The organism is Sphingomonas sp. GC_Shp_6 (assembly GCF_026540835.1).
Taxonomy (GTDB): domain Bacteria; phylum Pseudomonadota; class Alphaproteobacteria; order Sphingomonadales; family Sphingomonadaceae; genus Sphingomonas.
The window spans coordinates 57,672-112,586 of sequence record NZ_JALNUO010000005.1; the positions used below are offsets into that span (position 1 = coordinate 57,672).

Annotated in this window: 58 protein-coding genes, 1 tRNA gene and 1 pseudogene (2 of these 60 running past the window's edge); 34 read left to right on the top strand and 26 right to left on the bottom strand. The window is 68.6% G+C overall.

The features are described from left to right. A protein-coding gene (locus OXQ95_RS08355; RefSeq protein WP_267381157.1) for a transferrin receptor-like dimerization domain-containing protein crosses the window boundary here: on the top strand, window positions 1–30 show its final stretch. The gene continues 2,229 nt to the left of window position 1, outside the view; only the last 30 of its 2,259 coding nucleotides appear in the window; the start codon falls outside the window, past its left edge; its stop codon occupies window positions 28–30. 150 nt (window positions 31–180) lie between these two features. Here the strand turns inward: OXQ95_RS08355 and OXQ95_RS08360 are convergent, their stop codons facing one another. Beyond that, a complete protein-coding gene (locus OXQ95_RS08360; RefSeq protein WP_242097227.1) occupies window positions 181–885 on the bottom strand; it encodes an LssY C-terminal domain-containing protein in 705 nt (234 codons plus the stop codon). A gap of 153 nt (window positions 886–1,038) precedes the next feature. Here OXQ95_RS08360 and OXQ95_RS08365 point away from each other — a divergent pair, with 153 nt between their 5' ends. Beyond that, on the top strand, window positions 1,039–1,170 hold the full coding sequence (locus tag OXQ95_RS08365) for a hypothetical protein (protein WP_267381158.1): 132 nt from the start codon (window positions 1,039–1,041) through the stop codon (window positions 1,168–1,170). A gap of 142 nt (window positions 1,171–1,312) precedes the next feature. Here the strand turns inward: OXQ95_RS08365 and OXQ95_RS08370 are convergent. The 6 genes from OXQ95_RS08370 to lepB form a co-directional block, all read right to left on the bottom strand. Continuing rightward, a tRNA-Arg gene (locus OXQ95_RS08370) sits at window positions 1,313–1,389 on the bottom strand. Window positions 1,390–1,447: 58 nt separating this feature from the next. Next, entirely contained in the window at window positions 1,448–2,098 is a 651-nt protein-coding gene (nth, locus tag OXQ95_RS08375) for an endonuclease III (RefSeq protein WP_267381159.1), read from the bottom strand. Beyond that, window positions 2,095–2,823 carry a 4-hydroxy-tetrahydrodipicolinate reductase gene (dapB, locus tag OXQ95_RS08380; protein ID WP_242097225.1) on the bottom strand — a complete coding sequence of 243 codons (729 nt, stop codon included), beginning with the start codon at window positions 2,821–2,823 and terminating at the stop codon, window positions 2,095–2,097. The genes nth and dapB overlap by 4 nt, the downstream gene beginning before the upstream one ends. Before the next feature lie 142 nt (window positions 2,824–2,965). Then, entirely contained in the window at window positions 2,966–3,865 is a 900-nt protein-coding gene (gene era / locus OXQ95_RS08385; RefSeq protein WP_242097224.1) for a GTPase Era, read from the bottom strand. Between the two features lie 56 nt (window positions 3,866–3,921). Beyond that, complete coding sequence (gene rnc / locus OXQ95_RS08390; RefSeq protein WP_267381160.1) at window positions 3,922–4,632, bottom strand: ribonuclease III; 711 nt, start codon at window positions 4,630–4,632, stop codon at window positions 3,922–3,924. After that, complete coding sequence (gene lepB / locus OXQ95_RS08395) at window positions 4,581–5,408, bottom strand: signal peptidase I (protein WP_267381161.1); 828 nt, start codon at window positions 5,406–5,408, stop codon at window positions 4,581–4,583. The genes rnc and lepB overlap by 52 nt, the downstream gene beginning before the upstream one ends. 126 nt (window positions 5,409–5,534) lie before the next feature. Between lepB and pgi the strand changes: the two genes are divergently transcribed. The 4 genes from pgi to gorA are packed head-to-tail and all read left to right on the top strand — an operon-like array spanning window position 5,535 to window position 9,046. Further along, window positions 5,535–7,028, top strand: coding sequence for a glucose-6-phosphate isomerase (pgi, locus tag OXQ95_RS08400; protein WP_267381162.1), 1,494 nt, complete (start codon window positions 5,535–5,537; stop codon window positions 7,026–7,028). A 44-nt stretch (window positions 7,029–7,072) separates the two neighbouring features. Further along, on the top strand, window positions 7,073–7,285 hold the full coding sequence (locus OXQ95_RS08405) for a type II toxin-antitoxin system VapB family antitoxin (protein WP_242097220.1): 213 nt from the start codon (window positions 7,073–7,075) through the stop codon (window positions 7,283–7,285). Further along, window positions 7,276–7,692, top strand: coding sequence for a PIN domain nuclease (locus tag OXQ95_RS08410; RefSeq protein ID WP_267381163.1), 417 nt, complete (start codon window positions 7,276–7,278; stop codon window positions 7,690–7,692). The genes OXQ95_RS08405 and OXQ95_RS08410 overlap by 10 nt, the downstream gene beginning before the upstream one ends. 4 nt (window positions 7,693–7,696) lie before the next feature. Then, window positions 7,697–9,046: a glutathione-disulfide reductase gene (gorA, locus tag OXQ95_RS08415; RefSeq protein WP_267381164.1), complete on the top strand. Its 1,350-nt coding sequence runs from the start codon at window positions 7,697–7,699 to the stop codon at window positions 9,044–9,046. A 272-nt stretch (window positions 9,047–9,318) separates the two neighbouring features. Here gorA and OXQ95_RS08420 read toward each other — a convergent pair whose 3' ends face one another. Beyond that, on the bottom strand, window positions 9,319–9,939 hold the full coding sequence (locus OXQ95_RS08420) for a LysE family translocator (RefSeq protein WP_267381165.1): 621 nt from the start codon (window positions 9,937–9,939) through the stop codon (window positions 9,319–9,321). A gap of 122 nt (window positions 9,940–10,061) precedes the next feature. Then, window positions 10,062–10,826: a LytTR family DNA-binding domain-containing protein gene (locus tag OXQ95_RS08425; protein ID WP_267381166.1), complete on the bottom strand. Its 765-nt coding sequence runs from the start codon at window positions 10,824–10,826 to the stop codon at window positions 10,062–10,064. Between the two features lie 193 nt (window positions 10,827–11,019). Here OXQ95_RS08425 and OXQ95_RS08430 point away from each other — a divergent pair, with 193 nt between their 5' ends. Continuing rightward, on the top strand, window positions 11,020–12,015 hold the full coding sequence (locus OXQ95_RS08430) for a dienelactone hydrolase (RefSeq protein ID WP_267381167.1): 996 nt from the start codon (window positions 11,020–11,022) through the stop codon (window positions 12,013–12,015). A 40-nt stretch (window positions 12,016–12,055) separates the two neighbouring features. Here the strand turns inward: OXQ95_RS08430 and OXQ95_RS08435 are convergent, their stop codons facing one another. Genes OXQ95_RS08435 through OXQ95_RS08445 form a run of 3 tightly spaced genes read right to left on the bottom strand, consistent with a single transcriptional unit; the run spans window position 12,056 to window position 13,745 of the window. Then, entirely contained in the window at window positions 12,056–12,622 is a 567-nt protein-coding gene (locus tag OXQ95_RS08435; protein ID WP_267381168.1) for a recombinase family protein, read from the bottom strand. A 59-nt stretch (window positions 12,623–12,681) separates the two neighbouring features. Next, on the bottom strand, window positions 12,682–13,011 hold the full coding sequence (locus OXQ95_RS08440; RefSeq protein ID WP_267381248.1) for a hypothetical protein: 330 nt from the start codon (window positions 13,009–13,011) through the stop codon (window positions 12,682–12,684). Between the two features lie 5 nt (window positions 13,012–13,016). Beyond that, window positions 13,017–13,745, bottom strand: coding sequence for an acyloxyacyl hydrolase (locus tag OXQ95_RS08445; protein ID WP_267381169.1), 729 nt, complete (start codon window positions 13,743–13,745; stop codon window positions 13,017–13,019). A 58-nt stretch (window positions 13,746–13,803) separates the two neighbouring features. On the opposite strand from OXQ95_RS08445, the gene OXQ95_RS08450 reads away from it, so the two are divergent. The 3 genes from OXQ95_RS08450 (at window position 13,804) to OXQ95_RS08460 (ending at window position 15,821) form a co-directional block, all read left to right on the top strand. Continuing rightward, window positions 13,804–14,370, top strand: a complete 567-nt coding sequence (locus OXQ95_RS08450; RefSeq protein WP_267381170.1) for a hypothetical protein — start codon at window positions 13,804–13,806, stop codon at window positions 14,368–14,370. Next, window positions 14,370–14,600: a helix-turn-helix transcriptional regulator gene (locus OXQ95_RS08455; RefSeq protein ID WP_267381171.1), complete on the top strand. Its 231-nt coding sequence runs from the start codon at window positions 14,370–14,372 to the stop codon at window positions 14,598–14,600. Before OXQ95_RS08450 ends, OXQ95_RS08455 begins: the two co-directional genes overlap by 1 nt. A 747-nt stretch (window positions 14,601–15,347) precedes the next feature. Beyond that, window positions 15,348–15,821 (top strand): hypothetical protein, encoded by a 474-nt coding sequence (locus OXQ95_RS08460; RefSeq protein ID WP_267381172.1) that lies wholly within the window; start codon window positions 15,348–15,350, stop codon window positions 15,819–15,821. A gap of 121 nt (window positions 15,822–15,942) precedes the next feature. Here OXQ95_RS08460 and OXQ95_RS08465 read toward each other — a convergent pair whose 3' ends face one another. Continuing rightward, the gene (locus OXQ95_RS08465; protein ID WP_267381173.1) at window positions 15,943–16,728 is read right to left on the bottom strand and encodes an enoyl-CoA hydratase/isomerase family protein; all 786 of its coding nucleotides are present in this window, start codon (window positions 16,726–16,728) and stop codon (window positions 15,943–15,945) included. Window positions 16,729–16,883: 155 nt separating this feature from the next. Here OXQ95_RS08465 and OXQ95_RS08470 point away from each other — a divergent pair, with 155 nt between their 5' ends. The 4 genes from OXQ95_RS08470 (at window position 16,884) to OXQ95_RS08485 (ending at window position 21,613) form a co-directional block, all read left to right on the top strand. Further along, window positions 16,884–17,702, top strand: coding sequence for a UDP-2,3-diacylglucosamine diphosphatase (locus OXQ95_RS08470; RefSeq protein WP_242097215.1), 819 nt, complete (start codon window positions 16,884–16,886; stop codon window positions 17,700–17,702). 13 nt (window positions 17,703–17,715) lie between these two features. After that, entirely contained in the window at window positions 17,716–18,738 is a 1,023-nt protein-coding gene (locus OXQ95_RS08475; protein WP_242097214.1) for a glycosyltransferase family 1 protein, read from the top strand. Beyond that, the gene (locus OXQ95_RS18800) at window positions 18,735–20,072 is read left to right on the top strand and encodes a glycosyltransferase (RefSeq protein ID WP_267381174.1); all 1,338 of its coding nucleotides are present in this window, start codon (window positions 18,735–18,737) and stop codon (window positions 20,070–20,072) included. The genes OXQ95_RS08475 and OXQ95_RS18800 overlap by 4 nt, the downstream gene beginning before the upstream one ends. A gap of 218 nt (window positions 20,073–20,290) precedes the next feature. After that, a complete protein-coding gene (locus OXQ95_RS08485; RefSeq protein WP_242097212.1) occupies window positions 20,291–21,613 on the top strand; it encodes a sorbosone dehydrogenase family protein in 1,323 nt (440 codons plus the stop codon). A gap of 9 nt (window positions 21,614–21,622) precedes the next feature. On the opposite strand, the gene OXQ95_RS08490 is transcribed toward OXQ95_RS08485, so the two are convergent. After that, window positions 21,623–21,925 carry a polyhydroxyalkanoic acid system family protein gene (locus tag OXQ95_RS08490; RefSeq protein ID WP_267381175.1) on the bottom strand — a complete coding sequence of 101 codons (303 nt, stop codon included), beginning with the start codon at window positions 21,923–21,925 and terminating at the stop codon, window positions 21,623–21,625. Then, window positions 21,922–22,365: pseudogene (locus OXQ95_RS08495) on the bottom strand (VOC family protein). The gene OXQ95_RS08490 and the pseudogene OXQ95_RS08495 overlap by 4 nt, the downstream one beginning before the upstream one ends. 140 nt (window positions 22,366–22,505) lie before the next feature. Here OXQ95_RS08495 and lnt point away from each other — a divergent pair. The 8 genes from lnt (at window position 22,506) to OXQ95_RS08535 (ending at window position 32,250) form a co-directional block, all read left to right on the top strand. Continuing rightward, the gene (gene lnt / locus OXQ95_RS08500; RefSeq protein ID WP_267381176.1) at window positions 22,506–24,053 is read left to right on the top strand and encodes an apolipoprotein N-acyltransferase; all 1,548 of its coding nucleotides are present in this window, start codon (window positions 22,506–22,508) and stop codon (window positions 24,051–24,053) included. 59 nt (window positions 24,054–24,112) lie between these two features. Further along, window positions 24,113–25,333 (top strand): methionine adenosyltransferase, encoded by a 1,221-nt coding sequence (metK, locus tag OXQ95_RS08505; RefSeq protein WP_267381177.1) that lies wholly within the window; start codon window positions 24,113–24,115, stop codon window positions 25,331–25,333. Window positions 25,334–25,385: 52 nt separating this feature from the next. Beyond that, window positions 25,386–26,414, top strand: coding sequence for a hypothetical protein (locus OXQ95_RS08510; RefSeq protein ID WP_267381178.1), 1,029 nt, complete (start codon window positions 25,386–25,388; stop codon window positions 26,412–26,414). Window positions 26,415–26,641: 227 nt separating this feature from the next. Continuing rightward, on the top strand, window positions 26,642–27,529 hold the full coding sequence (locus tag OXQ95_RS08515; RefSeq protein ID WP_267381179.1) for a glycosyltransferase family A protein: 888 nt from the start codon (window positions 26,642–26,644) through the stop codon (window positions 27,527–27,529). Between the two features lie 22 nt (window positions 27,530–27,551). Next, the gene (locus tag OXQ95_RS08520) at window positions 27,552–28,355 is read left to right on the top strand and encodes a ChbG/HpnK family deacetylase (RefSeq protein WP_267381180.1); all 804 of its coding nucleotides are present in this window, start codon (window positions 27,552–27,554) and stop codon (window positions 28,353–28,355) included. A 25-nt stretch (window positions 28,356–28,380) separates the two neighbouring features. After that, window positions 28,381–28,926: an RNA polymerase sigma factor gene (locus OXQ95_RS08525; RefSeq protein WP_267381249.1), complete on the top strand. Its 546-nt coding sequence runs from the start codon at window positions 28,381–28,383 to the stop codon at window positions 28,924–28,926. A 2-nt stretch (window positions 28,927–28,928) separates the two neighbouring features. Beyond that, the gene (locus tag OXQ95_RS08530) at window positions 28,929–29,891 is read left to right on the top strand and encodes a FecR domain-containing protein (RefSeq protein WP_267381181.1); all 963 of its coding nucleotides are present in this window, start codon (window positions 28,929–28,931) and stop codon (window positions 29,889–29,891) included. Then, complete coding sequence (locus tag OXQ95_RS08535) at window positions 29,866–32,250, top strand: TonB-dependent receptor (RefSeq protein ID WP_267381182.1); 2,385 nt, start codon at window positions 29,866–29,868, stop codon at window positions 32,248–32,250. The genes OXQ95_RS08530 and OXQ95_RS08535 overlap by 26 nt, the downstream gene beginning before the upstream one ends. A 4-nt stretch (window positions 32,251–32,254) precedes the next feature. Here OXQ95_RS08535 and OXQ95_RS08540 read toward each other — a convergent pair whose 3' ends face one another. From OXQ95_RS08540 to OXQ95_RS08570, 7 genes are all read right to left on the bottom strand, one after another. Further along, complete coding sequence (locus OXQ95_RS08540; RefSeq protein ID WP_267381183.1) at window positions 32,255–32,812, bottom strand: DUF4337 family protein; 558 nt, start codon at window positions 32,810–32,812, stop codon at window positions 32,255–32,257. Between the two features lie 70 nt (window positions 32,813–32,882). Further along, window positions 32,883–35,213: a xanthine dehydrogenase family protein molybdopterin-binding subunit gene (locus OXQ95_RS08545; RefSeq protein ID WP_267381184.1), complete on the bottom strand. Its 2,331-nt coding sequence runs from the start codon at window positions 35,211–35,213 to the stop codon at window positions 32,883–32,885. Further along, window positions 35,210–36,196, bottom strand: a complete 987-nt coding sequence (locus OXQ95_RS08550) for a xanthine dehydrogenase family protein subunit M (protein ID WP_267381185.1) — start codon at window positions 36,194–36,196, stop codon at window positions 35,210–35,212. Before OXQ95_RS08550 ends, OXQ95_RS08545 begins: the two co-directional genes overlap by 4 nt. Then, complete coding sequence (locus OXQ95_RS08555) at window positions 36,193–36,699, bottom strand: 2Fe-2S iron-sulfur cluster-binding protein (RefSeq protein WP_267381186.1); 507 nt, start codon at window positions 36,697–36,699, stop codon at window positions 36,193–36,195. The genes OXQ95_RS08550 and OXQ95_RS08555 overlap by 4 nt, the downstream gene beginning before the upstream one ends. A gap of 86 nt (window positions 36,700–36,785) precedes the next feature. After that, a complete protein-coding gene (locus tag OXQ95_RS08560) occupies window positions 36,786–37,973 on the bottom strand; it encodes a cation:proton antiporter (RefSeq protein ID WP_267381250.1) in 1,188 nt (395 codons plus the stop codon). Window positions 37,974–38,039: 66 nt separating this feature from the next. Further along, the gene (locus OXQ95_RS08565) at window positions 38,040–39,383 is read right to left on the bottom strand and encodes an ATP-binding protein (protein ID WP_267381187.1); all 1,344 of its coding nucleotides are present in this window, start codon (window positions 39,381–39,383) and stop codon (window positions 38,040–38,042) included. Further along, window positions 39,380–40,057, bottom strand: a complete 678-nt coding sequence (locus OXQ95_RS08570; RefSeq protein ID WP_242097197.1) for a response regulator transcription factor — start codon at window positions 40,055–40,057, stop codon at window positions 39,380–39,382. Before OXQ95_RS08570 ends, OXQ95_RS08565 begins: the two co-directional genes overlap by 4 nt. Before the next feature lie 94 nt (window positions 40,058–40,151). On the opposite strand from OXQ95_RS08570, the gene OXQ95_RS08575 reads away from it, so the two are divergent. From OXQ95_RS08575 to OXQ95_RS08595, 5 genes are all read left to right on the top strand, one after another. Next, on the top strand, window positions 40,152–41,390 hold the full coding sequence (locus OXQ95_RS08575) for an efflux RND transporter periplasmic adaptor subunit (protein ID WP_267381188.1): 1,239 nt from the start codon (window positions 40,152–40,154) through the stop codon (window positions 41,388–41,390). Next, window positions 41,387–44,578, top strand: coding sequence for a CusA/CzcA family heavy metal efflux RND transporter (locus OXQ95_RS08580; RefSeq protein ID WP_267381189.1), 3,192 nt, complete (start codon window positions 41,387–41,389; stop codon window positions 44,576–44,578). Before OXQ95_RS08575 ends, OXQ95_RS08580 begins: the two co-directional genes overlap by 4 nt. Then, the gene (locus OXQ95_RS08585; protein ID WP_267381190.1) at window positions 44,575–46,023 is read left to right on the top strand and encodes an efflux transporter outer membrane subunit; all 1,449 of its coding nucleotides are present in this window, start codon (window positions 44,575–44,577) and stop codon (window positions 46,021–46,023) included. Before OXQ95_RS08580 ends, OXQ95_RS08585 begins: the two co-directional genes overlap by 4 nt. A 79-nt stretch (window positions 46,024–46,102) precedes the next feature. After that, window positions 46,103–46,330 (top strand): hypothetical protein, encoded by a 228-nt coding sequence (locus OXQ95_RS08590; protein WP_267381191.1) that lies wholly within the window; start codon window positions 46,103–46,105, stop codon window positions 46,328–46,330. Window positions 46,331–46,334: 4 nt separating this feature from the next. Continuing rightward, complete coding sequence (locus OXQ95_RS08595) at window positions 46,335–46,538, top strand: helix-hairpin-helix domain-containing protein (protein ID WP_267381192.1); 204 nt, start codon at window positions 46,335–46,337, stop codon at window positions 46,536–46,538. A 3-nt stretch (window positions 46,539–46,541) separates the two neighbouring features. Here OXQ95_RS08595 and OXQ95_RS08600 read toward each other — a convergent pair whose 3' ends face one another. From OXQ95_RS08600 to OXQ95_RS08610, 3 genes are all read right to left on the bottom strand, one after another. Continuing rightward, window positions 46,542–46,682, bottom strand: coding sequence for a hypothetical protein (locus OXQ95_RS08600; RefSeq protein ID WP_267381193.1), 141 nt, complete (start codon window positions 46,680–46,682; stop codon window positions 46,542–46,544). Window positions 46,683–46,719: 37 nt separating this feature from the next. Then, a complete protein-coding gene (locus OXQ95_RS08605; RefSeq protein ID WP_242097191.1) occupies window positions 46,720–47,106 on the bottom strand; it encodes a hypothetical protein in 387 nt (128 codons plus the stop codon). Between the two features lie 149 nt (window positions 47,107–47,255). Next, window positions 47,256–47,870, bottom strand: a complete 615-nt coding sequence (locus OXQ95_RS08610) for a TetR/AcrR family transcriptional regulator (protein ID WP_267381251.1) — start codon at window positions 47,868–47,870, stop codon at window positions 47,256–47,258. Window positions 47,871–47,961: 91 nt separating this feature from the next. Between OXQ95_RS08610 and OXQ95_RS08615 the strand changes: the two genes are divergently transcribed. Genes OXQ95_RS08615 through OXQ95_RS08635 form a run of 5 tightly spaced genes read left to right on the top strand, consistent with a single transcriptional unit; the run spans window position 47,962 to window position 51,967 of the window. Further along, window positions 47,962–48,192 carry a twin transmembrane helix small protein gene (locus OXQ95_RS08615; protein WP_242097190.1) on the top strand — a complete coding sequence of 77 codons (231 nt, stop codon included), beginning with the start codon at window positions 47,962–47,964 and terminating at the stop codon, window positions 48,190–48,192. 2 nt (window positions 48,193–48,194) lie between these two features. Next, a complete protein-coding gene (locus OXQ95_RS08620; RefSeq protein WP_267381194.1) occupies window positions 48,195–48,773 on the top strand; it encodes a cob(I)yrinic acid a,c-diamide adenosyltransferase in 579 nt (192 codons plus the stop codon). A 37-nt stretch (window positions 48,774–48,810) separates the two neighbouring features. Beyond that, window positions 48,811–50,064 (top strand): ergothioneine biosynthesis protein EgtB, encoded by a 1,254-nt coding sequence (egtB, locus tag OXQ95_RS08625; RefSeq protein WP_267381195.1) that lies wholly within the window; start codon window positions 48,811–48,813, stop codon window positions 50,062–50,064. Further along, a complete protein-coding gene (gene egtD, locus OXQ95_RS08630; RefSeq protein ID WP_267381196.1) occupies window positions 50,064–51,041 on the top strand; it encodes an L-histidine N(alpha)-methyltransferase in 978 nt (325 codons plus the stop codon). The genes egtB and egtD overlap by 1 nt, the downstream gene beginning before the upstream one ends. 56 nt (window positions 51,042–51,097) lie before the next feature. Continuing rightward, window positions 51,098–51,967: a 3-hydroxyacyl-CoA dehydrogenase NAD-binding domain-containing protein gene (locus OXQ95_RS08635; RefSeq protein WP_267381197.1), complete on the top strand. Its 870-nt coding sequence runs from the start codon at window positions 51,098–51,100 to the stop codon at window positions 51,965–51,967. Here OXQ95_RS08635 and OXQ95_RS08640 read toward each other — a convergent pair. Continuing rightward, window positions 51,934–52,536: a DedA family protein gene (locus OXQ95_RS08640; protein ID WP_242097185.1), complete on the bottom strand. Its 603-nt coding sequence runs from the start codon at window positions 52,534–52,536 to the stop codon at window positions 51,934–51,936. The two genes, OXQ95_RS08635 and OXQ95_RS08640, sit on opposite strands and share 34 nt — an antisense overlap. Before the next feature lie 115 nt (window positions 52,537–52,651). Here OXQ95_RS08640 and OXQ95_RS08645 point away from each other — a divergent pair, with 115 nt between their 5' ends. Together OXQ95_RS08645 and OXQ95_RS08650 are read left to right on the top strand one after the other, a co-directional pair. Further along, window positions 52,652–54,745 (top strand): M3 family metallopeptidase, encoded by a 2,094-nt coding sequence (locus OXQ95_RS08645; protein ID WP_267381198.1) that lies wholly within the window; start codon window positions 52,652–52,654, stop codon window positions 54,743–54,745. Window positions 54,746–54,825: 80 nt separating this feature from the next. Then, on the top strand, window positions 54,826–54,915 hold the start of the coding sequence (locus OXQ95_RS08650; protein WP_267381199.1) for a hypothetical protein. 1,608 nt of this gene lie beyond the right edge of the window; the window shows 90 of its 1,698 coding nt (coding positions 1–90); it begins with the start codon at window positions 54,826–54,828; its stop codon lies beyond the right edge, outside the window.

Below are 54,915 nucleotides of genomic sequence, written 5' to 3' on the forward strand. Positions count from 1 at the left end.
GCGGCGGCGGCGCTGGCGAAGACGCGGTAGCGCGTTACTGCGACCCGTTCGTGCTGAGCCCGTCGAACCACATGCTCCGCAGCCGAGCCTTCGCATGCGGCACAGGCCCTTCGACAGGCTCAGGGCGAACGGCGGCAAGTAAAGTCATCGCACTGTGACGCGCCCCCTCCCCCCGTCCCGCTACGGACAGGACGACGGCAGGGCATAGGCCGCGATCATGCCGTCGGTGCGATAGCGGTTGCCGCCGCCGTTGCGGTGCCACCGGCCGGGTGCGACGCGCGAGGGCTGGCCACCGATCGGCCGCGCGCCCCCAGCCGCGAGCAGATGGCCGACCATCGCGCGATCGGCATCCACGTCGGGGCCGATATAATGGGTGATCTGCAGCGTGAAGAGGCTGAGCCCGACGCCGCGGTCGAAGGTGGCCGCCGCGAGCCAGTCGTTCGGGCCCACCTGCCACAGCCGCACATGATGGCGCCGGTCCGCGCTCGCGCCCTGGTCGATCTGGAAGGCCATGTCCTGCACGCGGTCGTGCACGTAGAGCGGGCTGACGGGCGCCTGCGGATAGGGCCGCCCCAACACCACGCTCGCCGCGATCCGGATCGCCGAGCGGGCGGACACCGCATCCGCCTGCGCCCAGCCCGCCCGCGCGAACACGCACCGGATCGTCGCCGCATCGCCGATCAGCCGCAGGTTGACCGGATCGGCGGGAATATCCTGCGCGGTGTAGGAGATGATCGCGTCGCGCCGCCCGATCCGCTTATGCTCGTGATGGCTCCACAGGCGCGGCAGGCCACCATAAGCGAGACCGAACCACAACAGCAGCAGCGCCAGCACCGCCCCCAGCGCGAGGACGAAATAATGCCATGGACGAAGCGTGATCTTCATGGCGCCTCCGTTCACCTCAGGAGGGCGGATGGTCAAGCATGGCATGGCAAGCGTGGCGTCCGATCGGGGATGACGGTCCGTCGCGCAGCCGTCGCCAGAACGGCGCGGAACCGCTAATCCCGGCGGATCGTCCCGCTCGACCCTGGAGGCATCGTGCTCAAGCGCTTCTACCGGCATGGCCTGCTCGCGACCGCGATCCTGAGCCGTTCGCATGCCCATCGTTCCGCAGCTTCTTTAGCCGGCAACGTCTTGTACTCGGGCGCAAAGCCCTTGCGGCGCACCTGAACGGACCACCCGCTCGTCCGCTTCGTTATCGTTGCCATACCGGCTCCTGTGCCAGGATTGTGACTAGGAGCGGTTTCAAAGACGATTCGGATCTTTCCGGCAGGAAATGCCGCCGGAAGTCCTCATAAAACAATAGGTTGTCTGGTGCACCCGACTGGATTCGAACCAGTGGCCTCTGCCTTCGGAGGGCAGCGCTCTATCCAGCTGAGCTACGGGTGCCTGTCGCCCGCCTAGCAAAGCGGATCGGGCCGCGCCAGCCGTTTTCGGTGGGGCGGCGTCAGCGCGCCGGCGGCGGGGGCGGGGTCTTGGGTCTGTAGGGGCACAGATCCGCCACGACGCAGCGCCAGCATTCGGGGCGGCGCGCCTTGCAGACATAGCGGCCGTGCAGGATCAGCCAGTGATGCGCATGCAGGCGGAACGGCTGGGGCGTCGCCTTGTCGAGCGCCAGTTCGACCGCGAGCGGCGTCTTGCCGCGGGCGAGACCCGTGCGATTGCAGACGCGGAAGATGTGGGTGTCGACCGCGAAGGTCTCCGCACCGAACGCCACGTTCATCACCACATTGGCGGTCTTGCGGCCCACGCCCGGCAGGCGTTCGAGCGCCTCGCGCGTGTCGGGCACCGCGCCGCCGAAATCGTCGATCAGCATCTGCGAGAGCGCGATGACGTTCTTGGCCTTGGTGTTGAACAGCCCGATCGTGCGGATATGGTCCTTCAGCCCGTAGAGCCCTAGCGCCAGCATCGCTTGCGGCGTGTCGGCGATCCGGAACAGCGCGCGCGTCGCCTTGTTCACGCCGCTGTCGGTGGCCTGCGCCGACAGCGCGACCGCGACGACGAGCGTGTAGGGATTGGTATAGGCCAGCTCGGTTTCGGGATGCGGGTCATTCGCCGCGAGCCGTTCGTAGAAGGTGATGACGTCGGCGCGCTTCACAGCCCGAGCACGTCCCCCATCCGGTAACGCCCGGGTGCGCGGCCCGCGAGCCACAGCGCCGCGCGCACCGCGCCGCGCGCGAAGATGGAGCGATCGTCGCCGCGGTGGTTGAGTTCGATCCGCTCGCCTTCGCCCGCGAACACCACGCTGTGATCGCCGACGACCGAGCCGCCGCGCAGCGACGCGAAGCCGATCGTGCCTTCGCAGCGGGCACCCGTCAGCCCCGCGCGGCTGTCGACGCGCAACTCGCCGAGCGCCATCCCCCGCCCCGCCGCCGCCGCCTCGCCGAGCAGCAACGCGGTGCCCGACGGCGCATCGACCTTGTGGCGGTGGTGCATCTCCAGGATCTCGATATCCCAGTCCGCGCCGAGCCGCTCGGCCGCCTCGCGCACCAGCATGCCGAGCAGGGTCACGCCGAGCGACGTGTTGCCCGTCTGGAGCACCGCGATCTCGGTGGCGGCGGCATCGATCGCGGCATGATCGCTGGGCGCGATGCCCGTCGTGCCGATCACGATCGGCGTTCCCGCCGCGCGCGCCGCCGCCAGATGCGACGCCACCGCCAGCGGCGAGGAGAAGTCGACGAGCACATCGGCCTGGCGCGCGAGCGCCGCGGCATCACCGCCCGCATCCACGCCGCCGGCCAGCGTCGCGCCGAGATCGTCGATCGATTGCGTGATGGCGCGGCCCATCCGGCCTGCGCTGCCATAGATGCCGATGGAGGTCATGCGGGGCTTCCGGAAAGCGGGAGACTAGGGCAACGAACGCAGGGACGGGGTGACGACATGATAGCGCGCCTTTGCACGTTTCGGGCGCGCGCGAACAGGGTGGACATGGCATTTTACCCTGCGCCGCCGCCTGCGCGTGCGCTCAATCCACCCAGTCGAGCCCGATGTCGCGATACGTCTCGCGGTCTTCGTCCCAGCCCGGCTTCACCTTCACGTGGAGATAGAGATGGACGGGGCGGCCGGTGATCGTCGTCAGTTCGGCGCGGGCGCGCGCGCCGATCTCCTTGATCCGCTGGCCGCCCTTGCCGAGCACGATCGCGCGCTGCGTCGGGCGTTCGACGAGGATCTGCTGGTGGATCTCGACCGAACCGTCCTCGCGCTCGTCATAGCGTTCGGTCTCGATCGTGCTCGCATAGGGCAGCTCGGCATGAAGCTGGAGATAGAGTTGCTCGCGGGTCACTTCGGACGCCAGCGCGCGTTCGGTCGCGTCGGAGACCTGATCCTCGGGATAATGCCAGGGGCCCTCCGGCATCAGCGCGGCGAACGCGCGCTTCAGTTCGGGCACGCCGTCGCCCGTTTCCGCGCTGACGAACCAGGTCTCGGCAAAGGGCCGGATCGCGTTCAGCCGCTCAGCATGGAGCAGCAGCTTGGGCTTGGCCGCGATATCCACCTTGTTGAGGATCAGATGCACCGGCTCGGGGCGATCCTTCAGCGATTCCACGATGGCGACCACCTTTTCGGGCAGCCCGCCCTTGCCGTCCACCACCAGCGCGATCACGTCGGCGCCCTCGGTGCCGCTCCAGGCCGCGGCCACCATCGCGCGGTCGAGCCGGCGCTGGGGCGCGAAGATGCCGGGGGTGTCGACCAGCAGCAATTGAGTCGCGCCCTCGATCGCCACGCCCAGCAGCTTGGCGCGCGTGGTCTGCGCCTTGGGGCTGACGATCGCGACCTTCTGGCCGACGAGCGCGTTGACGAGCGTCGACTTGCCGGCATTGGGCGCGCCGACCACGGCGACGAGGCCGCAATGTTGGGTTTCGGTCATGCGAGCGCGATGCCGGAAGAACGCGGCTTCGACAAGTTGGGAAGGGATGCGGTCGGTCAGCCGAGCTTCGCCAGCAGCGCGCGCGCCGCCGCGGTTTCGGCCTCCTGCTTGCTCGACCCCTGGGCGCTGGCCTCGGCATGGCTGCCGATCGCGACCGCCACGGTGAAGCGCGGCGCGTGGCCGGGGCCGGTGCGTTCCACGATCCGATATTCGGGCGCGCGGCGGTTGTTGGCGGCGGCCCATTCCTGGAGCTGCGACTTCGGGTGCTGCGGCGCCTTGGCGTCGCGCCGCGGGCGATCGCCCCAGGCCGAGCGGACGAAGGCGCGCGCGTCGCCCAGCCCGCGTTCGCGATACCAGGCGCCGATCAGCGCCTCCATCGCGTCGCCCAGCACATTGTCGCTGTCGAGCGCGCCATCGTCGCGCGCCTGTTTGCCGAGCCGCAGATGCGCCGGCACGCCCAGCCCGCGCGCGACATCGGCGCAGACCGCGCCGGTCACCAGCGCGTTCAGTCGCTTCGACAATTGCCCCTCGGGTTCGTCGGGGTAGAGTTCGAACAGCCATTCGGCCATCACCAGGCCGAGCACCCGGTCGCCGAGAAACTCCAGCCGCTCGTAATTTGCCGCCGCCTGGCTGCCATGCGTCAGCGCCCGCTCATAGGGCGCGGGATCGGCCGGCGCCGCCCCGAACGTCTCCGCCAGCCACCGCGCCAGCTCGCTCAAAAGCCCGCCCCGATCCGGCGCCAGCGGCCTGCGCTCACCCAGGTCCATGGCGCGATCCAGCTGGCACTGCCATCGGTCGAGAAGAAGGTGACGAGCGCCTTGCCCTCGACATTGGCGAGCGGCACGAACCCCATGCCGTAACCGGGCAGGCCGTCCGCCTCGGCATTGGGGGGTGCGGGGAAGCGGCTGTCGCCGCTGTCGTCGCGATTGTCGCCCATGACGAAGATGTGGCCGGCAGGCACGGTATAGACGCTGGTATCGTCGCGATCGGGAAATTCGCCCTGATCGAGCACGTCGTAGCTGACGCCGCCGGGCAGCGTCTCGCGGTAGCGCGGATAGCGGCAGATCGCCTGCCCCCCCGCGATCACGGCGCGGAACGCCGGCGCGCAATGCTGATCGCTGAAATTGGGCGTGATCGGCAGGACGAAATCGGCGAGGCGGCGCTTGGGGATGGCGGTTCCGTTCAGGACGAGCGTGCCGTGCCGCATCTCGACGGTATCGCCCGGCAACCCGATGACGCGTTTGATGACGTCGTGATTCTCGACGACCGGCGCGCGGAAGACGACGACGTCGCCCCGTGCCGGATCGCGCGGGAGAATGCGCCCGGGAAAGGGTGGCAGGCCCCAGGGTAGCGACCAGCGCGAATAGCCGTAATTCCATTTCGAGACGAACAGATAGTCGCCGATATACAGCCGCGGCAGCATCGATTCGGACGGGATGCTGTAGGGTGCGATCAGAAAACTGCGGAAGATCAGCACGAACAGCGCCAGCTTTGCCAGGAAGAGCAGCGTGTCGCCGGTTTCGGAACGGGTGCGCGTGGCCATGCATGCGGCATGCGGGGCGCGTGCAATCGCGTCAAGAAGCGCCACGGAACCCATTGCCCCGCAAGATGCGTTTTGACGGCGCACACCGCCCGGCCTAGCTGGGCTTCTCACGACACGGAGCCTCTCATGTCCCTCGACTGGTCGAAGATCGAAGCCCTGCCCGCCACCCGCCTGGAGGCGCTGTTCGACGGCGATCCGGATCGCCTTGCCAAGCTGTCGCTCGACGTGGCCGGCATCCATTTCGACTGGTCGAAGACTCACCTGACGCCCGACGCGATCGCGGCCTTCGCCGATCTCGCCAAGTCGGCGGATCTGGCGGGCAAGCGCGAGGCGATGTTCGCTGGCGAGATCATCAACACGACCGAGGAGCGGCCCGTCGAGCACACCGCCGAACGCGGCGAGGGCAAGCCCGACAGCGTCGCGCGCGCGGCCTCCTATCACGGGCGGATGCGCACGCTGATCGACGCGATCGAGGCGGATGCGCTGGGGCCGGTGCGCTCCATCCTTCATGTCGGGATCGGCGGATCGGCGCTGGGGCCGCACCTGCTCGTCGATGCGCTCGGGCGCGATCACGATCGCTACGAGACCGCAATCGTCTCGAACGTGGACGGCATGGCGCTGGACGACGTGTTCGAGAAATTCGATCCGCAGACCACGTTGCTGATCGTTGCGTCCAAGACCTTCACGACGACCGAGACGATGCTCAACGCCAAATCGGTGATCGACTGGATGACCGGCGGCGGCGTCGAGGATCCCTATGGCCGCGTGATCGCGGTCACCGCCTCGCCCGACAAGGCGATGGAATGGGGCGTGGACGAAACGCGGATCGTGCCGTTCTCGGAAAGCGTCGGCGGGCGCTATTCGCTCTGGTCGTCGATCGGCTTCCCCGCCGCGCTCGCGCTCGGCTGGGACGTGTTCGAGGAGCTGCTGGAGGGCGCGGCCGAGATGGACCGGCATTTCCGCCTGTCCGCGCTCCACGAGAACGCGCCCGCGATCGCGGCGTTCGCCGACCTTTATTACACGCAGGTGCGCAAGGCCGAGACACGCGCGCCCTTCGCCTATGACGAGCGGCTGCGGCTGCTGCCCTCCTATCTCCAGCAGCTCGAGATGGAATCGAACGGCAAGGGCGTGACGATCGACGGCCAGCCCGTCGGCCGCCCGACCGCGGCGATCACCTGGGGCGGCGTCGGCACCGATGCGCAGCATGCGGTGTTCCAGTTGCTCCACCAGGGCACGCATCTGGTGCCCGTCGAATTCCTCGCGGTGATCGAGGCGGGCGACACGCTGCCGGCGGAGCATCACCGGCTGCTGCTGCTGAACGCCTTCGCGCAAGGGGCGGCGCTGATGAAGGGCAAGCAGGTGGACGATCCCGCGCGCAGCTATTCGGGCGACCGGCCGTCCTCCACCCTGCTGCTCGACCGGCTCGATGCGCACACGCTGGGCGCGCTGATCGCCTTCTACGAGCACCGCGTATTCGTGAACGGCGTGCTGCTGGGGATCAATTCCTTCGACCAGTTCGGCGTGGAACTCGGCAAGGAAATGGCCAAGGCGGCGGAAAAGGGCGGCGGCGAATTCGACCCCTCCACCACCGACCTGATCGCTCGCGCCGGTCTGGACTGAGCCCGGCGCCGTCCCTATGTGTACGATCTGCGGAGATCGTACACATGCGGACCAATATCGAGATCGACGACGCCTTGATGGCGGACGCGATGAAGGCGACGGGCGCGAAGACGAAACGCGAGGCGGTCGAACAGGCATTGCGCTGGATGGTGACGATCAAGCGTCAGCGGGAGGCGATCGAGCAGTTGCGCGGCCTGGGCTGGGAAGGCGATCTCGATGAGATGCGCACCGACAAGCGGCGCCCCGAATGGGGCTGATCCTCGTCGACTCCAGCGTCTGGATCGACCTGCTGCTCGATCGCCCGACGTTGCAGACCGACGCGCTGACGCGGTGTCTCGACGCCGGCCAGGCGCTGGCGATCGGCGATCTGATCCTGATGGAGGTGCTGCAAGGCGCGCGGCACGCGCGTCAGGTGTCCGAAGCCCTGCTGCTGTTCCGGCACATGACGCTGATCGTCATTTCCGATCTCGCCGTTGCCCGGCAGGCCGCGCACCATTACCGCGATCTGCGGTCGCGCGGCATCACGATCCGCAAGACGATCGACACGCTGATCGCAACCCGCTGCATCCTGGACGGTTTACCCCTCCTCTACAGCGATCGGGATTTCGATCCCTTCGTCGAACATCTCGGGCTCTTTTCCGCGATGAACCTGCTTCCGGAGTGAATTGATGCCCGATCACGACTACGACCTCTTCGTCATCGGCGCGGGCTCCGGCGGCACCCGCGCGGCGCGCGTCGCCGCGGCGCACGGCGCGAAGGTGGCGGTGGCCGAGGAATATCGCGTCGGCGGCACCTGCGTCATCCGCGGCTGCGTGCCCAAGAAGCTGCTCGTCTATGGCGCGCATTTCGCCGAGGACCTGAAGGACGCCAAGCGCTTCGGCTGGAACGTGCCCGACCAGTGCGACTTCAGTTGGACGACGCTGCGCGACAATGTGATGGAAGAGGTCGACCGGATCAACGGCGCCTATACCAAGACGCTGGAGACGCACGGCGTGGAGATCCTCCACACCCGCGCCGAGATCACCGGCCCGAACAGCATTCGGCTGAGCGACGGGCGGACCGTAACCGCGACCACCATCCTGCTCGCGGTGGGCGCGCACCCCGCCGTCCCGAAATGCTCGGGCCACGAGCACGGCATCACCTCGAACGAGGCATTCCATCTCGACGCCATTCCCAAGCGCGTGCTGATCGCGGGCGCGGGCTATATCGCCAACGAGTTCGCCGGCATCTTCCACCAGTTCGGCGCGCACGTCATCCTGATGAACCGCACCAAGGACATCCTGCGCGGCTATGATCTCAGCATCCGCGACCGGCTGCTCCAGATCTCGCTGATGAAGGGCCTCGAATTCCGCTTCGACGCCAATTTCGAGGGGATCGAGAAACAAGCCGACGGCTGCCTGACGGTCAGCATGAGCGGCCATGAGCCGGTGACGGTCGACATGGTGATGTTCGCCACCGGCCGCGTGCCCAACACCACCGGGCTGGGGCTCGAGACCGCGGGCGTCGAACTGGACGAGCGCGGCGCGGTGAAGGTGGATGCCGACAACCGCTCGACCTGCCCCAGCATCTATGCGGTGGGCGACGTGACCGACCGGATCCAGCTGACCCCGATCGCGATCCGCGAGGGCCAGGCGTTCGCCGACACGCTCTACGGCAACAAGCCGACGCGGGTGGATTACGACCATGTGCCCTCCGCGGTGTTCAGCCATCCGCCGATGGCGGGCTGCGGGCTGACCGAGGCGCAGGCGAAGGAGAAGCTCGGCTCGGTCAAGGTCTACACCGCCGATTTCCGCCCGATGAAGAACGTGCTCGCCGACCGGCAGGAGCGCGCGCTCTACAAGGTGGTGTGCGACGGCGACACCGACCGGATCGTCGGCATCCACATGATCGGCCCCGACGTGCCCGAGATGATGCAGGTGGCCGCGGTGGCGGTGAAGGCCGGGCTCACCAAGGCCGATTTCGATTCCACCGTGGCGCTGCACCCGACGATGGCGGAGGAGCTGGTGCTGATGCGGTGATTTGGGGGCGAGTGGCGTGACGTTTGAAGGATCGCCGCTATCGCCCAAAGCCGGATGTTCCGGCTGGCGATCCGCGCTCTCGATGACGGCTATTGATTAAGCGCCGACGTTCCCGTTTCTCCGTCTCCGACAGAGCCTTTCGGGAAAAAGCAACCGGGAACAAATTTCGGGAAAGGGGTGCTCTGGACGGGTCTCGGCCCCGATTGGTTGGGCGACGGTCTCGCTATGGGTTCCTAACCGGGAAGTTGCTTCGGATGCTTCAATCCTCGCGGTCAGCGTCTCATCGCCGCCATTGCGACGCCTGCAGTCATGACCGCTCCCCCGCCAGCACGCTGGGTCCATTTCCTCACACCGGGGCGACCGATCAGTCCGGACGCGGTGGAGGCGGTCAGCGCGTATAGCGTGTCTGTCATCGCCGCGATGACGGTGAAGGTGACGACGAGGATTCCAGCCTGTGGAAGATAAGCCTCATCCGTACGAATGAACTGCGAAGCGAAGGCGACAAAGAACAGGATCGTCTTGGGGTGGAAGGTGCCAACCGCGACATTTGTCATGAACGCTGCGCGGGGGCTGATCGGACGGGTAGCCGTCCATCCCTCCTGGCCACCGTTGCTCCTGATGATCGCAATCAGGCCGATCGCGACGAGGTAGATCGCGCCGAGCCATTTCAGGATCGTAAAGGCCAGCGCCGACGAGCCGAGAATGGCCCCGGCTCCTGCGAGCGAAACCGATATTGCGACCGCGTTTCCGACCGCCATTCCAGCGACGGAGGCGAGTGCCGTCCTCCGGCCAGAGCTGAATGCGAAACCAATGATGCTCGCCACGCCAGGACCGGGAAGGATGCCCATCACGAAGGATGCAGCGGCAAAGGTCAGCCAAAGGTGCAGGTCCATTCGGAGGCTTCCTGTTCAAAACACCATCGTATCAGACGCTACAAGCGTTGTGGGTTGCGATTTAGCATTTCCCGATATTCGATCGTTGTGGGAACGCCGCGGCCGTCTCGCCTGCCGTTCCGTTACGGGAAGGATGGCTGGCCAGCGCGTGGGGCGGCATCGCCTTCGGTGTCGACGAACCATCCGGCAGCTTTTAGGTAGATGACGGCAGAACGGGCCACAGGCGCGACGACACCGTTCGATAGCCGCAGGCGCATGGAGCGGGCGTTGCCTTCGACGGCCGCTACGGCATGGCCCGCGACCCACCACGATCGATGCGTCCGTAATCCTTCCGCCTGCATGGCCTCGATCGCGCGGCCCAAGGGCATCAGGACCAGCTCGGTGCCGGCGGGACGATGCACGCGGACGTAGTGATCCTCCATTTGCAGCGCCAGCACGTCGCCGCCCAGCGGCGTCACCGCCGGCTCGACCGAAGCGGGCGGTGCAGGCATGTCGTCCGGCATCGTTGCCGAGCGGCGCATGACGAGGCCGACGCAGCCCATCGCGACCAGCCCGATTGTCGTCGTCTGCGCGAACCATAGCGGTAGCGACAAGTGCAGCTTCGCCAATTCGGGCCATAGGCGGAACGCCGCCGTTCGCGTCGCCAGCGCCTCGGGAACGCTGGCAAGCAGCGTCGCTCCGGCCAGCGCCAGCCACCATCGGCGCGAGCCGCGTGCTAGTTTCATGCTGACCAACCGGTATGCCGAGCCGTAGAGCGCCAGGCCGAGCAGCATGGCGCCGGTCCAGTAGGCCAGCAGCCGCAAGGGGCCGCCGTTCATGTAGCTGCCGAACGGCCCCAGGATCGCCAGCAGCATGCCCGCCAGGACGGTCAGGGCGATCCAGCGCATCGGAGGCGGTGTCGTCCAACGGGTGGCGGAGACAGGGAGAACGGGGCGAATCACCCTCCCCTTCTACCGCGGGCGCGATGCCGGACGAAACCCGTTTGCCGATCCGCGAACCCGTTCGCCCGTTCGCGAATGGCCGGCTTTCGGTAGATGCGTCATTTCGATCATCAGACTCCGCGTCACCACGGAGTCCGTCATGTCCCTGCGCCTTGCCCTTGCCGCCCTATCGCTCGCGATCGCTTCACCAGCGGCCCGAGCGCAAACCCCCCAAGCGGGTTTCCAGCATGAGGTGACGGCGGACGGAACTGAGGTGGGCGTCTGGTATCCCGCGTCCGGCACCCCGGTCCACCAGCGGCTCGGCCTCTACGGGCAGGACGTGGTGCCCGGCGCGCACGTGCCGGACGGACCGCACCCGCTGATCGTCATCTCGCACGGCACCGGAGGCGACTTCGCCGGGCATGTCGATACAGCGGTCGCGTTGGCTCGCGCTGGGTTTGTCGTTGCGGCGCTGACCCACCCTGGCGACAACTGGCGGGACGACAGCCGGGCGACCCGCATCGAAGGCCGCCCGGTCGCGCTCAGCGCCACCATCTCGTACATGTTGCAGTCATGGCCCGGGCGCGCAGCGATCGACCCCGATCGGATCGGTGCCTTCGGCTTCTCGGCCGTTGGTTTCACCGTCCTCGCCGCTGCTGGCGGGCGACCCGACCTCGCCTCGCTTGCCGACCATTGTCGGCAGCACCCGGCCTTCTTCGACTGCACGCTGCTGAAGACACAGCCGCGAGAGGCAGCGGCACCTTGGCCCAGACTTCGCGATCCCCGCATCAAGGCGATCGTCGTGGCGGCCCCCGCGCTCGGGTTCACTTTCGATCAAGCGGGCCTCACCAAGGTCACGGTGCCGGTTCAGCTCTGGCGGGCCGACGACGATCATATCCTCCCGGCACCGTTCTATGCGGACGCAGTACGAGCGGCGCTGCCACGGCAGCCCGAGTTCCACGCCGTTCCGGCTGCCGGCCATTTCGACTTCCTGGCGCCGTGCGCCGACCCAGCCTCCATGCCGCAGATTTGCCGAGGCGCGCCAGGCTTCGACCGGATCACCTTCCACCAGCGCTTCGATGAGGAAGTGGTGCGGTTCTTTACGAAAACACTCGCTCGTGGGTTTCGAGAAGGCAATTCCGTTCCCGGTTCCTGATCCCAATCGGCGTGGATTGCGACAACGGCAGTGAGCCAGCTCAGCCGTCTGGCGGCTCGCCTGCTGGGCAATGGCGATAGAACGTCGACAGGCCGACTCGGAGCAATTTGGCGATCTTGGCCGGCTTGTCCCCTGCTGCGAGCAACTTGCGCGCGGTGTCGATCTTATCGGCCGTCATCGCTGGTTTGCGGCCTCCACCGGTGCCGCCCCTTGCTCGAGCTGCTGCCAAACCAGCTATCGTGCGCTCCTTCACCAACTCTCGCTCCATCTCGGCAACCGAGGCGAGGATATGGAACAGAAGCCGGCCGGAGGGCGTGGCGGTATCAAAGCCGTCGGTCAGGGACCGAAAGTCTACCTTTCGCGCCGATAGGCCAGCTGCCAGTTCAATCAGGCCCCGAATCGAACGACCTAGCCGGTCGAGCTTCCAGATTACAAGCGTGTCTCCCGCACGCGCAAATTGCAGGGCTTCCGCCAAGCCCGGCCGATCGGCTTTTGCCCCGCTCGCCTTGTCGGTGAACAGCCTCTCGCAGCCGGCTTTCGTCAGCGCCTCGATCTGCAAGGTCAGATCCTGGTCGGTGGTCGACACGCGGGCGTAACCGATCAACACATTCGTTCATCCCGATAAGGTTGCCCCCATCGCGCTCGCCGTCGACATCAATTGCGAGGTCATTTCCCCACTGCTGCCGCGGCTTCCCGCCTACGCTTTAACTCCTCGCCATAGCCGTTCACGTATGGCGTCAGACAGGCTTGCATGGCCTGCGCGGTTCGAGCGGTAGCACCGCAGATGCGGGTCGCCTCGCACATCCGCGCGTCGAAGGCAGGATCGCCGCTGCTCCGCTTGAAGACGCAGCGTACGACCCCGGTCTTGCGATCGGTCTTCGTGACAAGCCTGAGGTGACGCAGTCGCTCCCCGATCACGACGACGTCATCGGACGGCACTTCGGGCGCGGTCTGGAAAGAGATTGCAAGCAAGGCGGCGACAAGGTGAGCGATCATGGCGGTCACCTGTGCCCCAACGTCCGGATCAGCCGAAGGCCGACCGTGTCGATCCCAGGGTTCTGCTCGGAAAACAGGCGTCGATGGCTGAAATGCTCGAACGCCGCCTCCACAGCCCAGCGACGGTTTACCCTGACGCCGATCGACAAGTTCGGATTGAACAGCACTCGGGAACCGAACGCGGTTCGATTGCGGTAGATGTCGTATCGCCGTTCGGCTTCCGCGACCGATATTCCTGACGCGAACGGATCGGGCGTATAACGGTAGCCGTCCTGGATCGTGAGCCCGATGCCGATCTGGCCATAGAGCCGGTTCGAGAAGACGTGCTGCCGCCATTCCGCTCCGACGCTCGCAAAGTCGGTTCGACCGTCGGTGTTGATTTGCAGGCGTGCGGTCAGCCTTGGTTTCAGCGCCTTGGTCAACGGGGCCGAGCGATAGACGAACTGCACGTCGGCTGTTCCACGCTCTTCCTCGCCCTCGTAGATGACACCGGGCGGAAGAGCTGCGGTCCATGGGCGACGAACGCCATGCGCGAAAATGCCGAACCCGATCTCCGGACTGGCAGCGCGCTCCTGAACCTGCTCAGTCTGCGCGCTCCCCGGAGCCGAGGCAAGCAGCACCGTTGCGCCAAGGGCGCTCTTCGACCAACTCATTCGACACCCCGTTTTTCGCTTTTCTGCAAGCGTTCGAGTGATGTAAAAAGGCAAATAGTTTTCGTCAAACAGAAAGGTCATTGTGTCTCGCGGCTATCTGCTTTCACCCCGCCGTGCCGGGCTCGCCCGAGTTGCCGGCATGCTGTTCCTGCTTGTCGGGCTGGCAAGCCTCGCAGGACCCGTCGCCATCGGCATCCAGCCCGGCTTCTCGTTTCATTGTTCGTCAAGCGGCTGCGCCGACCACAGCGACCTGATCGGCCTCGCCCCGGAGGATCAGCGTGGCATGCTTCAGCGCTCATCAGACGCGCGAGCGAAGTTCTCGGCTCACGTTTCCCGGCCGCTCGCGCGGATCGGTCTGGCGGGGGCGAACTTGATCGGCGTGCTGCCATTCGCCCTTCTGATGGTCTTTGTAGGAGCGGCACTCGGCACGCTTGCCGGGCGGCGGGGCGACGACCTGGGTCGCGCGCTGCCGTGGTTACGTCGTGCAGCCCTCATGGCCCTACTGCTGGTCATCGCCGCTCCCGTCAGCGACAGCTTGGAGAACATGATCCTCTATCCAGGTACACCGGCAGGCCCGACGTGGTATTTCGGCATCGAGCTGCGGACGGTGACGATCAACCTGTTGCTGGCGCTCGCCGTCTTGGCCGTCGTCTGGGCGCTGGACGCTGGCAGCCGGGCCGAGCGCGACGTTGCCAGCTTTATCTGATGCCGGTGATCGTCAATCTCGACGTCGTGCTGGCACAGCGCAAGGTCCGCTCCAATGAGCTGGCCAAAGCGATCGGGATCACCGAGTCCAATCTGTCGCTGCTGAAATCTGGCAAGGTGAAGGGAGTGCGATTTACCACCATCGCCGCGATCTGCCGTTATCTGGACTGTATGCCGGGCGATATCCTCGGCTATATCCCATCCGACGACGATCTGTCGGTGGAAGACTGAGGGTACGACCTACTCGCCAGTTCCCGGTATGCGACCTGTTTTGGGAAATCTCCGGCTGTCTCGCTGGCCGTTCGTTTCCAAGAACGGTTGCTTCCTGGATCGGTGGATTTCAAGGTCGCAGGCAAGTAACAATGCAGGGGCATAGCGACTCAGGGTCGGGAAATTACCGGATGAAGCGACGATGTTCCTGGCTCTAGCCGCCCTTGGGGCATTCATTTCCGACGCAGGTCGTCCGACCCCTGAGGAGATCATGACCGAAATAGACACAACCGTCGTTTTGCCGCCGGACGCTTCGCCGTTGTCCAGCTATGGTAGGAATTACGCTTGGCGAACCGATGGTAGCGATGGCGTCGTCCAAGGTAATTATCTTCTCGTAAACAGACTCTACCCGCCCAACTTCCCGTGCTCGGCAGGCCGCGGTAAGGACGGTCGAATTCTTGACTGCACGCCAGAGCGCCGCCGTCATATTATAGACGGGCAGGCCGCCGCCGGCAGGCACTTGTGGTTCAACGATTTCGCAAGGATGCCATTCATAGCGGACGGACGGTGCCTCCAAGTGACTGTCCTGTACTCAACTGACAGCCACTCCGTACTTTCGGTTCGCTGTAACGGCGTGGCATGATTTCTGGACAGCAGGTCAGAACGTGTCGACTTTCCCGCTCAACAATCGTTTTCGGGAACATTTGGTGCTCCCAGCCCTCGTATTTTGCGGTTAGATGTAAAAGCTGCGGTGTCGGGCAAGGAGGAGTGAAGACTGTGCTGCCACTTTTAATTGTTCTCGCGGCTGGCTTTGTTCAGGGGCCGCCATGGGCGCATTTTAGCCGCTCTCGCACCATTGATCGTGTTAAGGAGGTTGTTGAAATTGGCTCGGGTAAGAGCAATGCGAATGGTGACTTTAAATACATTCTGAAGATAACGCGCCAAAGAAATGGCGGCAAGCCAGCTGTGCGATGGACAGGCAGCACGGCATGTCCGGTAGTCTCGATCCTTGTAAAAAATATGACCACAATTGTCATGCCAAAGCCGGCACCGTATGGCGTTCCCGGTGTATCACAAGATATTGTTCTTGATGGGAGCTATTACGAACTGAATGCTCCATCGACCGATGTTCAGGGCAGTTTTACGATCAGCTCTAATGAAGGCACGTCGCTTTCGCTGTGGATAGATAACTCACTCAACAGCCTTTCTAGCTGCTGGTCGGCATCGCCGCCGAGACAATAGAGTCACCAAGCGACTCTCTTCTCATTTGACCATCGTTTTCGGGAAAGGCGGCAGCACCGCTGCAATGGCGGCTATCGCCATCGGTTCTCCCGAGAGCCGCCGTCCTTAGTCCACCACCCCCTCAAGCCCCCACGAACCGCCCCGGCCGGCGCTCCGCCACCGCCTTCACCCCCTCGGCGAAATCGGCGGTCTTCTGCAGCCAGGCCTGTTCGGCGAGTTCGTGGTCGGTCTGCGCTGCCACCAGGGCGGCCAGGTCGCCGCGCATCGTGCGGCGGGTGGAGGCGACCGCCAGGGGCGCGCCGGCGGCGATCTCGTGCGCCAGCGCCAGCGCGGTCGCGTGCAGCCCGTCGTCGCTCGCCATCTGGTCGATCAGGCCCCAGTCATGCGCTTCGGGTGCGCGGATCCGGCGCGCGGTGAGGTTCATCAGCAGCGCGCGCTGCCGCCCGATCACGCGCTCCAGCACCGCCGAGATGCCGAAGCCCGGATGGAAACCCAGCGCCACGAAGTTCGCGCAGAATTTCGCCTGCGGCCCGCCGACGCGGAAATCGGCGACGAGCGCGAGGCCGAGCCCCGCGCCCACCGCCGCGCCCTGGATCGCGGCCACCACCGGGGTCTCCACCGCGAACAAGCGGGCGGCCGCCACGTAGAAGGGATTGCGCACGCCCGGCGCGCGTTCGTTCGCCACCGGATTGGCGTTGACCAGATCGGCGCCCGCGCAGAACACGCGGCCCCCCGAGCAGAGCAGGATCGCGCGCACCGCGGGATCGGCGTCCGCCTCGGCGAAGCGCGCGGCGATCGCCTCCAGCATCGCCAGATCGGCGAAATTGTACGGCGGACGGGCGAAGCGCACCACCAGGACATGGCCGTCGCGCTCGCTCCACACGCCGGTCCCGTTCGCGTCGTCCATGCACCATTCTCCTGTCTCGCCCATCGGATACCGGCTCGGGCGACCGGGTGAAAGCCCGTCCGCGAACGCCGAGGCGTCGCAAGACCGTCACCAAAGCGAGACACGCGCGTCACGATCCGCCGCTAACAGCGACTCGGGCGACGGAGGGAACGACGATGCTTCAGGCGGTAAAGACCGGCGGAACGGGGGCGGAGCGCCGCCGCTATCGGACGATCTGGATCAGCGACGTGCATCTGGGCACCCGGGGCTGCAACGCCGCGATGCTGATCGACTTTCTCGACCGGGTGGACAGCGACACGCTCTACCTCGTCGGCGACATCATCGACGGGTGGCGGCTGAAGAAGCGGCTCTATTGGCCCGCGCTCCACAACGACGTGGTTTCGCGGCTGATGAAGCGGGTCAAGCGCGGCACGCGCGTCGTCTACATCCCCGGCAACCATGACGAGATGTTCCGCCAGTTCGTCGGCATGAACTTCGGCGGGATCGCGATCCGCCGCCGCGCGATGCACGAAACCGCGGACGGGCGGCGGCTGCTGGTGCTGCACGGCGACGAATTCGATGCGATCACGCTGGCGCAGCCCTGGCTCGCGCATATGGGCGACACCGCCTATACCGCGCTGCTCGCCGTCAGCCATGTGGTCAATTCGGTGCGGCGGCGGCTCGGCATGCCCTATTGGTCGCTGTCCAAGCATGCCAAGGCCAAGGTGAAGAACGCGGTGGCCTTCGTCTCGCGCTTCGAAGAGGTGGTGGCGCGCGCGGCCGGGTCGCGCGGCGTCGACGGCGTGGTGTGCGGGCACATCCATACCGCCGAGACGCGCACCATCGGCGACATCGCCTATTATAACGACGGCGACTGGGTCGAGAGCTGCACCGCGCTGGTCGAGCATCACGACGGGCAGATGGAGCTGCTCCACTGGGCCGACGAGATCGCCCGGCGCAACGCACGGCCGCGGTCGATCGGGCTGGCCGCCTGAGATGCGGCCGGGTATGCGGATCGCGATCGTCACCGACGCCTGGTCGCCGCAGGTCAACGGCGTCGTCCGCACGCTTCAGGCGGTGCGCAGCGAGCTGGAGGCGATGGGCCATGTGGTGCGCGTGATCGCACCCGATGCGTTCCATTCGCTGCCCTGCCCCACCTATCCCGAGATCCGGCTGGCGCTGGCGAGTTCGGGAGCGATCGGCCGGCGGCTCGCCGCCTTCGCGCCCGATGCGATCCATCTGGCCACCGAAGGGCCGCTGTGCATCGCCGCGCGGCGCTGGTGCCTGGCGCAGGGCCTGCCCTTCACCACCGCCTACCACACGCATTTTCCGGATTATGTCGGCGCGCGCACGGGCATCGATCCGCGCTGGGTGTGGCGCTATATCCGCTGGTTCCACGCGCCGGCGCAGGCGATCCTCGCCTCCACCCCCAGCCTGCGCGCGCAGCTCGCCGCGAACGGGCTGACTCAGGTGCGCGCCTGGGGCCGCGGCGTGGACCTGTCGCTCTTTTCCCCCGCCGGGACGGTGGATGCCGCGCTCGCCGCGCTGCCGCGGCCGATCCAGCTCTATGTCGGGCGGATCGCGGTCGAGAAAAATCTCGAGGCGTTCCTCGCCGCGCCGACCGGCGGCAGCAAGGTGGTGATCGGCGCGGGGCCGGCCCAGGCCGGGCTGGCGGCGCGGTTCCCCGACGTGCATTTCGCCGGCCCGCGCCACGGCGAGGCGCTCGCCGCCGCCTATCGCGCGGCGGACGTGTTCGTGTTCCCGAGCCGGACCGACACGTTCGGGCTGGTGATGATCGAGGCGCTGGCCTGCGGCGTGCCCGTCGCCGCCTTCCCGGTCGCGGGGCCCTGCGACGTGCTGACGCCCGCGAGCGGCGCGATGGACGATCGGTTGGCGAACGCGATCGCCGCTGCGCTGCGCCTGTCGTCCGCGGACTGCACCGCGCATGCCGCCACCTTCGGCTGGCGCGACAGTGCCGAACAGTTCCTCGCCGCGCTGAGCCCCCTGCCGGCGCGACGCCTCGCTGCGTGAGCGGGTCAGGGCGCCCGATCGGCCGGACGCGCGCCCCGCGGATCGTGCTCGCCCCGACGGGCACGCTGGGCGACATCTATCCCTTTCTCGATGTCGCCATCCAGTTGCGCGCGCTGGGGTTCGATCCGCTGCTGGCGACGATGGAGGAATATCGTGGCGTGGCGGAGGCCGAGGGTATCGCCTTCCACGCGGTGCGCCCCGGCCGCGCCGAGCTCGAGGCCGACGGCCACGATCATGCCATGCTGGCCCGCGCGGTGGCGCGCGATCTGCGCGCGAGCTTCCGCTTCGTGGCGCCGCACGCCACCGAGGGTTTCGCGGACCTGCAGGCCGCGATGGCGGGCGCGGCGCTCGTCGTGGGCGGCGCGCTTTCGACCATCGCGCGGGTCGCGGCGGAGGCGGCGGGGCTGCCGCTCGTCACTTTGGTGCTCCAGCCGATGGGATTCCTGTCGGTCACCGATCCGCCCTGCCTCGGTGCGCGGCCCTGGCTGCGCGCGGTCGGGCGGCATGGCGGCGCCGGCAGCGTGCGGGCGCTCTATGCGCTGGCGAGCCTGCGCGAGCGATCGAGCCTCGACATGGCCAACCGGCTTCGCGCCGGGGCCGGTCTGCCGCGGATGCGCGACGAACTGCGCGAGGGGCCGCGGCGGAGCGAACGGCTGATCGCGATGTATCCGGCCGCCTTCGCCCCGTTGCCCGCCGACGCGCCGCCCCAGGCGCTAAGCGCTGGCTTCTCCTTCTACAATGGCCGCACCGATCGCGCGGTGCCGGCGATGGCGGCGCTGTCGCGCTTTCTGGACGAGGGTGCGCCGCCGATCGTCTTCACGCTCGGCAGCTTCGTCGTGCACGCGCCCGGCGAATTCTTCGCGCATGCCGCCACGATCGCGCGCAATCTCGGCCGCCGCGCAGTGCTGCTGGTGGGCGATCATGCGGTCGAGCGCCATGCCGCGCTCGGCGGCCCCGACGTGCTGGTGATCGGGCAGGCGCCGCACGCACTGCTCTTCCCGCGCGCGGCCGCCGCGGTCCATCATGGCGGGATCGGCACCACGGGCCAAGCGCTGCGCGCCGCGCTGCCGCAGATGGTGTGCGCGTTTTTCGGCGACCAGTTCGACAATGCCGATCACCTGCGCAGGCTGGGCGTCGCCGAGGCGCGGCCACTCCGCCGCTTCGACGCCGCCGCCGGCACCGCGATGCTCGGCCGGCTGCTGTCGAGCCCCGGCATCGCCGCGCGCGCCGCGACGCTCGCGACCGCCAGCGGCGCGGCGGACGGCCCGCACATCGCCGCGGACGCCATCGCCGCGGTCGCGCTGCGCCATGCCCGGTTGCGGCTCGCGGCCTGAGGTTCCCCAGACCCCGCTACCGAGACACCCCGCGAGCGTTTGACGGCTTCGCCTCGCTCCGTTCGCCCCGAGCTTGTCGAAGGGCCTGTTCCGTATGCGAAGGCTCGACCGCGAGCCGGGATCAACCCCTGTCGTCCCGCGCCAGCCGGCGCGTCGCAACCCCGCCGCCGCCCGATGGAGCGATTGCGCTCCACCGCCCGGCCGCCTAACTTCCGGCCATGCGCAAACACATCCTCATCGTCCTGGGACTGATCCTCGTCGTGATCGTCGCGGTGGTGGCCTATCTCGCCTGGCCCGACACCGCGCGGCTGCCCATTACGGCGGTGGAGGGCAAGCGCCCGACGATTTCCGAACCGCGCATCCAGACGATCCCCACGATGGCGGTCGCCGATGCGGTGGGCTGGCGGAACGGCGCGATGCCGGTGCCCGCCGCGGGGCTCGCGGTGCAGCCCTTCGCCACCGGGCTCGATCATCCGCGCTGGCTCTATCGTCTGCCGAACGGCGACGTGCTGGTGGCGGAGAGCAATTCGCCGCCGCGCAAGGACGGCGGCATCCAGGGCTGGGTGATGACGCACCTGCTCGGCAAGGCCGGCGCCGGCGGCGCGTCGCCCAACCGCATCGTGCTGCTGCGCGACGCGAATGGCGACGGCGTGGCCGAGGAACGCCATGTCTTCATGACCGGGCTCAATTCGCCGTTCGGCATGACGCTGTTCCAGGGCCAGCTCTACATCGCCGACACCGACGCGCTTCTCCGCGTGCCGTACACCGACGGCGCCACGCAGATCACCGCGAAACCGCAGCTGGTGGTGAAGCTGCCGGGCGGCGGCAATCATTGGGCGCGCAACGTCATCCCCGCGCCCGACGGGCAGACGCTGTTCGTCAGCGTGGGATCCTCCACCAACATCGCCGATGACGGCATCGACGCCGAGACGAACCGGGCGAACATCCTGCAGGTGTGGCCGAAGGACGGCCGGTTCCGCATCTATGCGGCTGGGCTGCGCAATCCGACCGGCATGGCGATCAACCGCGAGGGCCAGCTCTGGACCGTGGTCAACGAACGCGACATGCTGGGATCGGATCTCGCGCCGGATTATCTGACGCAGGTCGAGTTCGGCGACCATTTCGGCTGGCCCTGGTATTATTGGGGCGGCTATCCCGACAGCCGCGTCCAGCCCGACAATCCCGCGCTCCAGGAATATTCGAAGCGCCCGGATTATGCGCTCGGGCCGCACGTCGCCGCCTTGGGCCTCGCCTTCTCGACCGACGCCAAATTGGGCGCGCGCTTCGCCGACGGCGCCTTCATCGGCGAACATGGCTCGTGGAACCGTAAGCCGGTCTCGGGCTACAAGCTGGTGTATGTGCCCTTCGGCGCGAACGGCTTTCCGGCGAACGGCGCGAAGCCGGTCGACGTGCTGACAGGCTTCCTGAATGCCAAGGGCGAGGCGCAGGGGCGGCCGGTGGGCGTCATCACCGATCGCACCGGTGCGCTGCTGGTGGCGGACGATGTGGGCAACGCGGTGTGGCGGGTCAGCGCGAAATAGGCGCGCCCGTCACTTCAGCAGCTTGGGCGCTTCCTTCTGGATCGCGGCCTGGACCTGCGCGGCGAACAGCCGGAGGAAGCCCGGCAGGTTCACCACCGCATGCACCTTGTCGTCGAACACGGTCGCGGTGCTCGCGATCTCCTGGCCCATCGCGCGCACCGCGAAGTGCATCGTGTCGCCGTCCCAGCGATGCGTGACGGTCGCGCCGCCGGGGATCAACTGGCCGAGCTTGCCGATCCCGCCGTCCAGCCGCGCGCGGACGCCGCTCTTTCCCAGATCGTGCGGGATATCCATCTCGATCGGTGCGCTCATAGCGTCGTCTCCCCCGGCTCGTCGGTCGCGAACAGCATCGCATCGTCGGCAAACGCCTTGAACTCGAGCGCGTTGCCGCTGGGATCGCGAAAGAACATCGTCGCCTGCTCGCCCGCCTGACCCTTGAAGCGGATGTGCGGCGCGATGCCAAAGGCGATGCCCGCGCGTTCGACGCGCGCGGCGAGTGCCTCCCAGGCGGGCATCGTCAGCACCACGCCGAAATGCGGCACCGGCACGTCATGCCCGTCGACCGGATTGGTCGCCGCAGCCGGGCCCGCGGCGGGGGACAGATGCGCCACGATCTGGTGACCGAAGAAATCGAAATCGATCCACCGGTCGCTCGACCGCCCCTAGGCGCATCCGAGCGTATCCCCGTAAAAGGCGCGCGCTTCGGCGAGATCGTGGACGGGAAAGGCGAGATGGAACGGGCGCAGCGTCATGCCGCAGGTCTAGCCGCCCCGCCGCGCCCCGTCACCCCAGACTTGTCGTGCGCGGCGCCGGGCGGCAAGGGAAAGCGGTGCGGCTCGTGCGGAACCGTGGATGCCGGAACGGGTCCGGCGTGACGATACAGGACGCCATCTTGCCCTTCCTCCTTTCCGCCGGGAAACGCTTCCCCGCCCTGGCCTGCCTCCTGCTCGGCGCGTTGGCCGCTTGCGGCTTCGCGCCGCTCGGCCTTTGGCCGCTGACGCTGGCCTGCATCGCGGGGTGGATGGCGCTGGTCCATGACGCGCGCAGCATTCGCGGCGCGCTGTGGCGCGGGTGGCTGTTCGGGCTCGGCCATTTCACGATCAACGACAATTGGATCCAGCACGCGTTCGATTTCCAGGACGCGATGCCGCCGGTGCTCGGCTATTTCGCCGCGGTCGGGCTCGCTTTGTATCTGGCGGTCTACCCCATGGCGGCGGCGGGCGTCGCGTGGCGGTTGCGGCGGGGCCGGCCCGATACGGCCTATGTGCTGGTCTTCGGCGCGGCGTGGATCGCCACCGAATGGCTACGCGGGCATCTGTTCACTGGCTATGCCTGGGATCCGCTCGGGGTCGTCTGGCTGCCGCTGATCGGCGTCGCGCGGCTGTCGGCCTTGGTCGGCACCTATGCGCTCTCCGGGCTGACGATGGTGGCGGCGGGTGCGCTGCTGATGGCGGCGCAGCGGCGCTGGCGGCTGCCCGTGATCGCCGGCGGCACCGTGGCGTTCGCCGCGCTGTCGGCGCTTTGGACGAACGCGCCCGCCGCGGATCCGCACGGCGTCCGCGTCCGGGCCGTGCAGCCCAATATCGGCCAGCAGGACCGCAGCGACGACGACGGCGCCCGCGTGTTCGCAGCACTCGCCCTGCTGTCGGGCACGCCCGGCGCCGCGCCGCGGCTGGTGGTCTGGCCCGAGGGCGTGCTGCGCGACTATGTCGAGGACGGCTATCCGCCCATCGCTTATGGCGGCACCACGCCCGAGCGCACGCGGCAGCGGATCGCCGCTTTGCTCGGGCCCCGCGACGTGCTGATGACGGGAGGCGACTCGCTCGTCTTCGATGCGCGCGAACGGCTGACGTCGGCGGGCAATTCGGTGTTCGCGATCGACGCCGCCGGGCGGCTCGGCCAGCGTTACGACAAGGCGCATCTGGTGCCCTATGGCGAATATCTGCCGATGCCCTGGCTGCTGCGCCGGCTGGGCCTTGCACGGCTGGTGCCGGGCGACATGGACTTCACCCCCGGCCCCGGCCCCGCCGCCATTGCGGTGCCGGGCTTCGGCGCGATCGGCGTGCAGATCTGTTACGAGATCATCTTCTCGGGCGAAGTGATCGACGAGGCGCACCGCCCGCGGTTGTTGTTCAACCCTTCCAACGACGCCTGGTTCGGCACCTGGGGACCGCCGCAGCATCTGGCGCAGGCGCGGATGCGCGCGATCGAGGAGGGGCTTCCGATCGTGCGCGCGACGCCCACCGGCATCTCCGCGCTGATCGCCGCCGACGGGCGGCTGCTCGCGACCGTGCCGCACGAGACCGCGGGTGCGCTCGAAGCCCCCATCCCGCCCGCGCTCGCCCCCACGCTCTTCGCGCGCGTCGGCAACGCGATGGCAGCAATCGTGGCGGCGCTGATGATCGGCTTGGCCGTTGCCACCCGGCGACAGCGCCGCTAGGGGTCATATAAAGCTTTCCTTATATGACGCTCGTCCGCGAGCACGGCTAAGAGGTCCGCATGCGCAAATCCTTTCTCTTCACCTCCGAATCGGTTTCCGAGGGCCATCCCGACAAGGTCGCCGACCAGATCAGCGACACGGTCGTCGATCTGTTCCTCGCCAAGGACAGCCAGGCGCGCATCGCCTGCGAGACGCTGACGACCACGCAGCTCGTCGTGCTGGCCGGCGAGATCCGCGGCAAGGGCATCTACGAGAATGGCGAGTGGGCGCCGGGCGTGCTCGACGAGATCGAGGCCGCGGTGCGCAATACCGTGCGCGAGATCGGCTATGAACAGGCCGGGTTCCACTGGAACGAGTTCCGTTTCGAGAACAATCTCCACGGCCAGTCCGCCGAGATCGCGATGGGCGTGGACGAGAGTGGCAACAAGGACGAGGGCGCGGGCGACCAGGGCATCATGTTCGGCTATGCCACCGACGAGACGCCGGGGCTGATGCCTGCCACGCTCTATTACAGCCACAAGATCCTCGAGACGATGGCGGCCGACCGCCATTCGGGCGCGGCGCCGTTCCTGGAGCCCGACGCCAAGAGCCAGGTGACGCTCGCCTATGAGGACGAAAAGCCGGTGCGCGCCACCGCGCTGGTCGTCTCGACGCAGCACAAGAAGGGCTATTGCGAAAAGGGCGAGGATGCCAATCCCGCGCTTTATGCCGAGCTGCGCGATTATGTGACGGGTGTGATGAAGGCGTCGCTGCCGGACGGGTTCGTCACCGACGAAACCGCGATCTACATCAACCCGACCGGCGCGTTCGAGATCGGCGGGCCGGACGGCGACGCCGGCGTCACCGGCCGCAAGATCATCGTCGACACCTATGGCGGTGCCGCGCCGCATGGCGGCGGCGCGTTCAGCGGCAAGGATCCGACCAAGGTGGATCGATCGGCCGCCTATGTCGCACGCTATCTGGCGAAGAACGTCGTCGCCGCGGGCCTCGCCAAGCGGGTCACGATCCAGCTGAGCTACGCGATCGGCATCGCCGAGCCGCTGTCGGTCTATGTCGACACGCACGGCACCGGCACCGTGCCCGAGGCGACGCTGGAAGAGGTGCTGCCCAAGCTCGTCCGCCTGACGCCCAAGGGCATTCGCGAGCATCTGAAGCTGAACGCCCCGATCTACAAGAAGACGGCCGCCTATGGCCATTTCGGCCGCGATGCCGAGGGCGATCACTTCACCTGGGAAAAGACCGATCTGGTCGATGCGCTGAAGGCCGCCGTCGCAGCTTGACCGAGGCGTGAACCGAACTAGCCTCTCCGGATACCCACCGGAGAGGCGTTTCATGCGTATCCACACCCTGATCGCGAGCGCCGCGCTGCTGATCGCGGCATCGACGGCCGCCTTTGCCGCGCGCGATCTGCCGGTGCCGGTCGACAAGGGCTGGCAGCATGCCGATACCGGGCTGATCCTGCCCGCGACCCTCGACGGAATGGCGCGCGACAAGCTGGCCGACAACGGCACCGCCGAACGCGATGTCTATGCCGATTTCCGTAGCGCGGACAAAGCGACGAACGTCACGATCTTCCTCTTCCATCCCGCGATCGACGACGTGGCGATGTGGTTCGATCGCGCGCAGAGCGTCATCCTGTCGCGCGACGTCTATGGCGGCGTCACCGCCAGCGGCATCGCGCCCATGCCCTTCGCGCCGCCGCGCGCCACCACCGCCTCGGGGTTGCGCCAGGCCTATACCCCTACCGCCCGCGCGATCCGCGGCACCGCGCTGGCGGTGATGCCGCTCGGCGAGTGGCTGGTCGCGGTGCGGGCGAGTTCGACCACGCTCGACGCGGCGGCGACCGATGCCGCGATGAGCCGCGCGATCACCGCGATGCGCTGGCCGCAGGGCGTGGCGGAGGCGGCGGCCGCGGTGCCGATCGGGTCCTGCGCGGACGCGCTGCACTTCGGCCCGGCCAAGCCCGCCGCGACCGATGCGGGCGACGCGTTGATGCCGCTGCTGCTCGGCGCGGCGCTCAAGAACGACAAGGCCCGCGCGGTGGGCCGCCCCGTCCACTGGTGCCGCGATGCCGCGAGCGGTGCGCGCTACGGAATCTATCGCGGCGACGGCGCGGGGTACGAGATCGCGTTCGGCGACGCGGGTCGCGTGATGGCGGTGACGCCGACGCTCGACACGCAGCTCGGCAAGGGCAACCGCTATTCGGTGTCGTTCACCGACGTGGACGATTCGGTGCGGGCCTTTCCCGCTTTCGACGGATTGCCCAGCCCGGAACAGGCGATCGCGCTGCTGGCGGGCAGGAGCAGCGGCGTCGCGACGCACAAGGACGGCCAGACCGCGATCACGCTGCCTGCCAAATAGCGCGCCGGTGCGCCGCATCGAAGCGCGTTGCGGAGAGACCGGATGTTTTAGCGATTATTTTACCGTGCCGCTGCGGGTCGCCGGTATCGGCATCGTCGTATCAGCGACGGGGCGCGCTGCGGGGGCGGGTTTCGGTCTGCGCACCGTTTGCCGGGGGGCAACGCAGCGTAAGGGCCGGATCCGAATAGCGACGCGTCCATCGCCGAACGCAAATGGATGTCGTACGCATGTTGCTCGATCTGGACGGCTATACCCTGCCCGCCGGCGCCGCGGCCGCTTATAGCTCGCCGTCGCAACCCAACGCCGCGTGGAGCGTGTTGGTTCCCTTCTTCAACGAACGGGAACTGCTCGGCGGCACGATCGCCAGCCTCGCCGCACAGACGCGCCACGCCCGGCTCATCCTGATCGACAACGGATCGTCCGACGGCAGCGCGGACGTCGCGCATGAAGCCTGCCGCCGGCTGGGGCTGGATTACATGCTCCTCACCGAGCGGCGCCCCGGCAAGGTGGCCGCGCTCGCCACGGGGCTGCGTTGGGTCCGCACCGCCTTCGTCGCGACCTGCGACGCGGACACCTGGTATCCCGCCGACTATCTGGCCGAGGCCGAGGCGCTGCTGCGCCAGCCGGGCTGCGCGGTCGCCGGCGCGTTCTTCGCCGCGCGCGATGCGGATGCGGAGACCCGCCTCAAGGCCGGCCGCAAGATCTGCGCGACCGCGCGCATGCTGCGCGGCCAGTGCCATACCGGGGGCGCCGGCCAGGCGTTCCGCACCGATGCGCTGCGCGCCGGCGGCGGCTTCTGCGCGGATCGCTGGAGCTATGTGCTCGAGGATCACGAGATTATCCACCGCGTGCTGAAGCACGGGACGATGGCCTATTCGGAGCGGCTGTGGTGCGCGCCCTCGCCGCGCGAACGCAACCGCGATTCGATCCGCTGGACGCTGGCCGAACGGCTGGTCTATGCGACGACCGCGGCGATCGCGGGTGACTGGTTCTTCTATCGTTTTCTCGCCAAGCGGCTGCGCGCACGCCAGCTCACGAGCGATCGTATCCGCGAACGGCCGTTCCAGGCACCGGCGCAGCCCGGCCCGTTCGCGACGCCGGCGCACGCCGGGTAAGGCCGATACGAAGGATAACCGATTGCCGCGCCTCATCCTCTGTGCGGACGATTTCGCCTTTTCGCACGGCACCAGCCGGACGATCGTGGCGCTGGCGCAGGCCGGCAAGCTGAACGCCACCGGCTGCATGACGGCGCTGGCCGACTGGCCCGGCGATGCGGCGATGCTGCGCGACGTGCCGGATCATGTCGAGATCGGCCTTCACCTCACGCTCACGCTCGAGGCGCCCGCGATCCCCATGCCCGAACTCGCGCCGGACGGGCGGCTGCCGCCGATCGGCGTGCTGGCGGCCGCGGCAAGGCGGCGCGCGCTGCCGTTGGAGGCGGTTCGCCGTGCGGTCGCCGCGCAGTTCGACCGGTTCGCGCAGGCAATGGGACGCCCCCCGGCGTTCGTCGACGCGCACCAGCATGCCCATGTGCTGCCCGGCATCCGCGCCATCGTGCTGGCCGAGACCGCCGCGCGCGCGCCATCGGCCTGGGTGCGGACCTGCACCGACCGGCCGCTGGCGATCGCCGGCCGACCGTTTCGCGGCAAGGCGCTGGCCAGCGCGTACCACGCATCGGGCCTGCGCCGCGCCGCCGCCGCGCACGGCCTGGCGTGCAATGCCGGGTTCGCCGGCCATTACGGATTCGCCGGCGACTGTGCCGCGGTCTTTCCCGCGTTCCTGCGGCATCCGGGCGAGCGGCATCTGGTGATGTGCCATCCCGGCGACGGCGCGCGCGATCACGATGCCATCGCCGCCGCGCGCCCGATCGAGGCCGCGGCATTGCGGGCGCTGCCCATCTCCGACATGGCGGCGGCATGCGGCCTTTCCTACCCGACGTGATAGGCGCTGCGTTGGCGGCATGGCGATGAGCGATGGCGGGCTGCGGGCGGTCTTCCTCGAGAACCGGCCGATGCTGCTGCGGCTGCTGGCCGCGCGGCTCGGCAATCGCGACGATGCCGAGGACGCGCTGCAGGACATGTGGCTGCGCGTCGAGCAGCTCGCCGACCGGCCGATCGACCAGCCCGCCGCCTTTCTTTATCGCGTGGCGGCGAACCTCGCGACCGATCGCCGCATCGCCGGGCAGCGCGGCGTGGCGCGCGACACCGCCTGGGTGGACGTGCAACCGCTCGCCGAGGAACTGCCCGATGCCGAGCGGACGCTGATCGCGCGCGACCGGCTGGCCGCGGTCGAAAGCGCGATGGCGGCGATGCCCGATCGGATGCGCACCGCGCTGCACATGTTCCGCGTGGAGGAACGGCCGCAACGCGAAATCGCCGAGACGATCGGGATCAGCCTCAGCGGCGTAGAGAAGCTGCTGCAGCGCGCCTACCGTCATATAATTGAAGCATCGGAAGATTTCGATGCGGGAACGGCGAAACGGCATCGTCTAGGTTCAGGAAAGGGGGCCTGAAGGTGCAGACCAGCGACGACATCATCGACCAGGCCACCCTGTGGCAGCTTCGCCAGCCGACGCTCGACGCGGCCGGGTGGGAGGCGTTCGTCCTGTGGCTCGAGGCGAGCCCGGCGCATGCGGTCGCGATGGACCGGGTGGCGCTGGCCGACCGCCTGATCGCCGACGCCCGCCCCTCCGCGCCGGCAGCGGGCATCCCGGTTCTTCCCATGCGGTCGCAGGCGCGCCACTCCCGGTTGGCCGCGCTGCCGCGGCGCCGGATCGGCTGGGGCATTGCCGGCACGGCGATCGCCGCGAGCCTGGCGCTGCTGCTGATGCCGCTCGCGCTGCCGCGCGGCGCGCAGCCCTATGTGCTGACCACCGCGCCCGGCGAGCACCGCACCGTGCGGCTGGACGACGGCACCGAGATCGCGATGAACGGTGGCACCCGCCTGCGGCTCGATCATGCCGACCAGCGCGTCGCCGTGCTCGATCGCGGCCAGGCGATGTTCCGCGTGCATCATGACGAGGGCAAGGCGTTCACGCTCGTGTCCGGCGATCTGAGCGTGCGCGACATGGGCACGGTGTTCGACGTGACGCGCACCGGCGATCGGCTCGACGTGCAGGTCGCCGAGGGATCGGTGATGTTCCAGCCGGACGGCGACGCCATCGTCCTGAAGCGCGGCCATGCGCTCACCGCGCGCGAGGATCGGCACAGCGTCGCGCTGGCGACCGTCGCGCCGGAGACGGTGGGCGGCTGGCAGCAGGGACAGATCGCCTTTGTCGACGAGACGGTGTCCGCCGTGTTCGCCGCCGTGGAGCGCCGTTACGGGACGAAGGTGGTGCTGGAGCACGGCTTGCCCGAGCGCCAGTTTACCGGCATGGTCGCGCTGAGTGGTTCGGTGGATCGCGATATTCCGCATCTGGCGACGCTGATCGGGGCAAAGGCGCGGCGTAACGGTGAGCAGTGGGTCCTCGCGCCATAAGGGCTTGTGCGCCGCGATCGTGGCTTTCGCGGCGCTGACCAACGGGGCACCGGCTCTGGCACAAATCGCCCGGATCGCGCTTCCCGCCACCACGCTCGACACCGCCCTGCCGCTTCTCGCCCGTCAGACGGGTGCGGACATCATCAGCACCGAACCCGCGCTCCGCGCCACCCGCACCCGCGCGCTGAGCGGCACGCTCTCGCCCGCCGCCGCGCTCGCGCGCCTGCTGAAGGACACGGGCTACCGCGCCGTGACCGTGGACGCGCGCAGCTTCCGCGTCGTGCGCCTAGCGGTGCCGGCCAGGGCCGCGCCGCCGCCCGCGCCACCACGCCCCTTCTCGCCCATGGCGGCGATGCCGGGCGGCGACGTCGTCGTCACCGCCAGCAAACAGCGCGTGCCGCTGCTGCGCTATCCCGGCAGCCTGGCGATCCTGACCGCCGACCAATGGCCCGCGGTGACCGGCTCGCCCGACCTGACGCAGATCGCGCACGCCACCCCCGTGCTCCAGACGACCGAACTGGGCCCGGGCCGCAACAAGATCTTCATCCGCGGCATCGCCGACAGCAGCTTCAACGGCAGCGCGCAGTCGACTGCGACGATCTATCTGGGCGATGTCCAGCTCGGCTATTCGGGCGCCGATCCCAGCCTGAAGCTCTACGACATGCAGGACGTCGAGGTGATGGAGGGTCCGCAGGGCACGCTCTACGGATCGGGATCGATCGGCGGCATCGTCCGCCTCACGCCCAATCCGGTCGATCTCACGGGGATCCACGGCGCGGTGTCGGCGGGGGTGTCCGCCACGACGCAGGGCGAGCCCGGCTATGACGCCAGCGCGGTGCTGAACCTGCCGATCGTCGACGACCGGTTGGGGCTGCGGGTGGTCGGCTATCACGATAGCGACGGCGGCTTCATCGACGATCCCCACCGTGGGCTTCGCAACATCGACGGCGTGGACACCAGCGGCGGCCGTGCCGCGCTTCGCGCCGAGCCGGGGGATGGCTGGCGCGTCGATCTGGGCGGCGTCTACCAGCGCATTTCCGCCGATGACGCCCAATATGCCGACGGCGCGGACGGCGGCCTCACGCGGCGCAGCACGTTCGCCCAGCCCTTCGCCAACACGGTCGTGCTTGGCAGCGTGGTGGTCACCAAGGATTGGTCGAGCGGGCTGCAACTGCTCTCGGCGACGAGCGTGGCGGGCTATCACGCGGTCGACGCGTTCGACGCCACGCCGCCGCCCATCTTCGGGCGGTTGCAACCGACGATCTACACCACCGACGAAGCCAAGCTGCTGATCGCGACCGAGGCGCGGCTGTCGCGTTCGCTGCCGAGCGGCAACAGCTGGGTGGTCGGCTTCACGCTGCTGCGCGACCGCGATGCCCAGTCGCGTGCGCTGGGCCCGGTCAACAACCCGCCCGACATCATCGGTGTCACCAACGTGACGCGCAGCGCGTCGGTCTTCGCCGAAGCGACCGCCGCGGCGACGCGCAATCTGGCTTTGACGGTGGGCGCGCGTTTCACGCTGGCGCGCACCGATGGCGAGCCCTCGTTTCGCCCGCGCATTCCCGATTTCGTCGAGGGCCGCTCGACCCGCCGGATCGATCCGACCGCGGCGCTGTCATGGAAGCTCGCGCCGGGGCTCGCGCTGTTCGGCCGGGCGCAGTCGGGTTACCGCACGGGCGGCCTCGCCGTCGCGCGCGGCGTGGGCCGGGTGGCCGATTTCCAGTCCGATTCGATCCGTGTCGCCGAGGCGGGCCTGCGCAAGATCCGCACCGGGCCGACCGGGCTTGCGCTGTCGGCCGCCTATTCGATCGCGCGCTGGCAGGACATCCAGGCCGATCTCGTCAACCGTCGCGGCCTGCCCTACACCGCGAACATCGGCAACGCGCGCATCCAGGCGATCGAGGCGACCGCCGACTGGATCCCGTTCGCCGGCCTCAGCGCGACGGCCGCGGTGCTCTACACCTATAACCGCGTGACGGGGCCACTCGCCGACCTGGCGACCCCGGCGCACCGGCGCCTTCCCGAAACGCCCCCGTTCGCGGCAAAGGCGGACCTCGCCTATCGCTGGCGGATCGGCGCCGTGAGCATGCTGAACATCGGCGGATCGGCGGTCTATATCGGGCGCTCGGTGCTGGGCACGGGCGATCTGCTCGACATCAGCCAGGGCCGCTACGCCGTGCTGGGCGCCCGCGCCGGATGGGCGCACAAGCGCGTGGCGCTGACGCTGATCGCCGACAACCTGACCGACAGGCGCGCCAACCGTTTCGCGCTTGGCAACCCCTTTGCGCTGGCGGCGCGCGATCAATCGACGCCACTGCGTCCGTTCAACGCCCGGCTCGGCGGCTCCTTCGCCTGGTGACCGCTCAGGTCCAGGCCAGCGCGACCGTCGCGATGCCGATCGCGGCGAAGGCGACGCCGCCCCAGAGCAGCCAGCTGCGATGCGTCAGCGCGGCGATCGAGGCGAGCGCGATCGCCACCTGAATCGCGGTCATCGCCATGGCGAGCTTGGTGTGCGGGGCGAGCGCATGGACCGACTCGGCGTTCGCCTCCTCGGACTGGACATCCAGCCGCTCGGCGTCGCGGCGCAGGCCCTGTGCACGGGTGCGATACCGCGCGATATCGGCGCGGTCGGCATCGGTCGGGCCGCTGCGCGTCGTCGCCTCGACCAGATGCGCCTTGATGTCCTCGGCCTGGTAATAGGCCCAATCATCCGACGCGCGCGCCTTCAGCAGCACCGCCTCGTTCTTGTAATAAAGCGCCTCGTTCTGCGTGTGGCCGCCGAGAAAGCTGACCACCGCCCCCAGGGTCGCCAGCACGGCCGAGAACAGCGCGATGCGCTGCGCCATGGGCCGCGCCTCTTCGATCTCGCGTTCCAGCACGTCCTCGTGCGCGCCGCGAATCTCGAATTCCTCTTCCGCCATCACGCCCTCGCCGAACCACCCGGAGGCCCGTGCCTACACGCCGTTCACCCCTCGCGCGAGCGCGATCCGCTCACAACAGCTTGTCGAGCGTGATCGGCAGATCCCGGATGCGCTTGCCCGTGGCGTTGTAGACCGCGTTGGCCACCGCCGCCGCCACGCCGGTGATGCCGATCTCGCCGATGCCGTGTGCGCCCATCGGGGTGTGGGGATCGGCGATATCGGTCCACATCACGTCGATCTCGGGCACGTCCATGTGCACCGGCACATGATATTCGGCGAGGCTGGGATTCATGATCCGGCCGCTGCGCTCGTCGAACTGCGTTTCCTCCATCAGCGCCATGCCCAGCCCCATGATGATGCCGCCGCGGAACTGGCTGCGCGCGGTCTTGGCGTTCAGGATCCGCCCGCAATCGAACGATCCGAGCACGCGGCCGACGCGCGTCTCGCCGGTGATGGCGTTCACGCGCACCTCGCAGAAGATCGCGCTGTGCGAGTGCATCGACCAGTGCATCAGTTCGAGCGACGGGCTCGCCTCCTCCGCCACCGTCACGCTGTCGCGGTGCGCGCGCTCGAGGATCGAGACATAGGTTTCGCGGCGGACGGGATCGTCGCGCATGACCAGACCGCCGTCCTCGCTGCCCACCTGATCGACGGACAGGCCGGCGAGCGGGGAATCGTTACCCGCCAGCTTCAGCAGTTCGGCGACCAACGCGTTGTGCGCCGCGATCACCGCCGCGCCGATCGCGGCGGTCTGCTGCGATCCGCCGGCCATGATCGCGCCGGGGATGATCGTGTCGGCATAGCGCACCGCGACCGCGTCGATCGGCAGCCCCAGCCGTTCGGCGGCGACCAACGCGGTGGTGGTCGACGTGCCCATGCCCATCTCGTGCGCCGCCACCTCGACCAGCGCCTTGCCCGCGCGATCGATCGTGAGCCGCGCGGCGGCGCCGGGCATCCGGTAATAGGGATAGGTGCCGGTCGCGCAGCCCATTCCGATCAGCCACTCGCCCTCGCGCCGCGTGCCCGGCGCCGCGCGATCGGCCCAGCCGAACCGCTCCGCCCCCGCGCGCCATGCCTCGACGATGTGGCGCGACGAGAAGGGCAGCCCCGATGTCGGATCGACCTCGGGCTCGTTGCGGATGCGCAGCTCGACGGGATCCATGTCCAGCGCCACCGCCAGTTCGTCGATCGCGGATTCGAGCGCGAAGGTGCCGACCGATTCGCCGGGCGCGCGCATGAAGGTGTTCGCCAGCATGTTGAGCGTGACCGCCTCGACCGACAGCCGGATGTTCTGCGCGGCATAGGCCGCCCGCGTGCCCAGGATGAACGGTTCGGGCATGTTGTTGTGCGGCGACATCGCGACGGTGCCGCAGTGGATCAGCGCGTCGAAACGGCCGTCCGCCTGCGCGCCGATCGCGACGCGCTGTTCGGTCAGCGTGCGGCCGCCCACCACGCGGTAGACGCCTTCGCGCGACAAGGCGATCCGCACCGGGCGCCCGGCGAGACGCGCCGCCCCCGCGGCGAGGATCTGGTGATCCCACAGGCCCTTGGCGCCGAAACCGCCGCCGACATAGGGCGACGTGATACGCACGTGATCGGCCGGCACGCCGAAGACGTCGGCGATGGTCGCCGCGGTCGCGGTCACCATCTGGCTGGCGTCGTGGATCGTCAGCCGGTCGCCCTCCCACATCAGCGTCGCGGCATGCGGCTCGATCGCATTGTGGTTGTGGCGCGGCGTGCGATAGATCTGGTCGACGTGGACGAGCGCCGCCACCAGCGCGGCATCGGCATCGCCGATCTCGTTCAGCAGCGCCTGGCCCATGAACAGGCCGGGCTTCGCGCCCTCCGCCTTGGCGTCCGCGAACGACGAGGTCGCCGGCTCGGCGTCATAGGTCGCGACGATCAGCGCGGCGGCATGGTCCGCCTGTTCCTGCGTCTCGGCGAGGACAAGTGCGATCGGCTGTCCGTTCCAGTGGATGCGATCGTCCTGCATGATCGGCAGGTCGCTGGGGCCGACCGCGGTGGGCGACGAGCCGAACACGGCGGGTGCCTTCATCCGCGGCGCATTGCGGTGAGTCATCACCAGCGCGACGCCCGGCGCCTGTTCGGCGGCGGCGGTGTCGAGCGTGGCGATCCGCCCGCGCGCGATCCGGCCATAGACCAGCGCGGCATAGGCCATGGTGTCGAACCGGAACTCGGCCGCAAACCGCGCCGCGCCCTGCACCTTGTCCGGCCCGTCGCGGCGCGAGACCTGCGTGCCGATCAGCCCGTGCTTGTGCGCGATCAGCGGATCGGGCACGCCGCCCGGGATCCAGCTGTCGGGCGCGAGCGGCACCAGCTTTTCCATCGCGCCCTTGGCGACGCCCTGCGCCGCATTCTTGACCGTTTCGACGATGTTCATGCGCCCGCCTCCATCACGTCGCCCAGCGTCGCGACGATCGTCCGCTTCGCCAGCTCGATCTTGAACCCGTTGTCGCGAAGCGCGGCGGCATCCGCCAGCTCCGCCTCGGCCGCCGCGCGAAAGCTCGCCTCGGTCGCGGGCCGGCCGCGCAGCGCGGCCTCCGCCTTGGCCGCACGCCAGGGCCGATGCGCCACGCCGCCCAGCGCCAGCCGCACGTCGCGGATCGTGCCGCCGTCGACATCGAGCGCCGCCGCCACCGACACCAGCGCGAAGGCATAGCTCGCGCGGTCGCGCACCTTGCGATAGGCCGAACGCGCGGCAAACGGCAGCGCCGGCAGCTCGACCGCCGCGATCAGCTCGTTCGGGCGCAGCACCGTGTCGATCTCGGGCGTGTCGCCCGGCAGCCGGTGGAGATCGGCGAGCGGAATGCTGCGCGCGCCCATCGGGCCGTCGAGATGGACGATCGCGTCCAGCGCCAGCATCGCCACGCACATGTCCGATGGATGAGTCGCCACGCAGGCGGGCGACGCGCCGAGGATCGCGTGGATACGGTTGAAGCCGCCGATCGCGTCGCAGCCGGTGCCGGGCGCGCGCTTGTTGCAGCGCGCGGCGTCGTCGTAGAAATAGGTGCAGCGCGTACGCTGGAGGATGTTGCCGCCGACGGTCGCCATGTTGCGGATCTGGCCGCTCGCCCCCGCCAGGATGGCGCGCGACAAGGCCGGATAGCGCGTGCGGATCGTGCGATCGGCGGCCAGCGCGGTGTTCTTCACCGCCGCGCCGATCCACACGCCGCCATCGTCGCGCGGCTCGATGCCGCTCGGCAGGCCGGTCACGTCGATCAGCGCCGCAGGCGCCTCGATCCCCTCGCGCATCAGGTCGATCAGGTTGGTGCCGCCGCCCAGATAGCGCGAATCGGCGTGCGCCCCGGTGAGCGCGATCGCGCCGGCCGCGTCCTCGGCGCGGGCATAGGTGAAGGGCGTCATGCGTGCGCCTCCGCAAAGGTTTCGGCGATCGCTTCGACGATGCCGTTATACGCGCCGCAGCGGCACAGATTGCCGCTCATCCGTTCGCGCAGTTCGTCATGCGTCAGCATCATCGTCTCGGCGGACAGGTCGGCGGTCACCACGCTCGGCACGCCGCGCGCGACCTCGCCCGCCATGGCGATCGCCGAGCAGAGCTGGCCGGGCGTGCAATAGCCGCACTGGAACCCGTCATACTCGACGAAGGCGCGCTGGAGCGGATGCAGCCCCCCGGCGTCCGCCAATCCCTCGACCGTGGTGATCGCCCGCCCCTCATATTGCACCGCGAGTGCGAGGCAGGAATTGATCCGCTCGCCGTCCACCAGCACGGTGCAGGCGCCGCACGCGCCCTGGTTGCAGCCCTTCTTCGTGCCCGGCAGCCCCAGATGCTCGCGCAGGAGATCGAGCAGCGACGTGCGCACATCGGCCTCCACCTCGATCGGGCGGTCGTTGATCGTGAATCGCATGACGGTCTCCTGCTCGCAACCTTCTGCAAAGATTGTCGATCGCTGCCGCCGGAATCGGCGCTTCCGCCGCTGCCGTCAATGGAGCTTCAGCGCAATCCCGCCCGTTTCAGGCGCGGCGCGACGATCGGGGTCGTCAGCATCGTGCTGGCCACCGCCATCAGCAGCAAGGCGGTGAAGGTCGCGCTGCTGACGATATGCTTGTCGAGCAGGATGCCGACGAAGATAATCATGATGAGCGCCTTGGTCTGGAGCAGCCAGCCGATCGTCGTGGCCTCGCCCCGGCCCCAGCGCAGCAGGCGCCCGGCGAGATGGACGCCGGCGAGCTTGCCGCCGACCGAGGCGACCAGCAGCAGCGCGGCCGCGCCGAACACCGCCGCGCCGCCGACGCTCCAGCTGGTGCGCAGCCCCGTGCTGAGGAAGAACACCGGCATGACCGCGAGCAGCAGCATGTCGCGAAACCGGTCGAGCGCGGTGCGATCGAACCAGCCGGTGTCGAGCACCGCACCGGCGAGGAACGCGCCGACCATGAAGTGCAGCCCCGTCCAGTCCGCCGCGAAGCCGCAGGCGGCGAGCCAGATCAGCGACACCGGCCAACGATCCGCCGCCGACAGCCGCGCCATCAGCCAGCGCATGCCGGTGGCGGCGACCGCGAAGACGAGAACGAAGCCGATCTGCAACCCCACGCGGTGCCAATCGAGCAGGATCAGCGCGAGCACGCCCCAGATCGCCACGTCGTCGATGCTGGCATAGCCCAGGATGCGCTGTCCGAAGGGCTGGTGCAGGATACCCAGCCGCTCCATCAGCAGCACGAGGATGGGCAGCGCCGTCACCGCGCACGCCATGCCGATCCCCAGCACCACCTGCCACGGCGCCCCCGCCGGACCCATCCAGCCGCCACTCGTGCGCAGCAGGACGAGCGCCGCGAGGCTGCCGAACGCGAGCGGCACGAGCAGCGCGCAGGCCGCGGTGATCCCGGTATCGCGGCGACGCGCCCAGGCGCCGCCCAGATCGAGCTCGATCCCCGCCACCCACACGAACAGCATCACGCCCCACCAGGCGAGGCCGTTGAGCGCGGTGACCACGTCGGGCTTGAAGATCGTCGCGTAATAGGCGGGAAACACCGTGCCGAGCACGCCGGGGCCGAGCAGGACGCCGACGACGATCTGCACCACGACGAGCGGCGCGTGATGATCGGCGTGCAACAGGCGCCAGACGAGATAGGGCACGCTGAAGATCACCAGCATCGCGACGAGGAACGTCTCCGACAGGTTCATCGCATGCACGCCCGTCTCCCCCGTCCGATCTTCAGCGGCGCACACAGACGGCGCGCCGCGCCGCTGTCAAGCATCCGCCGGCGGAAAGACGAGCCGCGCGTGCGTGCCGCCATGGGGCCCGCTGCCGATCTCCAGACGGCCGCGATGCACCGCCATCACGCGCCCGACGATGGCGAGGCCCAGCCCCGCGCTGTCCGTCCGGCTGTGATCGGCGCGCCAGAAGCGGCGGGTCGGCTCGCCGCCAGCGACGATCCCCGGGCCGTCGTCCTCAACCGCGATCCGCGCATCGCACCCCCCCTGCACGACGACGCGGATCGCGGTGCCCGCGGGCGTATGGCGCACCGCATTGGCGATCAGGTTCGACAGCGCGAGGCGGACGAGCACGACATTGGCGACGATCGCCACCTCCCTGTCGCCGCCGGCCAGCGCGATCCGGTGATCCGCGGCGAACACCGATGGTGCCATTTCGGCGACGGTCTCGGCCGCCAGCGCGGCAAGGTCGATCCGTTCGGTGGCGAGCGTCGCCGCATCCTCCAGCGCGGCGAGATCGCGCAGTTGCGAGACGACGTGCGACAGCCGTTCGACCTGTCGCTCCAGCGGCGCGCGCGCGGCGGGATCGCCGACGCCTTCGAGGCTGACCATCAGCGTGGACAGCGGCGTGCGCAGCTCGTGCACCACGTTCGCGACGAATTCGGCCTGCTGGTTGAACCCCTGTTCGAGCCGGGCGACCAGCCGGTTGGTCGCGGCGACCAGCGGCATGATCTCGGCGGGCAGCCCCTCGTCCTCCAGTCGGATGGCGAGCGTCATCGGCCCGATCTCGGCGGCGCGCGCCGAGGTCCGCCGGACCGCGAGCACGATCCGCCGGATCAGCAGCGCGTTCACCAGCGGCAGCAGCAACAGCACGGGAAGCAGGATCAGCAGATAGCGCGCGAGAAAGGCGCGCATCACGTCGTCCAGGATCACGCCCGGCCGCGTTTCGTCCTGCGACACCAGGATGCGCAGCGGCAGCCCGGCGGCGATGACGGGCACGCTGGCCAGGCGGAACGGCGCGATCCGCACGAAATCGGGCGCGGTGGTGCGCGGCACGCGCGTCCATGGCACCGCGCCGGCATGCGAACTCGCCGCGCGCACGGCGCCGCCGGGATCGGTCACGACGAAGGCGCGGCCGTCATAGGTGTCGCCGTACCGCAGCACCGTCGCACGGTCGGCGATCACGCGGCCATGCTCCACGCGCAGCCCGGCGGCAATCGCCTGCGCCTGACCGAGCAGCGCCACGTTCTCGGAGGCCGCCGCCGTCCCGTGCAGCACCGACACCAGCAGCAGCGGCAGCAGGATCGCGACCACCAGGATCGCCGCCACCTCCGCCAGCATGATGCGCAGCGTCAAGGTGCGCGGCCGATGCAGCCTCATGGGGCCGCGACGCGCATCATATAGCCGACGCCGCGGATCGTCTCGATCTTCACGCCCGCGCCGGCTTGTTCGATCTTGCGCCGCAGCCGGTGGATATAGACCTCCACCGCGTTCGATCCGAGCGAGTCCGTCAGGCCGAAGAGCTGGTCCTCCACCAGACGCTTGCCGACGACATGCCCCGCGCGGCGCACCAGCAGCTCGGCCAGTTCGGTTTCGCGCGCGGAGAGCGGCACCAGCGCATCGCCGACGCGCAGCTCGCGCGAGGCGGCGTCGTAGCGCAGATCGCCGAGCGCCAGCGTCGCGCCCTGAAACGGCACCCGCCGCCGCAGCACCGCGCGCAGCCGCGCAAGCAGCTCGTCCACCGCGAACGGCTTGACCAGATAATCGTCGGCGCCCGCATCCAGCCCCGAGATCCGGTCGCCCACCCCGCTGCGCGCGGTCGTCACGATCACCGGCACCGGGTTCGCACCCTGACGTAGCGCGCGCAGCACCGCGAACCCGTCTTCGCCCGGCAGGCCAAGATCGAGCAGGACGGCGGCATAATGCACCGCGTTCAGCATCAGCAGCGCATCTTCGGCGGTGCGGGCATGATCGCTCGAATGGCCGTGTCGGCCGAGCGCGGCGCCAAGGGCTGCGGCAAGCTCGGGATCGTCCTCCACCAGCAAGAGCCGCACCGCATCGTCCCCGGCTGTAAGTTGCCTGTAATTCTTCCCGGCTAATGCCCCGCCCTAATCTATGCTGCAAGTGCGCAAAGGGCCGGATCCGGGCATGTCAGAATTCCACCACCCACGGCCCCTGCCGGCCGCGGCACCCCTGGACCGCTCGCGCCAGTTGCGCTGGATCGGCATCGCGGCGGTCGCGCTGCTGGCGCTGTGGGCGATCGTCGCGGGCATCCGCCACCTGACCACGCCCGTCGAACAGACGCCGGTGGCACCGCCGCCGGGCACGTTCCGCGCGACGCCCGCCCAGCTCGCGCAGATGAAGATCGAGGCGGTGCGCGACGGATCGGCGGCCGGCACCATCCAGGCGACGGGCACGATCTCGGTGGACGAGGATCACAGCACGCCCGTGGTGCTGCCCTTCTCGGGCCAGATCGCCGACGTGATGGTGCAGGCGGGGCAGACGGTCCATCGCGGCCAGCCGCTGCTGCGCGTCGCGTCCAACGATTTCGTCGACGCGCGCGCCGCGCTCGTCACCGCGACCGCGCAGGCGGCCACCGCGCAGGCGCAGCTTCGCACCGCGCAGGACAATGCCCGGCGTCAGGAGGCGATCTACCAGACCGCAGGCGGTGCGCTTAAGGACTACCGCCAGGCGCAAAGCGACCTGCTCGCCGCGCAGGCGAGCGCCGCCAGCGCCAACGGCGCGGTGGCCGCCGCGCGCGGGCGGCTCGGCACGCTGAGCGGCGCGGCGCGGCAGACCGGATCGGGCGCGCAGGCGGTCTATGCCGCGCCGGTTTCGGGCGTGATCGTCTCGCGCGACGTGGCGCCGGGCCAATATGTCGGCGCGGGCGGCGACAAGCCGCTGATGACAATCGCGAGTCTCGCCGACGTGTGGCTGGTGGCGCAGCTCGCCGAAAGCGACGCCGCGAGCGTCAAGGTGGGCGATGCGGTGAGCGTCACCACCCCGGCCTATCCCGGCCGCACGTTCCGCGCCGTCGTCAACAACGTCGCCGCCGCGCTCGATCCCGCGACCCACCGGCTGCCGGTGCGCGCGACGGTCGCCAATCCCGACGGCGCCTTGAAGCCGCAGATGTTCGCCAGCTTCGCGATCCAGCGTGCCGGCCACGCGCTGAACGGCGTGCAGGTGCCGTCGCAGGCGGTGATCCACGAAGGGGACGGCACGCGGGTGTGGATCGTCGCCGGCCCCGGCGGCCTGCTCCGCGCGCAGACGGTGACGGTCGGCGACAGCGCGGGCGGGTTCGACACGATCACCGCCGGCCTCAAACCCGGCGACCGGGTGGTGACGGCGGGCGCGCTGTTCGTGAACGAGGCGGGCATCGGCGGATGAACCGGCTCGTCGAATTCGCGCTGCGCCAGCGCATGCTCATGCTCGTGCTGCTGGTCGGCATGATTATGGCCGGCGCGGTCGCCTTCGCCAATCTCAACATCGAGGCCTATCCCGATCCGGTGCCGCCGATGGTCGAGGTGCTGACCCAGTCCAACGGCATTTCGGCCGAGGAGATGGAACGTGGCGTCACCATCCCGATCGAGCAGGCAGTGGCGGGCATCCCCAACATCACCGCGGTGCGAACGATCTCGCTCTTCGGCCTCAGCGACGTGAAGATCCAGTTCACCTATGACGTGGGCTTCCGCGAGGCGGAACAGCGCGTGCTCGGCCGGCTGTCGCAGCTCGGCAACCTGCCGGGCGGTGCGCAGCCGCAGATCTCGCCCACCAGCCCGATCGGCGAGATCTTCCGCTACCAGATCGTCGCGCCCGCCGGCTATTCGGTCATGGACCTGAAGACGCTGCAGGACTGGGTGCTGCAACGCCGCTTCAAGGGCATTCCGGGCGTCGCGGACGTCACCGGCTGGGGCGGCAAGCTGCGCACCTATGAGGTGGTGGTCGACAACGACCGGCTCGTCGCGCACGGGGTGACGATCGCGCAGGTGCTGGGCGCGATCGGCAAGAGCGACGGCAATGTCGGCGCGCAGACGGTGAATTTCGGCACACAGGCGGCGATCGTGCGCGGCGTGGGCCTCATCAATTCGGCCGACGCGATCCGCGGCGTGATGGTCGCGAACAACGCGGGCGTGCCGGTGCTGCTGTCCGACGTGGCGACGCTGCGCATCGGCAACGCGCCGCGCCTCGGCATCGCGGGCGTCGGGCCCGACGACGACATCGTAATGGGCATCGTGCTGATGCAGCGCGGCGCGCAGTCGATGCCGACGATCGCGCGGGTGAAGGCCGAGGTCGACACGATCAACGCCGGCGGCGTGCTGCCGCCGGGCGTGCAGCTCAAGCCGATCTACGACCGTTCGACGCTGATCGACCTGACGACGCACACCGTGCTGCACAACCTGATCGAGGGCGTCGTCCTGATCTTCGTGCTGCAATGGCTGTTCCTCGGCAATCTGCGCTCGGCGATCATCGTCGCGCTGACCATCCCGTTCGCACTCGCCTTTGCGGTGCTGATCCTGACCATCCAGGGCGAATCCGCAAACCTGCTCTCGGTCGGTGCGCTCGATTTCGGGCTGGTGGTGGATGCCAGCGTCATCATGGTGGAGAATATCTTCCGCCACATGGTCGAACGCTCGCGGACGATCGAGGCCGGCCATGGCCATGCCACGCGCGCATCCCGATTCTCCGCGATCCTGCACGGCAGCCACGAGGTAAGCCGCGGCATCTTCTTCGCCGCGGCGATCATCATCGCCAGCTTCCTGCCGCTCTTCACGCTGTCGGGCGTGGAGGGGCATATCTTCGGGCCGATGGCCAAGACCTATGCCTATGCGATCGCCGGTGGGCTGATCGCCACCTTCACCGTCTCGCCGGTGCTCGCCGCGATGCTGCTGCCCGATCGGCTGGACGAGGTGGAGACGTGGATCGTGCGCAAGCTGCGCCGCGCCTATGAACCCGCCGCCGCCTTCGCGCTCGCCAACCGCGTGCTGACGCTCGGCATGGCGGCGCTGCTCGTGCTCGTGTCGTTCGTCGCGGTGCGCCAGCTCGGCGTCGAGTTCCTGCCGCATCTGGAGGAGGGCAACCTCTATATCCGCGCGACGCTGCCTGCCTCGATCTCGCTGGAGGGCGGCCAGCCCGCGGTCAACGGCATCCGCAAGATCATCGCCGAATATCCCGAGGTGGAGCGCGTGATCTCCACCCATGGCCGCCCCGATGACGGCACCGACGCCACCGGCTTCTTCAACGCCGAATATTACACGCCGCTCAAACCGGCCGACCAATGGCCCGCGGGCGTGACCAAGGACAGCCTGACCGCCGAGATCCAGGGTCGGCTGAAGGCGCGTTATCCCGGCGTCGATTTCGAATTCTCGCAATATATCGAGGACAATGTCGAGGAGGCGTCGTCGGGCGTGAAGGGCGCCAATTCGGTGAAGGTCTTCGGCCCCGATCTCGCCACGCTCCAGCAGATCGCGAGCAAGATCCAGGACGAGATGGGCAAGGTGCGCGGCATCGCCGATCTCGGCATCGCCAATTCGCTCGGCCAGCCGACCGTGCGGATCGACGTGAACCGCGCCGCCGCCGCGCGCTACGGCCTGACGCCCGACGACATCAACACCACCGTCTCGGCGGCAATCGGCGGTCAGAGCCCGGGCGACCTGTACGAGGCGGGCACCGATCGCCACTTCCCGATCGTCGTGCGGCTGCGGCCGGGCGAACGCGGCAGCCTGGACGCGATCCGCCGGATCACGGTCGGCGCGCCCGCGCCGAACGGCGGCAGCGGCATGATCCAGGTGCCGCTCTCCGAAGTCGCGACCGTCCGCCTCACCTCGGGCGCATCGTTCATCTACCGCGAGCATCAGGAGCGTTACGTGCCGATCAAGTTCGGCGTGCGCGACCGCGATCTGGGTGGCGCGGTGAACGAGGCGCAGGCGCGGATCGCGAAGAACGTGCCCCTGCCCGCCGGCTATCATCTGGAATGGGCGGGCGAGCTCGGCAATCTGACGAGCGCGGTGAATCGGCTGGAGGTGGTGGTGCCGATCAGCCTCGGGCTGATCCTGATCCTGCTCTACGCCAATTTCTCGTCGCTCACCGATTCGCTGCTGGCGTTCAGCGTGATCCCGATGGCGGTCGTGGGCGGCGTGCTGGCACTGGCGCTGACCGGCACCGCGTTCAGCATCTCGGCGGCGATCGGCTTCGTCGCGCTGTTCGGCATCGCGGTGATGGACGGGATCCTGATGGTGACGGCCTTCAACCAGGCGATCGACGAGGGGCTGCCGCGTCCCGATGCGCTCGCGACCGTCGTGCAGACGTCGCTGCGGCCCGTCGTGATGACGTGCCTGGCCGCCGCGATCGGCCTCTTGCCCGCCGCGCTGTCGGGCGGGATCGGCAGCCAGGTGCAAAAGCCGCTCGCGCTCGTCGTGGTCGGCGGCATGACGCTGGCGCCGCTGCTGATCCTGCTGGTGCTGCCGACGCTGATCGATCGCTTCTCGCGGCACGTCGATCCCGAGGATCGCGGCGCCCATGGCCGCGATGTCGGGCATCATCCGCACGGCCCCGCCGCCGGGGAGCAGCCCGCATGAAGCGCCTGTCTTTCCTGTCGCTGGTGGCGCTGACGGGCTGCACGCTCGGCCCCCGCCACGTCACGACGACGCTGTCGCAATCGCCCGCGGTCGCGCCGCAGACGATCGCGTCCGCCGCAGGCCCGGCGCAGACAATCGTGCCCGGCGCGCCCGTGCCGCCGGCCTGGTGGACCGAATTCCGCAGCGCATCGCTCGACGCGCTGGTGACGCAGGCGCTGTCGGCCAACACCGATATCGCGAGCGCCGAGGCGACGCTGCGGCAGGTGCGCGCGCAGACCCGCATCGCACAGGCGGCGGGGTTGCCGCAGGCGGACGCATCCTACCAATATGACCGCGCGCATGTTTCCAACGCGCTGTCGTCGCCGCTCGCCGATACCAACGACACGCTCTATTCGCTGCACACCGCGCAGCTGTCGGTCACCTACCCGCTCGACCTGTTCGGCGCGCAGCGTGCGCGGGTCCGTTCGGCGCGCGCCGCGGCCGAAGTCGCGCAGGACCGGCTGTTGGCGGCGCGCACCACGGTGGTCGCCAATCTGGTGCTGGCGGTGATCCAGCACGCCGCGCTGGTCGACGAAGTGGCGGCGACGCAGTCGAGCATCGACAGCAACCGCCGGATCGTCGGGCTGCTCCAGCGGCGCCAGCAACTGGGCGATATCGGGCTGGTGGATGTCGGCGCGCAACAGACCGTGCTCGCCAATGCCGAGGCCGCGCTGCCGCCGCTGCAGCGCCAGCTCGCGCATCAGGCGGGGCTGATCGCGACGCTGACGGGCCATGCGCCGGGCAGCGTCGCGCCCGACCTGCCGACGCTCGCCGCGCTGCGCCTGCCCGACCAACTGCCCGTCGCGCTTCCCGCGCAGATCGTGGCGGGCCGCCCCGACGTGCGCGCGGCAGAGGCAGTGATGCGCGGTGCCGGCGCGGACGTGAACGCCGCGATCGCCGCCCGGCTGCCGAGCATCACGCTCAGCGGCAATGCGGGCGGATCGTCCACGCGCTTCACCGACATGTTCGCCAGCGGCAATCCCTTTTACACGCTGATCGGCGGCATCACCCAGCCGCTTTTTCGTGCCGGTGCGCTGAAGGGCGCGCAGCGCGTGGCGGAGGCCGCGCTCGAAGGCGCCAAGGCCGCCTATCGCGGCGCCGCGCTGCAAGCGTTTCTCGACGTGGACGACGCGCTGTCGGGGTTGCGCAGCGATGCCGTGGCGCTCGACGCTGCGGCGCGCGCCGAGCAGGCGGCGTCGCAGACGCTTATGTTCACGCGGCGCCAGCTCGAATTGGGCGGCGTCGGCACGCTGCAGTTGCTCAACGCGAGCGCGGCCAGCGCGCAGGCGTCGTCGGCGCTGGTGCAGGCGCGCGCCGCCCGCCTGACGGATACGGTCGCGCTGTATCAGGCCACCGGCGGCGGCGTCACGATCCCGCCATCGCCGGGCGAGACGCCCCGCCCTTGAACACGTCGTTGAAAAGACCGGACTTGATCCGGCGCCGGGGCGCCATATCTCCGCCATCGCAACTGGAAGGAACATGACCATGCCACGTATTGCCACGCTGCTCGCCGCCACCGCGCTTCTCGCCTCGGGGACGCCCGTGCTGGCCAAGGGCTGCCTGAAGGGCGCCGCGGTCGGCGGCGTCGCCGGCCATTATGTCGGCCATGGCCATGCCGTGATGGGCGCCGCCGCGGGCTGCTGGTACGGCCATCACCGCGCCGCCAAGGCCGCGCGCGAGCAGCGCGCACAGTCCCACGCCCAGGGCCGCTGATCCGGTGGGCGATCGCATCGACGTCAATCGGGCGACCGCCGCCGAACTCGACGCCGTGCCGGGGCTGGCTGGGCACGGTTTCGAGATCGCGCGCTACCGCGAGGAGCGTGGGCGGTTCACCGATCTGCGCCAGCTCGACGAGGTGCCCGGCCTGTCGGGCAAGGTGGACGACGTTACCCGCGCCCGGTTGGATGCGGGTGCCCCCTGACCGTTACTCCCCGCCCTGGACCGTCAAGTCCTCGGCGGGGGTGTCGCCGGTGCCTTCGTCATCGTCTTTCGTTACCGGCGGCTGCATCGCCTCGGCCTGCGGGATATCGGTGAAGGCGTCGGCGATTTCCTGATGCTCGGGCATGGCTCGGTCCTTTTTTCGTGTCCGAGCCCAACGCCCGTCAGCGCGCGGCGATCCGCCCGCCGACGTGAAGGCCGGTCACGCTTTCGACCAGCGTCTCCATCTGCGCCTCGTTGAAACCCGCCGAGAGGAACCGGTCGATCTCGGTGAGCGGCACGGCGAAGCCGCGACGCCATGCGAGCACCGCCATGCGGCGCAGCGCCTCTAGCCGGGGATCCGCGAGAGCGGAGCGCGTGCCGAGACCGAACAGGCTGCCCATCGCACGCGACACGCGGCTGGGCTTGCCCAGACTGCGCAGCGGATCACGGCGGGCGAGCGCGATGACGCTCCATTCAAGCGGCGAGAAACCGGCCTGAACCGGGATCGCCGCCGCGGAACGGCTGCCCGAGGGACTCGCGAACAGATTGTCGAGATCGAGATAGGCCATGAGCGAGTCCTCCTTCCGTCGGTCGGCAGGAAAGCCGGCTGGCGCGGTGATGGAAAGAGCGGGTCGCCATCGCGTCCGCCGCTTCCTTACCGATCGGTATATTAACCGCTCGTGATTCCGTCAACGGCTTTTTGTACCGCGCGGAATATTTATCGCGTCGGCCACATCGCCATGGCCGTGTCGACAAGCGTGTCGAGCTGCGAACAGCTCGCCCCCGCCCCCGCCTGGATCGTCAGGCCGGCAAGCAGCGCGAAGAGATATTGCGCCAGCGCATCGGGCGTCATGCCCTCGGGCAGTTCCCCGGCCGCTTCCGCCTCGGCGAACCGGCGCAGCAACGCCGCCTGCGACGAGGCGCGCCGGGCGATCACCTCGGCCTTGATCGATTCGGCCTCCGCGCCGCACGACACCGTGGCGATCACGCCCAGGCAGCCCTTGGGATTGCCCGCGCAAGTCTGGAGTTCGAGCGCGCCGCGCAACAGCCGCTCGGCGACGCCGCGCGCGGTGGGCGCTTCCAGCGCGGTGGAGATATAGGCCAGCTTCTCGCGCTCGTAGAGGTCCATCGCCTTGTGGAACAAGGCTTCCTTGTTGCCGAACGCCGCATAGAGGCTGGGTTTCGTGATCCCCATCGCCGCGGTCAACTCGGCCATCGACGCGCTTTCATAGCCATGCTGCCAGAACACGCGCAGCGCCGCGGCCAGCGCATCATTCAGATCGAACGCGCGTGGGCGGCCCTTGAGGGCGGCCGAAGGACAAAGGCTTACCATACCGAACGGTACATAGGGTCGCACGGCGGCGGCGTCCAGTGGCGTGGCGTATGGATTGCGGGGACGGTCGCCAGCGCCTACATCCGGTGTCATGAACACCTTTCTCGTGATCCTGCTCGTGGCCGCGATGATCGCGACCGTCGTCGCGCTGGTGCGCGGCATCGTGTCGTTCCTTCAGGAATCGACCGCGCAAGTGAAGGGTGGCGAAGGGCCAAGTCAGGCGGCGCTGAAATCCAACCGGATGATGCAGCAGCGCATCTTCTTTCAGGCGCTGGCGATCCTGATCGTCGTCGTCATCCTGTTCGCCGCCGGGCGCACCTGAGCTTGGTCAAGCTCAATCGGATCTACACGCGCACGGGCGATACCGGCACCACCGGGCTGGTTGATGGATCGCGCCGCTCCAAGGCGGATGCGCTGTTCACGGCGATCGGCGATGTGGACGAGGCGAACAGCGCGATCGGCGTCGCGATCCTCGCGGTGGAGGATGCCGATCTGCGCGCGGGGCTGACGCGGATCCAGAACGACCTGTTCGATTTGGGTGCCGATCTGGCGACGCCGGGCGAGGATTTCACCGCCGACGCCAGCGCGCTGCGTATCGTTGCCGCACAGCCCGAGCGGCTGGAGGCGGAGATCGACGCGATCAACGCGCATCTGGCGCCGCTGCGCAGCTTCGTCCTGCCGGGCGGCAGCGCCGCCGCCGCGCATTTGCACGTCGCACGCGCGATCGTGCGCCGTGCCGAACGCGCCGCGGTCGCGTTGTCGGGCTCGGTGAACCCGCTGGCGATAACCTATTTGAATCGATTGTCCGATTTGCTGTTCGTCGCGGCCCGCGCGGTGAACCAAAACGGGGCTGGCGACGTTCTGTGGGTTCCGGGAGCGCAACGCGCGCCTGACAAGGCTTAGCCGTTCCGCGCGTTCGGCCTCGCGACGAGGGGTGAACATGCTCAAACCGGCCGAACTGTCCCGCTCCACGCTGGAAGCGCGCTACGCCGCGGTGCGCGCCCTGTCGCTTGCGCTCGCTGCGCCCTTGTCGGATGCGGACGCCACGGTTCAGTCGATGACCGACGCATCGCCGACCAAATGGCATCTCGCCCACACCACCTGGTTCTTCGAGACGTTCGTGCTGCGCGATCACGTGCCCGGCTACACGCTGCACGACGCGCGCTTCCCGTTCCTGTTCAACAGCTATTACGAGGCCGAGGGGCGCCGCCATGCGCGCGACCGGCGCGGCATGATCACGCGCCCGACGCTGGACGAGGTGCGCGCCTATCGCGCCGCGGTCGACGGCGCGCTGATCGCCGCGCTGCCGACGCTCCCCGAGGCGGCGCGCGCGCTGGTGGAACTGGGTTGCCATCACGAGGAGCAGCATCAGGAACTGCTCGTCACCGACGTCCTCCATCTGTTTTCCGAAAACCCGCTCGAGCCGGCGGTGTGGGCCGCGGCGCGCAAGGTGCCGGTCGCCATGCCCGGGCCGATCCGCTGGATCGCGCGCGACGCCGGGATCGTGCGCATCGGCCATGACGGCGACGGCTTCGCCTTCGACAGCGAAGGCCCCGCGCACGACGCGCTGCTCGCACCACACGCCATCGCCGACCGCACCGTGACCAATGGCGAATGGGCTGCGTTCATCGCCGATGGCGGCTATGCCGAACCGCGCCACTGGCTGGCGGACGGCTGGGCATGGGTGAAGACGCAGGATGTCGCGGCGCCGATGTATTGGGAGCGGCAGGATGGCGGCTGGACGCGCTTCGGCCTCGACGGCCGCCGCCCGATCGATCCCGCCGCGCCGGTCACGCATGTCAGCCTGTTCGAGGCGGATGCCTATGCTAGCTGGGCGGGCGCGCGCCTGCCGACCGAGTTCGAGTGGGAGGCCGCCGCCTGTGCCTTCGATCCCGCCGGCGGCAACCAGATGGACGATGCCGGCCCGGTGGAGCCCCGTCCCGCGCAGCAGGCGCCGGGCTTTTTCGGCGACGTGTGGGAATGGACCGGCAGCGCCTATCGCCCCTTTCCGGGTTTCCGCGCGGTCGCGGGTGCGGTCGGCGAATATAATGGCAAGTTCATGAGCGGCCAGTTCGTCCTGCGCGGCGGCTCCTGCGCCACGCCGCGCGGCCATGCGCGCGCGAGCTACCGCAATTTCTTCTATCCCCATCAGCGCTGGCAGTTCACCGGCGTTCGGCTCGCCAAGGATCTTTGATGCTCAAGCAGGAAATCGAAGACGGCACGGTGAGCTTCGCCGATCCCGCGTTCCGCGCCGATGTGCTGGCCGGCTTCGAACGCCGCCCGCGTGCGATCCCGGCGCGCTGGTTCTACGACCGGCGCGGTTCCGAACTGTTCGAGGCGATCACCGGGCTTCCCGAATATTATCCCACGCGAACCGAAACCGCGATCCTGTCGGCGATCGGCGCCGACCTGGCCGCGCGCGTGGGCGAGGGTCGCGCGGTGGTCGAGTTCGGATCGGGTTCCTCGACCAAGACGCCGCTGCTGCTCGAGGCGATCGCGCCCTCCGCCTATGTGCCGATCGACATCTCGGGCGATTTCCTGCGCGAATCGTCGCGGGTGCTGTCGGCGCGCTTTCCGGATCTGCTGGTGCTGCCGTTCGAGGCCGATTTCATGCGGCCGATGACGCTGCCGCGCACGATCGCGGACGCGCCCAAGCTCGGCTTCTTCCCCGGTTCGACGATCGGCAACATGACGCCGCTCGCCGCCGTCGACCTGCTGCGCGCGATGCGGGCGTCGCTGGGCGAAGGTGCGATGCTGGTCATCGGGATGGATCGGATCAAGGCGCCCGACATTCTGGTGCCCGCCTATGACGATGCGGCGGGCGTGACCGCGGCGTTCAACCTCAACCTGCTCGAGCGAATCGATCGCGAGCTGGACGGGACGATCCCGGTCGACGCGTTCCGCCACCGCGCGATCTGGAACGACGATCGCGCGCGGATCGAGATGCATCTGGAGGCCACCCGCGACGCCGAGTTCACGATCGACGGCCGGCCGTTCGCCATGGCGGCAGGCGAGACGATCCACACCGAGAACAGCCACAAATACGGCGCGCGCGACGCCCGCATCCTGCTGCGTTCCGGCGGCTGGACGCCGATCGCGGAATGGACCGATCCCGAGGATCGCTTCGCCATCTATCTCGCCGAAGCCCAGGCCGAACGCCCGGCACCCTGACCACTGGCGGATCGCCGCCCGGCGCCATACAGCGCATCCAGATCAGGAGAGATGCGATGCAATCAGTGGGTGTGATCGGCGCAGGGCAGATGGGCGCGGGGATCGCGCAGGTGTCGGCGGCGGCGGGTTACCGCGTGCTGCTGTCCGACGTGTCGCGCGAGCGCGCGGAGGCGGGCAAGGCGGGGATCGCCAAGGCGCTGGCCCGGCTGGTCGAAAAGGAAAAGATCGACGCCGCCGCACGCGACGCGACGCTCGCCAACATCGAACCCGTCGAGAGCGTCGCGGCGATGGGCGAATGCCATCTGGTGATCGAGGCGGCGACCGAACGCGAGAGCGTGAAGCGCGCCATCTTCGCCGATGTGGGCGCGGTGATGGGCGCCGATGCGATCCTCGCCTCCAACACCTCGTCGATCCCGATCACGCGGCTGGCGCAGGCGGCGCCCGATCCGGCGCGGTTCATGGGGGTGCATTTCTTCAACCCCGTGCCCGTGATGGGGCTGATCGAACTGATCCGCGGGCTGGCCACCGCCGATTCCACCGTGGCGGCGGTCGAGGATTATGCCACCAATCTGGGCAAGCAGGTGGTACGCGCGAACGACGCGCCGGGCTTCATCGTCAACCGCGTGCTGATGCCGATGCTGAACGAGGCGTGCTTCGCGCTCGGCGAGGGCGTGTCGACGATGCAGGACATCGATCTCGCCTGCCAATTGGGGCTCAACCATCCGATGGGGCCGCTGACGCTCGCCGATTTCATCGGGCTGGACACCTGCCTCGAGATCACGCGCGTGCTGTTCGAGGGCACCGGCGATCCCAAGTTCCGCCCCGCGCCGCTGCTGGTGAAATATGTCGAGGCCGGCTGGTATGGCCGCAAGACCAAGCGCGGCTTCTACGATTATTCGGGCGCGGTGCCCGTGCCGACGCGGTAGCCTTTGTCGCGGCGGTGGCGCAGCAGACGGCTGACCGCGAACGCCACCGCCGCGATGACGATAATCGCGCCGCCGAGCAGCACGAAGCGGTGATGCGGCAGGATCCGCCCGAGCAGTCGCTCGAACCCGTTGCCGAACACATAGCCGATCGCGGTGAACGCCGCGCCCCAGACGATCGCCGAGATCGCGTTCAGCGGCACGAAGGTGGCGGTCGGCACCTTGGACGTGCCGATCGCGATCGGGCTGATCGTGCGCAGCCCGTAGATGAAGCGGAAGCCGAGAATGAAGGCGATTGGATGGCGTTCGAGCGCCTCCAGCGCGCGGCCGAACGCCGGCCGTTCGCGCGCGCGCCGCACGCGCGCGCTGTTCCGGAAGCGGCGGCCGATAAGGAAGAAGAGCTGGTCGGCGGTGAACGAACCCGTGATCGCGGCCAGCCCTGCGCCGATGGGCGACACCAGTCCGTGATGCGCGATCAGCCCGCCGGTGACGACCGCCGTCTCGCCCTCGAGCCCCGCGCCCAGGAAGATGGCGGCCAGGCCGTATCGGGCGATCAGCGCTGCGATGGTCATGCGCGCGCCTTGCCGTACGCGATCGCGAATGGCCAGCCGCTTCACCCCACCCCTTGATCCGGCGCGCCCGATCCGTCACGCTCGATCCATAGCTCCTTTAGCAAACTGGACCTTCATGCGCTCGATCCTGCTCGGCACCGTCGCCCTTCTCGCCTGTGCGCCCGCTGCCGCGCAGACACCGCGCGCCAATCCGCTGATGGTGCAAAGCGATCTTCCGTTCCACGCGCCGCGCTTCGACGCGATCCGCGACACCGATTACCAGCCCGCGATCGAGGCGGGCATGGCCGCGCAGATCGCCGAGATGCAGCGCATCGCGAACGATCCCGCCGCACCCAGCTTCACCAACACGATCGAGGCGATGGAGCGTTCGGGCCGGCTGCTCGATCGCGCCTCGACGATCTTCTTCGGCGTGGTGCAGGCTAACACCAACGACACGCTCGACAGGGTGCAGGCGGCCGAGGCGCCGCGCCTCGCGCAGCATCAGGACGCCATCTTTCTCGATCCCAAACTCTTCGCGCGCGTGAAGGCGGTGTATGACGCGCGCGCCACCGCGGGGCTCAGCGCCGAACAGCTTCAGGTGCTGACGCTCTATTACGGCAATTTCGTCCATGCCGGCGCGAACCTGTCCGATCCCGACAAGGCGAAGCTGCGCGCGCTCAACACCGAGTTGTCGACGCTGGAGACGGGATTCCAGCAGAAGCTGCTCGCCGCCGCCAAGGCGGGGGCGCTGGTGGTGGACGACAAGGCCAAGCTCGCCGGGCTCGACGCGGGGCAGATCGCCGCCGCGGCCAGGGACGGCAAATATGTGATCCCGCTCCAGAACACCACGCAGCAGCCTGCGCTCCAGCCGCTGGAGGATCGCGCGACGCGCGAGCGGCTGTTCGACCAGAGCTGGACGCGCGCGGAAAAGGGCGACGCCAACGACACGCGCGCGACGATCGCGCAGATCGCGGTGCTGCGCGCGCAAAAGGCGCAGTTGCTCGGCTATCCCAACTATGCCGCCTATACGCTCTACGACCAGATGGCGAAGACGCCCGAGGCCGCGTCCGACTTCATGAAGCAGCTCGTCCCCGCCACCGCGGCCGAACAGAAGCGCGAGGCCGCCGAGATCCAGAAGGTGATCGCGGCGAGTGGCCAGTCGTTCCAGCTCAAGCCTTGGGACTGGGAGCATTATGCCGAGATGGTGCGCAAGGCGAAATACGATCTCGACCAGAACCAGGTGAAGCCCTATTTCGAGCTGAACCGCGTGCTGACCGACGGCGTCTTCTATGCCGCCAACCAGCTCTATGGCCTGACGTTCAAGCAGCGCACCGACCTCCCCGTCTATCAGAGCGACGTTAAGGTCTACCAGGTCTATGACAAGGATGGTTCCGAACTGGCACTGATGTATTTCGACTATTTCAAGCGCGACAACAAGAATGGCGGCGCGTGGATGTCGAACTGGGTCGGCCAGTCGAAGCTGCTCGGCACCAAGCCGGTCATCTACAACATCGCCAATTTCACCAAGCCCGCCGCCGGCCAGCCTGCGCTCATCAGCTTCGACGACGTGACGACCATGTTCCACGAATTCGGCCATGCGCTGCACGGGATGTTCGCCAACCAGACCTATCCGATCGTTTCGGGCACCAACACCGCGCGCGACTTCGTGGAGTTCCCGTCGCAGTTCAACGAGCATTGGGCGCTCGACCCGAAGGTCTTCGCCAACTACGCGAAAAACTACAAGACGGGCGCGTCGATGCCGCAACCACTGGTCGCCAAGATCAAGAATTCGGCGAAGTTCAACCAGGGTTATGCGCTGGGCGAGATCGTCGCCGCTGCCACGCTCGATCTCGACTGGCACTCGCTGCCCGCGAGCGCACCCAAGCAGGATGTGGATGCGTTCGAGTCGACGGCGCTCGCGTCGATGGGGCTCGACACCGCCGACGTGCCGCCGCGCTACCGCTCCAGCTATTTTCTCCACATCTGGGCCAATGGCTATGCGGCGGGCTATTACGCCTATCTGTGGACCGAGATGCTCGACGATGATTCGTTCGCCTGGTTTCGCGCGCATGGCGGCCTGACGCGCGCGAACGGCCAGCGCTTCCGCGACCTGATCCTGTCGCAGGGCCATACCCAGGATTACGCCACGATGTTCCGCGCCTTCTACGGCAAGGACCCCGAGATCGGCCCGATGCTCGTCCATCGCGGCCTTGCTGCAGGCGCGGAATAAGGCCCGGATCGACCGTCACAAACCTGTCATCGAACTGTCCTAGGCCGAGTCGGCCGGGAGCCAGTAACTGGGGCAATGACATGACGATTCGATCCATTCTGCTGGCGACGGCTGCCGTCGCCGGTTCCGCCGTGCCGGCCTTCGCCGCGCCGCAGCATCACCGTGCGCAT

What these genes read in the sequence shown, in the direction of transcription:
- OXQ95_RS08360 (WP_242097227.1), bottom strand. Translation starts at nt 885, where the DNA reads ATGAAGATCACGCTTCGTCCATGGCATTATTTCGTCCTCGCGCTGGGG.
- dapB (WP_242097225.1), bottom strand. Translation starts at nt 2,823, where the DNA reads ATGACCTCCATCGGCATCTATGGCAGCGCAGGCCGGATGGGCCGCGCC.
- era (WP_242097224.1), bottom strand. Translation starts at nt 3,865, where the DNA reads ATGACCGAAACCCAACATTGCGGCCTCGTCGCCGTGGTCGGCGCGCCC.
- rnc (WP_267381160.1), bottom strand. Translation starts at nt 4,632, where the DNA reads ATGGACCTGGGTGAGCGCAGGCCGCTGGCGCCGGATCGGGGCGGGCTT.
- lepB (WP_267381161.1), bottom strand. Translation starts at nt 5,408, where the DNA reads ATGGCCACGCGCACCCGTTCCGAAACCGGCGACACGCTGCTCTTCCTG.
- pgi (WP_267381162.1), top strand. Translation starts at nt 5,535, where the DNA reads ATGTCCCTCGACTGGTCGAAGATCGAAGCCCTGCCCGCCACCCGCCTG.
- OXQ95_RS08405 (WP_242097220.1), top strand. Translation starts at nt 7,073, where the DNA reads ATGCGGACCAATATCGAGATCGACGACGCCTTGATGGCGGACGCGATG.
- OXQ95_RS08410 (WP_267381163.1), top strand. Translation starts at nt 7,276, where the DNA reads ATGGGGCTGATCCTCGTCGACTCCAGCGTCTGGATCGACCTGCTGCTC.
- gorA (WP_267381164.1), top strand. Translation starts at nt 7,697, where the DNA reads ATGCCCGATCACGACTACGACCTCTTCGTCATCGGCGCGGGCTCCGGC.
- OXQ95_RS08420 (WP_267381165.1), bottom strand. Translation starts at nt 9,939, where the DNA reads ATGGACCTGCACCTTTGGCTGACCTTTGCCGCTGCATCCTTCGTGATG.
- OXQ95_RS08425 (WP_267381166.1), bottom strand. Translation starts at nt 10,826, where the DNA reads ATGCGCTGGATCGCCCTGACCGTCCTGGCGGGCATGCTGCTGGCGATC.
- OXQ95_RS08430 (WP_267381167.1), top strand. Translation starts at nt 11,020, where the DNA reads ATGTCCCTGCGCCTTGCCCTTGCCGCCCTATCGCTCGCGATCGCTTCA.
- OXQ95_RS08440 (WP_267381248.1), bottom strand. Translation starts at nt 13,011, where the DNA reads ATGATCGCTCACCTTGTCGCCGCCTTGCTTGCAATCTCTTTCCAGACC.
- OXQ95_RS08445 (WP_267381169.1), bottom strand. Translation starts at nt 13,745, where the DNA reads ATGACCTTTCTGTTTGACGAAAACTATTTGCCTTTTTACATCACTCGA.
- OXQ95_RS08450 (WP_267381170.1), top strand. Translation starts at nt 13,804, where the DNA reads ATGCTGTTCCTGCTTGTCGGGCTGGCAAGCCTCGCAGGACCCGTCGCC.
- OXQ95_RS08455 (WP_267381171.1), top strand. Translation starts at nt 14,370, where the DNA reads ATGCCGGTGATCGTCAATCTCGACGTCGTGCTGGCACAGCGCAAGGTC.
- OXQ95_RS08465 (WP_267381173.1), bottom strand. Translation starts at nt 16,728, where the DNA reads ATGGACGACGCGAACGGGACCGGCGTGTGGAGCGAGCGCGACGGCCAT.
- OXQ95_RS08470 (WP_242097215.1), top strand. Translation starts at nt 16,884, where the DNA reads ATGCTTCAGGCGGTAAAGACCGGCGGAACGGGGGCGGAGCGCCGCCGC.
- OXQ95_RS08475 (WP_242097214.1), top strand. Translation starts at nt 17,716, where the DNA reads ATGCGGATCGCGATCGTCACCGACGCCTGGTCGCCGCAGGTCAACGGC.
- OXQ95_RS08485 (WP_242097212.1), top strand. Translation starts at nt 20,291, where the DNA reads ATGCGCAAACACATCCTCATCGTCCTGGGACTGATCCTCGTCGTGATC.
- OXQ95_RS08490 (WP_267381175.1), bottom strand. Translation starts at nt 21,925, where the DNA reads ATGAGCGCACCGATCGAGATGGATATCCCGCACGATCTGGGAAAGAGC.
- metK (WP_267381177.1), top strand. Translation starts at nt 24,113, where the DNA reads ATGCGCAAATCCTTTCTCTTCACCTCCGAATCGGTTTCCGAGGGCCAT.
- OXQ95_RS08510 (WP_267381178.1), top strand. Translation starts at nt 25,386, where the DNA reads ATGCGTATCCACACCCTGATCGCGAGCGCCGCGCTGCTGATCGCGGCA.
- OXQ95_RS08515 (WP_267381179.1), top strand. Translation starts at nt 26,642, where the DNA reads ATGTTGCTCGATCTGGACGGCTATACCCTGCCCGCCGGCGCCGCGGCC.
- OXQ95_RS08525 (WP_267381249.1), top strand. Translation starts at nt 28,381, where the DNA reads ATGAGCGATGGCGGGCTGCGGGCGGTCTTCCTCGAGAACCGGCCGATG.
- OXQ95_RS08540 (WP_267381183.1), bottom strand. Translation starts at nt 32,812, where the DNA reads ATGGCGGAAGAGGAATTCGAGATTCGCGGCGCGCACGAGGACGTGCTG.
- OXQ95_RS08545 (WP_267381184.1), bottom strand. Translation starts at nt 35,213, where the DNA reads ATGAACATCGTCGAAACGGTCAAGAATGCGGCGCAGGGCGTCGCCAAG.
- OXQ95_RS08550 (WP_267381185.1), bottom strand. Translation starts at nt 36,196, where the DNA reads ATGACGCCCTTCACCTATGCCCGCGCCGAGGACGCGGCCGGCGCGATC.
- OXQ95_RS08555 (WP_267381186.1), bottom strand. Translation starts at nt 36,699, where the DNA reads ATGCGATTCACGATCAACGACCGCCCGATCGAGGTGGAGGCCGATGTG.
- OXQ95_RS08560 (WP_267381250.1), bottom strand. Translation starts at nt 37,973, where the DNA reads ATGAACCTGTCGGAGACGTTCCTCGTCGCGATGCTGGTGATCTTCAGC.
- OXQ95_RS08565 (WP_267381187.1), bottom strand. Translation starts at nt 39,383, where the DNA reads ATGAGGCTGCATCGGCCGCGCACCTTGACGCTGCGCATCATGCTGGCG.
- OXQ95_RS08575 (WP_267381188.1), top strand. Translation starts at nt 40,152, where the DNA reads ATGTCAGAATTCCACCACCCACGGCCCCTGCCGGCCGCGGCACCCCTG.
- OXQ95_RS08580 (WP_267381189.1), top strand. Translation starts at nt 41,387, where the DNA reads ATGAACCGGCTCGTCGAATTCGCGCTGCGCCAGCGCATGCTCATGCTC.
- OXQ95_RS08585 (WP_267381190.1), top strand. Translation starts at nt 44,575, where the DNA reads ATGAAGCGCCTGTCTTTCCTGTCGCTGGTGGCGCTGACGGGCTGCACG.
- OXQ95_RS08590 (WP_267381191.1), top strand. Translation starts at nt 46,103, where the DNA reads ATGCCACGTATTGCCACGCTGCTCGCCGCCACCGCGCTTCTCGCCTCG.
- OXQ95_RS08600 (WP_267381193.1), bottom strand. Translation starts at nt 46,682, where the DNA reads ATGCCCGAGCATCAGGAAATCGCCGACGCCTTCACCGATATCCCGCAG.
- OXQ95_RS08605 (WP_242097191.1), bottom strand. Translation starts at nt 47,106, where the DNA reads ATGGCCTATCTCGATCTCGACAATCTGTTCGCGAGTCCCTCGGGCAGC.
- OXQ95_RS08610 (WP_267381251.1), bottom strand. Translation starts at nt 47,870, where the DNA reads ATGGTAAGCCTTTGTCCTTCGGCCGCCCTCAAGGGCCGCCCACGCGCG.
- OXQ95_RS08615 (WP_242097190.1), top strand. Translation starts at nt 47,962, where the DNA reads ATGAACACCTTTCTCGTGATCCTGCTCGTGGCCGCGATGATCGCGACC.
- egtB (WP_267381195.1), top strand. Translation starts at nt 48,811, where the DNA reads ATGCTCAAACCGGCCGAACTGTCCCGCTCCACGCTGGAAGCGCGCTAC.
- egtD (WP_267381196.1), top strand. Translation starts at nt 50,064, where the DNA reads ATGCTCAAGCAGGAAATCGAAGACGGCACGGTGAGCTTCGCCGATCCC.
- OXQ95_RS08635 (WP_267381197.1), top strand. Translation starts at nt 51,098, where the DNA reads ATGCAATCAGTGGGTGTGATCGGCGCAGGGCAGATGGGCGCGGGGATC.
- OXQ95_RS08640 (WP_242097185.1), bottom strand. Translation starts at nt 52,536, where the DNA reads ATGACCATCGCAGCGCTGATCGCCCGATACGGCCTGGCCGCCATCTTC.
- OXQ95_RS08645 (WP_267381198.1), top strand. Translation starts at nt 52,652, where the DNA reads ATGCGCTCGATCCTGCTCGGCACCGTCGCCCTTCTCGCCTGTGCGCCC.